The sequence below is a fragment of the Streptomyces sp. NPDC104761 genome (genome assembly GCF_055583445.1).
Genome location: NZ_JBVJNZ010000014.1, coordinates 21,614 through 79,284 on the forward strand (window position 1 = coordinate 21,614; position 57,671 = coordinate 79,284).

The 57,671-nt window shown below is 70.0% G+C and carries 40 protein-coding genes and 2 pseudogenes (1 of these 42 cut by a window edge); 22 read left to right on the forward strand and 20 right to left on the reverse strand.

Translation table 11 applies throughout. The annotated features are described in order from the left end of the window. Positions 1-226 precede the first annotated feature (226 nt). The gene (locus ACZ63F_RS32040; RefSeq protein ID WP_382534791.1) at positions 227-808 is read right to left on the reverse strand and encodes a hypothetical protein; all 582 of its coding nucleotides are present in this window, start codon (positions 806-808) and stop codon (positions 227-229) included. Between the two features lie 266 nt (positions 809-1,074). After that, on the reverse strand, positions 1,075-4,911 hold the full coding sequence (locus ACZ63F_RS32045; RefSeq protein WP_469716317.1) for an nSTAND1 domain-containing NTPase: 3,837 nt from the start codon (positions 4,909-4,911) through the stop codon (positions 1,075-1,077). 155 nt (positions 4,912-5,066) lie between these two features. Here ACZ63F_RS32045 and ACZ63F_RS32050 point away from each other — a divergent pair, with 155 nt between their 5' ends. Together ACZ63F_RS32050 and ACZ63F_RS32055 are read left to right on the forward strand one after the other, a co-directional pair. Further along, positions 5,067-5,975: a peptidoglycan-binding protein gene (locus ACZ63F_RS32050; protein WP_469716320.1), complete on the forward strand. Its 909-nt coding sequence runs from the start codon at positions 5,067-5,069 to the stop codon at positions 5,973-5,975. A gap of 115 nt (positions 5,976-6,090) precedes the next feature. After that, complete coding sequence (locus ACZ63F_RS32055; protein WP_469716323.1) at positions 6,091-7,359, forward strand: GH25 family lysozyme; 1,269 nt, start codon at positions 6,091-6,093, stop codon at positions 7,357-7,359. A gap of 1,623 nt (positions 7,360-8,982) precedes the next feature. Here ACZ63F_RS32055 and ACZ63F_RS32060 read toward each other — a convergent pair. Both ACZ63F_RS32060 and ACZ63F_RS32065 read right to left on the reverse strand, forming a co-directional pair. After that, a complete protein-coding gene (locus ACZ63F_RS32060) occupies positions 8,983-9,276 on the reverse strand; it encodes a DUF1330 domain-containing protein (RefSeq protein ID WP_469716327.1) in 294 nt (97 codons plus the stop codon). A 161-nt stretch (positions 9,277-9,437) separates the two neighbouring features. After that, positions 9,438-10,001: a carboxymuconolactone decarboxylase family protein gene (locus ACZ63F_RS32065; RefSeq protein ID WP_469716330.1), complete on the reverse strand. Its 564-nt coding sequence runs from the start codon at positions 9,999-10,001 to the stop codon at positions 9,438-9,440. A 102-nt stretch (positions 10,002-10,103) separates the two neighbouring features. On the opposite strand from ACZ63F_RS32065, the gene ACZ63F_RS32070 reads away from it, so the two are divergent. After that, positions 10,104-10,379, forward strand: a complete 276-nt coding sequence (locus ACZ63F_RS32070; protein WP_469716331.1) for a winged helix-turn-helix transcriptional regulator — start codon at positions 10,104-10,106, stop codon at positions 10,377-10,379. Between the two features lie 237 nt (positions 10,380-10,616). Here ACZ63F_RS32070 and ACZ63F_RS32075 read toward each other — a convergent pair whose 3' ends face one another. Then, positions 10,617-11,354 (reverse strand): dienelactone hydrolase family protein, encoded by a 738-nt coding sequence (locus ACZ63F_RS32075; RefSeq protein WP_469716333.1) that lies wholly within the window; start codon positions 11,352-11,354, stop codon positions 10,617-10,619. Positions 11,355-11,478: 124 nt separating this feature from the next. Here ACZ63F_RS32075 and ACZ63F_RS32080 point away from each other — a divergent pair, with 124 nt between their 5' ends. Then, the gene (locus ACZ63F_RS32080) at positions 11,479-11,829 is read left to right on the forward strand and encodes a hypothetical protein (protein ID WP_469716335.1); all 351 of its coding nucleotides are present in this window, start codon (positions 11,479-11,481) and stop codon (positions 11,827-11,829) included. 308 nt (positions 11,830-12,137) lie between these two features. Beyond that, positions 12,138-13,175 carry a hypothetical protein gene (locus ACZ63F_RS32085; protein WP_469716337.1) on the forward strand — a complete coding sequence of 346 codons (1,038 nt, stop codon included), beginning with the start codon at positions 12,138-12,140 and terminating at the stop codon, positions 13,173-13,175. 226 nt (positions 13,176-13,401) lie between these two features. Here the strand turns inward: ACZ63F_RS32085 and ACZ63F_RS32090 are convergent, their stop codons facing one another. The 7 genes and pseudogenes from ACZ63F_RS32090 to ACZ63F_RS32120 form a co-directional block, all read right to left on the reverse strand. Further along, on the reverse strand, positions 13,402-15,807 hold the full coding sequence (locus ACZ63F_RS32090; RefSeq protein WP_469716339.1) for a ricin-type beta-trefoil lectin domain protein: 2,406 nt from the start codon (positions 15,805-15,807) through the stop codon (positions 13,402-13,404). A 46-nt stretch (positions 15,808-15,853) separates the two neighbouring features. Continuing rightward, positions 15,854-17,686, reverse strand: a complete 1,833-nt coding sequence (locus ACZ63F_RS32095; RefSeq protein ID WP_469716341.1) for an RICIN domain-containing protein — start codon at positions 17,684-17,686, stop codon at positions 15,854-15,856. A gap of 69 nt (positions 17,687-17,755) precedes the next feature. Next, positions 17,756-19,396 (reverse strand): glycoside hydrolase family 27 protein, encoded by a 1,641-nt coding sequence (locus ACZ63F_RS32100; RefSeq protein WP_469716343.1) that lies wholly within the window; start codon positions 19,394-19,396, stop codon positions 17,756-17,758. 43 nt (positions 19,397-19,439) lie between these two features. After that, positions 19,440-20,414 (reverse strand): annotated as a pseudogene (locus ACZ63F_RS32105) (arabinofuranosidase catalytic domain-containing protein); the annotation flags it as partial. A gap of 541 nt (positions 20,415-20,955) precedes the next feature. Then, on the reverse strand, positions 20,956-22,104 hold the full coding sequence (locus ACZ63F_RS32110; protein WP_469716346.1) for a ricin-type beta-trefoil lectin domain protein: 1,149 nt from the start codon (positions 22,102-22,104) through the stop codon (positions 20,956-20,958). Positions 22,105-22,325: 221 nt separating this feature from the next. Next, positions 22,326-23,924 carry an arabinofuranosidase catalytic domain-containing protein gene (locus ACZ63F_RS32115; RefSeq protein WP_469716349.1) on the reverse strand — a complete coding sequence of 533 codons (1,599 nt, stop codon included), beginning with the start codon at positions 23,922-23,924 and terminating at the stop codon, positions 22,326-22,328. 731 nt (positions 23,925-24,655) lie between these two features. After that, a complete protein-coding gene (locus ACZ63F_RS32120; protein ID WP_469716351.1) occupies positions 24,656-28,315 on the reverse strand; it encodes a LamG-like jellyroll fold domain-containing protein in 3,660 nt (1,219 codons plus the stop codon). A gap of 435 nt (positions 28,316-28,750) precedes the next feature. On the opposite strand from ACZ63F_RS32120, the gene ACZ63F_RS32125 reads away from it, so the two are divergent. The 5 genes from ACZ63F_RS32125 (at position 28,751) to ACZ63F_RS32145 (ending at position 34,841) form a co-directional block, all read left to right on the forward strand. After that, entirely contained in the window at positions 28,751-29,773 is a 1,023-nt protein-coding gene (locus tag ACZ63F_RS32125) for a LacI family DNA-binding transcriptional regulator (RefSeq protein ID WP_469716353.1), read from the forward strand. A 192-nt stretch (positions 29,774-29,965) separates the two neighbouring features. Further along, a complete protein-coding gene (locus ACZ63F_RS32130) occupies positions 29,966-31,213 on the forward strand; it encodes a sugar ABC transporter substrate-binding protein (RefSeq protein ID WP_469716355.1) in 1,248 nt (415 codons plus the stop codon). A gap of 10 nt (positions 31,214-31,223) precedes the next feature. Then, a complete protein-coding gene (locus ACZ63F_RS32135; RefSeq protein ID WP_469716358.1) occupies positions 31,224-32,207 on the forward strand; it encodes a carbohydrate ABC transporter permease in 984 nt (327 codons plus the stop codon). Continuing rightward, the gene (locus ACZ63F_RS32140) at positions 32,204-33,028 is read left to right on the forward strand and encodes a carbohydrate ABC transporter permease (protein ID WP_469716360.1); all 825 of its coding nucleotides are present in this window, start codon (positions 32,204-32,206) and stop codon (positions 33,026-33,028) included. The genes ACZ63F_RS32135 and ACZ63F_RS32140 overlap by 4 nt, the downstream gene beginning before the upstream one ends. An 82-nt stretch (positions 33,029-33,110) precedes the next feature. Then, positions 33,111-34,841 carry an amylo-alpha-1,6-glucosidase gene (locus ACZ63F_RS32145; RefSeq protein WP_469716362.1) on the forward strand — a complete coding sequence of 577 codons (1,731 nt, stop codon included), beginning with the start codon at positions 33,111-33,113 and terminating at the stop codon, positions 34,839-34,841. Between the two features lie 370 nt (positions 34,842-35,211). Here ACZ63F_RS32145 and ACZ63F_RS32150 read toward each other — a convergent pair whose 3' ends face one another. Further along, complete coding sequence (locus tag ACZ63F_RS32150; RefSeq protein ID WP_469716364.1) at positions 35,212-35,679, reverse strand: SRPBCC family protein; 468 nt, start codon at positions 35,677-35,679, stop codon at positions 35,212-35,214. A gap of 279 nt (positions 35,680-35,958) precedes the next feature. On the opposite strand from ACZ63F_RS32150, the gene ACZ63F_RS32155 reads away from it, so the two are divergent. From ACZ63F_RS32155 to ACZ63F_RS32170, 4 genes and pseudogenes are all read left to right on the forward strand, one after another. Further along, on the forward strand, positions 35,959-36,222 hold the full coding sequence (locus ACZ63F_RS32155) for a hypothetical protein (protein ID WP_469716367.1): 264 nt from the start codon (positions 35,959-35,961) through the stop codon (positions 36,220-36,222). A gap of 623 nt (positions 36,223-36,845) precedes the next feature. Continuing rightward, positions 36,846-37,238, forward strand: a complete 393-nt coding sequence (locus ACZ63F_RS32160; protein WP_469716369.1) for a DUF2267 domain-containing protein — start codon at positions 36,846-36,848, stop codon at positions 37,236-37,238. A 762-nt stretch (positions 37,239-38,000) separates the two neighbouring features. After that, complete coding sequence (locus tag ACZ63F_RS32165) at positions 38,001-38,804, forward strand: VOC family protein (RefSeq protein ID WP_469716796.1); 804 nt, start codon at positions 38,001-38,003, stop codon at positions 38,802-38,804. Positions 38,805-38,893: 89 nt separating this feature from the next. Beyond that, positions 38,894-39,065, forward strand: a pseudogene (locus ACZ63F_RS32170) (IS21-like element helper ATPase IstB); the annotation flags it as partial. A gap of 117 nt (positions 39,066-39,182) precedes the next feature. Here ACZ63F_RS32170 and ACZ63F_RS32175 read toward each other — a convergent pair. Next, positions 39,183-40,280: a MerR family transcriptional regulator gene (locus tag ACZ63F_RS32175; RefSeq protein WP_469716798.1), complete on the reverse strand. Its 1,098-nt coding sequence runs from the start codon at positions 40,278-40,280 to the stop codon at positions 39,183-39,185. A gap of 632 nt (positions 40,281-40,912) precedes the next feature. On the opposite strand from ACZ63F_RS32175, the gene ACZ63F_RS32180 reads away from it, so the two are divergent. Together ACZ63F_RS32180 and ACZ63F_RS32185 are read left to right on the forward strand one after the other, a co-directional pair. Then, positions 40,913-42,658: a stealth family protein gene (locus ACZ63F_RS32180; protein WP_469716371.1), complete on the forward strand. Its 1,746-nt coding sequence runs from the start codon at positions 40,913-40,915 to the stop codon at positions 42,656-42,658. Positions 42,659-42,673: 15 nt separating this feature from the next. Beyond that, positions 42,674-44,521 carry a stealth conserved region 3 domain-containing protein gene (locus tag ACZ63F_RS32185; RefSeq protein WP_469716373.1) on the forward strand — a complete coding sequence of 616 codons (1,848 nt, stop codon included), beginning with the start codon at positions 42,674-42,676 and terminating at the stop codon, positions 44,519-44,521. A 257-nt stretch (positions 44,522-44,778) separates the two neighbouring features. Here the strand turns inward: ACZ63F_RS32185 and ACZ63F_RS32190 are convergent, their stop codons facing one another. Continuing rightward, positions 44,779-45,246 carry an HIT family protein gene (locus ACZ63F_RS32190; RefSeq protein ID WP_469716375.1) on the reverse strand — a complete coding sequence of 156 codons (468 nt, stop codon included), beginning with the start codon at positions 45,244-45,246 and terminating at the stop codon, positions 44,779-44,781. 514 nt (positions 45,247-45,760) lie between these two features. Here ACZ63F_RS32190 and phoU point away from each other — a divergent pair. Beyond that, positions 45,761-46,426, forward strand: coding sequence for a phosphate signaling complex protein PhoU (gene phoU, locus ACZ63F_RS32195; protein ID WP_469716378.1), 666 nt, complete (start codon positions 45,761-45,763; stop codon positions 46,424-46,426). Positions 46,427-46,653: 227 nt separating this feature from the next. Here phoU and ACZ63F_RS32200 read toward each other — a convergent pair whose 3' ends face one another. The 4 genes from ACZ63F_RS32200 to ACZ63F_RS32215 form a co-directional block, all read right to left on the reverse strand. Continuing rightward, positions 46,654-47,169, reverse strand: a complete 516-nt coding sequence (locus tag ACZ63F_RS32200; protein WP_469716380.1) for an NUDIX hydrolase — start codon at positions 47,167-47,169, stop codon at positions 46,654-46,656. A 61-nt stretch (positions 47,170-47,230) separates the two neighbouring features. Further along, positions 47,231-47,815 (reverse strand): SMI1/KNR4 family protein, encoded by a 585-nt coding sequence (locus tag ACZ63F_RS32205; protein WP_469716383.1) that lies wholly within the window; start codon positions 47,813-47,815, stop codon positions 47,231-47,233. 438 nt (positions 47,816-48,253) lie between these two features. After that, the gene (locus ACZ63F_RS32210) at positions 48,254-49,054 is read right to left on the reverse strand and encodes a hypothetical protein (RefSeq protein WP_469716386.1); all 801 of its coding nucleotides are present in this window, start codon (positions 49,052-49,054) and stop codon (positions 48,254-48,256) included. 250 nt (positions 49,055-49,304) lie between these two features. Next, the gene (locus ACZ63F_RS32215; protein WP_469716389.1) at positions 49,305-49,769 is read right to left on the reverse strand and encodes a hypothetical protein; all 465 of its coding nucleotides are present in this window, start codon (positions 49,767-49,769) and stop codon (positions 49,305-49,307) included. 464 nt (positions 49,770-50,233) lie between these two features. Here ACZ63F_RS32215 and ACZ63F_RS32220 point away from each other — a divergent pair, with 464 nt between their 5' ends. Both ACZ63F_RS32220 and ACZ63F_RS32225 read left to right on the forward strand, forming a co-directional pair. Beyond that, the gene (locus tag ACZ63F_RS32220) at positions 50,234-54,088 is read left to right on the forward strand and encodes a S8 family serine peptidase (protein WP_469716393.1); all 3,855 of its coding nucleotides are present in this window, start codon (positions 50,234-50,236) and stop codon (positions 54,086-54,088) included. 166 nt (positions 54,089-54,254) lie between these two features. Next, positions 54,255-55,256, forward strand: coding sequence for a helix-turn-helix domain-containing protein (locus tag ACZ63F_RS32225; protein ID WP_469716395.1), 1,002 nt, complete (start codon positions 54,255-54,257; stop codon positions 55,254-55,256). A gap of 169 nt (positions 55,257-55,425) precedes the next feature. Here ACZ63F_RS32225 and ACZ63F_RS32230 read toward each other — a convergent pair whose 3' ends face one another. Further along, complete coding sequence (locus tag ACZ63F_RS32230; RefSeq protein WP_469716398.1) at positions 55,426-56,139, reverse strand: TetR family transcriptional regulator; 714 nt, start codon at positions 56,137-56,139, stop codon at positions 55,426-55,428. A 101-nt stretch (positions 56,140-56,240) separates the two neighbouring features. Between ACZ63F_RS32230 and ACZ63F_RS32235 the strand changes: the two genes are divergently transcribed. From ACZ63F_RS32235 to ACZ63F_RS32245, 3 genes are all read left to right on the forward strand, one after another. Next, complete coding sequence (locus tag ACZ63F_RS32235) at positions 56,241-56,723, forward strand: SRPBCC family protein (RefSeq protein ID WP_469716400.1); 483 nt, start codon at positions 56,241-56,243, stop codon at positions 56,721-56,723. A gap of 93 nt (positions 56,724-56,816) precedes the next feature. Next, positions 56,817-57,188, forward strand: a complete 372-nt coding sequence (locus tag ACZ63F_RS32240) for an ANTAR domain-containing protein (protein WP_469716402.1) — start codon at positions 56,817-56,819, stop codon at positions 57,186-57,188. A 286-nt stretch (positions 57,189-57,474) separates the two neighbouring features. Next, positions 57,475-57,671 carry the beginning of a cation diffusion facilitator family transporter gene (locus ACZ63F_RS32245; RefSeq protein ID WP_469716404.1) on the forward strand. The gene runs 403 nt beyond the window's last position, so the window shows 197 of its 600 coding nt (coding positions 1-197); its start codon is at positions 57,475-57,477; the stop codon falls past the right edge of the window.

Below are 57,671 nucleotides of genomic sequence, written 5' to 3' on the forward strand. Positions count from 1 at the left end.
CCGCCTCTTGGCCCCCACAAAACCCCGCCCTCTCCCCCTGGAACACAGCTCGAACGCTTCACGCCCCCCCCCCCCCCCCCTTCCCCCTCTCTCCCCCCCCCCCCCCCCCCCCCCCCCCCCTGCGGTGTCCGCCGACGACTGCTCGGGGACCGTCGGTTGGTGCGAGGAGCCCCGAGAATTCGCCGGCCCCGGTGGGAGGCGCTCGCTCAGCCGGGCACCGGGTCGGTCAGCAGTTGACGATGCTGTGGACCGAGGACCAGTTCCCGGTGGCGTCCCAGCTCGGCGCCGGGGGCGTCTTGTACACGAAGGCCCCGGTGGGCCCGTACATGTAGGCCACGGTGCCGTCACTCTGCTCGTTGTCCCACGACCCCGGCCCGGCCCAGGTGCTGACGTAGTAGCGCTTGCAGCTGTACATGTCGAGTTCGGAGCCGGTGTAGTACGTCTTGCTGTACGCGCACATGTGCAGGTGGTCGGCCCCGCCGCCGGCACAGGGGTCGGAGAACGGGGTCGCTCCGGTCCCGGCCGTCAGGTCGCGCGGGTGCGCCTCACCCGGCACCGCGAGGTAGAGCGTCGCGCCGTCCAGCTGGATCCGGTTGGGAGCCACCTGCTTCCCGCCCAGGGAGGCCAGGTCGCGGTTCACCTCGTCCTGGAGCGCGCCGGCCTGGGCTGCGGTCAGCCCCGCGGCTCGCGCCTGCGCCGTGAAGCTGACTGCCGAGCCGGGAGCCGCGGAGGCCGGGCTCCCCGCCATGAGGGCCGAGAGCACCAGCAGCAGGCTCGTGGCGAGTAACGTCGTGATCTTCGTTCGCATCAGGATTCTCATCCCTGTCGTCGGCTGGGAGGACGATGGGGCCGGGCCGCCTGGCGCCACTCACGCCGCCGGCGAGCTCACACCCCACGACCACGGGTCTACCGGCGATGTCGTTGTCCTGTGTCGGGCCCGAGGCGCAGAACAACAACCGCCGGACAACGGTCGGACGGGTTGCCGGCCCGGTGGCCGCGTGGAATCGCGGGGCCGGGCGTCCCTCGGCTCGTCGCCGGAGGCCGGTCGAGCGGAAGTGACCGCGGGCGTCCGCGTCAGCGACACGCCTTCGGCAAGGGGTAGGAGGACACGAAGCCGTGCCATGCCCGTGCGGTCAGGACGCCGGTCGTGGTGGCGCAGACCCGGTGGGCGGCGGCGTCCGGGTTCAGGGACATCAGCTGAGTGGTGTGGTCGTCGCCCGCGCTGGCGATGGTGCGGTCGTCGGGGCTCAGCACTGCCTGGTCGACCGGTCCGGTGTGGCCGCCGACAGGGCCGCCCCAGGCGGTGGGTGCTGTCGGGTCGGCGACGTCCCACAGCCGGATGGTGCCGTCGTCCCCACTGCTGACGACGGTTCGCCCGTCGTGGCTGAACGCCACGGACAGCACGAAGCTGGTGTGCCCGGCCAGCGGTGCGGACAGGGCTGCGGGGTGGCGGCGGTCGCTGACGTCCCACAGGCGTACGGTGTGGTCGTCGTTGGCGGTGGCGAGGGTGCGGCCGTCGGGGCTGAAGGCCACTGATCCAACGCCTCCGGTGTGCGCGGCCAGCGGCGGGCACCACGGACGGGGGTGGGTGGGGTCGGTCACGTTCCACAGGCGCGTGGTGTCGTCGGCGCCGGCGCTTGCGAGGGTGTGGCCGTCGGGGCTGAAGGTCAGCGCTCGTACGGTGTCGCTGTGCGCGGTGAGCGGGGTGCCGATCTCCCGGAGCCGTGCGGGGTCAGTGACGTCCCACAGCCGCACCATGCGGTCGTAGCCCGCGCTGGCCAGGATGCGGCCGTCCGGGCTGAACACAGCCGTCGTGACGGCGGCGCGGGTCGGATCGGGGGTGCGCCTGCTCAGCTCGTTGCTGTGGGCGGGGTCGGTGACATCCCACAGCCTTATCGTGCCGTCGCGTCCGGCGCTGGCCAGCAGATGACCGGACCGGTCGAAGGCGAGCCTGTTCACCGCGTTGGCGTTGCCGAGCAGCGGGGTGCCGATGGGGGTGGGGGTGCTGGGGTCGGCGGTGTTCCACAGCCGGATCGCACCGTCTGTGGCGCCTGCTGCCAGGACGCGGCCGTTGGGGCTGAAGGCGACGGTGTTCTCGTAGCTGGGGGTGGGCAGCACGGTCCGGGGCAGGTCCCACAGCCGTGCGGTGTTGTCGGCACTGACGCTGGCCAGGGAGTGGCCGTCCGGGCTGAAGGCGAGCCACCACACGTAGCCGGTGTGGCCGGTGAGGGGCGGGCACAGCGCGATCGGGGCCGATGGGTCGGTGACGTTCCACAGGTGGACCGTCTGGTCGGCGCCCGCAGTGGCCACGACCTTCCCGTCAGGGCTGAAGGCAACCGCATAGATCGTGTTGGTCGCGGCGCCTAGGACCGTGCCCCGGGCGACAGGCTTCGACGGGTCGGAGACGTCCCACAGCCGCAGGCTGAAGTCGTTCCCGGCACTCGCCATGATCCGGCCGTCCTTGCTGAAGGCGACCGCGTAGACGATGTCCGTATGGCCGTGCAGCGGCGGGCCCCAAGGCTTCGGGTTCGCGGGGTCGGTGACGTTCCACAGCTGGATGGTGTGGTCGTGGCCGGCGCTGGCCAGGGTGCGGCCGTCGGGGCTGAAGGCCGCCGAGGCGATGGCGCCCTTCTGACTGCGCAGGGGCTTGCCGAGTTCGCTCGCACGGGAGGGGTCGGTGACGTTCCACAGCCGCACGGTGCCGTCGTCGCCCGCGCTGGCCAGGGTGCGGCCGTCAGGGCTGAAGGAGACCGAGAAGACGATGCCCGAGTGTCCGCGCAGTGCAGGCAACGCCGTCGGGTGCTTCGGGTCGGTGAGGTTCCACAGCCGTACGGTGTGATCGCGGCCCGCTCCGGCGAGCGTGTGGCTGTCGGGGCTGAAGGACAGCCACATGATGCCGCCGGCGTGTGCGCGGATCGGGTTGCCCAGCGGCGCCGGGTGCGTGGTGTCGGTTACGTCCCACAGCCTGACGGTGTCGTCTTTGCCTGCGGTGGCCATCACGTGGCCCTGTGTGCTGAAGGCGACCGCGTAGACGGTTGCGGTGTGCCCGGTCAGCGGGGTGGACAGCGGTGCGCTCTGGGTGCCCAGCAGGTCGGTCGAAAGGCGGCTGGTGGGGTGGATGCGGTATCCGGCGACGTCGAGGCGGGCCGCGAGCGACTGATCGGTGCCGCGTAACTGCTCGGCCTGGGCCTGCACTTCGCCCGAGACTGCGCTGTCGCGTTCAGCCCGGGCGGTCGATCGCTGCTGGAGGGCGATTCCGGCGGCGGCCACGGCGAGCACGGTCAGTAGCGAGAGCACGGCCACTGCCGCGCGGCGGCGGCGAACCCCCCGGCCTTGGTGCCGGGTGGAGGCGGCCAGGAATTCCGCCGCTCGCCGGCTCAACCGTCCGTCGTCCGCGTGCGCTCGGGCCCACTCTTGAGCGGCGGAGAGCCGGGAGCCGCGGTAAAGCGCGCTCGTGTCGCGCTGTTCGCGCTCCCACGCCGTGGCGGCGTCGGTGAGCTGTTGCTGGATGAGCAGGCCGGCCCGGTCTTCGCTGATCCAGCGGCTCAGTCTCGGCCATGCCTGGAGCAGTGCCTCGTGGGTGATTTCCACGCTGTCGGTGTCGAGGGTGACGAGTCTGGCGCGGGCCAGTGCGTCGACGACGGCTTCCGCGCTGGGATCGAGTTCGTCCCTGGCCAGGCGGCGCTTGGAATCCTCGGTGGCGTCGTTGAGGGACACCATGCGCAGGAAGATGCCTTGCGCGAGGCGTTTCTGCGGCCCGGTGAAGCTGTCGTAGACGGCTTCGGCGGTGTTGGCCAGGGCATGGGTGATGCCGCCGACCGACTCATATCCGCTCACGGTCAGCGTATTGCCGCGCCTTCGCCGCCAGGTCTCGCGCATCGCGTGGGAGACCAGGGGGAGGACGCCGGCCTGCCCGGTTGCCTCAGCCACCACCCGGGCGAGCAGGGGCCCCTCGACCGTGGACTCGGCCTGGACGGCGGGCTGGGTGATGGCCCGGCGTAGCTCATCGGTGGTCATCGGGCCGACGAGCAGTTGCGAGTCCTGGAGAGCGCCCACGAGGTCGGCGTGCTGTGAGCAAGCGGCGTAGAAGTCCGCCCGTACGCCGAGGACGACGCGCGTCCGGCTATTGGCCGCACCGGCAGCCGTGAGCAGCGAGGCGATGAAGGCGGCCCGTTCGCCGGCGTCCGCGCAGAGGGTGAAGATCTCCTCGAACTGGTCGACCACGAGGAGGAGTTCGGCCTCCGGCGGCTGCTGCGCGAGCAGCTGGAGCACGGTCAGGTGCAAGCCGCGGGGGTTTGCCCGCAGATCGTCATGGAGAGTGACGGCGGAGAAGCCTGAGTGCGCGGCGAGCCGCGCCGCGCACTCCTCGAAGGGGTGCGGGCCAGGGGTGAGAACCAGTGCGGTCCACGCTGTCTCGCCACCGGACACCCGCGGTATCAGGCCCGCCCGCAGGAGCGAGGACTTCCCGGAGCCCGAGGCGCCGAACACCGCGACGAACCTGTGGCTGCGAATGCGGCCTTCCAGGTCGTCGGTGAGCCGTTCGCGTCCGAAGAACCGGTCGGCGTCTGCGGCCTCGAAGGGGCTGAGTCCCGCGTAGGGGCAGTCGTCTTTCCCTTCGGCGGCGTCCGGGAGCTCATCGGCTCGGGCCAGATCGGCCGATATGCGGTGCCAGCGCTGCTCCCATTCCGCCGTGTCGCCGCCGCACGCGCGGACATAGGCGAGCGTGACCGGCAGGCTCGGGAGCTTACGGCCGGAGGCGGCGTCGGCGAGGGTGGTCGAGGAGTAGTGCGCGGCTTGGGCGAGCTTGCGGTACGGCGGGGCGCCGGCCTTGTCTCTCAGCTTCCTCAAGTCCGCCGCGAACCTGACCAGATGGGTGTCCTCGTCGTCTAACGGCCGCTCGCTGCGGGGCACCGTCGCCTCCTACCTGTCCTCGCGAAGTGCTCATTGTGCGGAGCGTGTTGTCCGGCGTCCAGCGGCCGACAGCGGACAACGTCTCGTCCTTTACAAACGAGCCACCACCGCAGACGCGGCGGTGACGGCCACACGGGGAAGAGGGACGCACGACCATGAGCAGCGATGTGAAGCATTCCGCACTTCTGCGGACGAGAAGGGCCGTACTCGGAGCCCTCACGGCGGTACTCGTCTCTGGCGCGGTGCTGGCCGGGCCTACCGCGGCGTCGGCGGATTCGGCCGATATCAGGCTGGGGCAAGCGGACCTGAACGGGCTGGCGTACAACGCCGGCGCCGTCGACGGCGTCAGCGGACCGCAGACCGAGGCAGCGGCAGAGTCCTTCCAGTCCGACCGGTGCCTGAGCGTCGACGGGATCATCGGCACCCAGACGCTCGGCGAGCTGGAGACCGTCGTCAAGGAGGTCCAGGGCAAGGCCGGGGTCGACCAGGACGGCGACTACGGCAGCGGCACCACCACCGCCGTCAAGAACTACCAGAGCGCGCACCAGCTGACCGTCGACGGCATCGCCGGCCCGGACACCATGAAGTCGATGGGCATCACGCGGCTCGTCGCGAGCTGCCACACCGGCAGCGCCCAGCGCGACCAGATCGTCAGCGTGGCCAAGAGCCAGCTCGGCGTCCGCGCCGACTCCGGCAACTGCGTCCCCGGCAAGCCGTACAGCATCTGCGCGGACTGGTGCGCGGCCTTCGCCACCTGGGTCTGGCGGGACGCCGGAGAGAACATACCGTTCATGACCTACGTGCCGGACGTCTACGACTGGGCCGTCAGCCACAACCGCTGGTACGGCACCAGCCAACTGCACTCGGCGCTCCCCGGGGACATGATCATCTTCGGCACCGCCACCAACCGTTACCACATCGGGATCGTCGACCACGTCAGCGGATCGACCGTCTACGTGATCTCGGGCAACACCTCCAACCCGAGCAACTCCAGCCAGATCGGCGTCTACGACAAGAGCTACCCCCTGTCCAGCTCCGTCTTCTACGGGCTGGTCCGGCCCTAGCACGACCAGCATCACCGACATCTCCACCCGCCTGCCGGCCGGCGCCGCAGAGGCACACGACGTGCCTCGCGGTGCCGGTCAGCCCTGCGCCGACCTTCGAAACGGAGAAGCACCGATGAACAGAACTCTGGCCGCCGCCGTCACAGTCGGCCTCACCGTACTGGCCGCATCGGCCGGTCTGCCGCTCGACGTAGCCAGTGCGGCAGCGATCCCGGCATCGGTCCACCCCTGGCACGAGGACGCCGACCACATGGGTTCCGGGCTCTCCGCCCGCATGCCGGACAGTACCGTTCACGAGTCGGTCACCGCATCTGCAGCCTCCGACGTCACCGGAACGCTGAAGGGCCTGGACGTCAGCGCGTTCCAGGAGAACATCAACTGGCCGTCGGTGGCATCGAAAGGCGCGTCCTTCGCCTACGTCAAGGCGACCGAGGGCGTCGACTACACCAGCAGCCAGTTCTCCCAGCAGTACAGCGGATCCGCAGCGGCGGGCCTGATACGCGGCGCCTACCACTTCGCCCTGCCCGACACCGCCGGCGGCAGCGCCCAGGCCGACTACTTCATCGCCCACGGCGGAGGCTGGTCCGACGACGGCAAGACCCTTCCCGGCGCGCTCGACATCGAGTACAACCCCTACGGAGCCACCTGCTACGGCCTCAGCCAAAGCGCGATGGTCTCCTGGATCACCGAGTTCAGCAACGAGTACCGCACCAAGACCGGCCGCTACCCCATCGTCTACTCCACCCGGGACTGGTGGTCGACCTGCACCGGCAACTCCGCCACGCCCGGCCAGCACGACCCCCTGTGGATCGCCGACTACGGCGGATCGCCCACCCCGCTCCCCGGCGGCTGGAGCACCTACACCATCTGGCAGAACGCCGACAGCGGTACCTTCCCCGGCGATCAGGACCTCTTCAACGGCACCACCGCGGACCTCAAGACCTTCGCCCACGGCGTCTACACCCCGCCCCCGCCGCCCCCTGGCAGCGGCTGGCCCGTCGTCTCACAGGGCGCCGCCGGCCACAGCACTACAACCATTCAGTACCTGCTGGACGCCCACGGCTCCACCCTGACAGTCGACGGCGACTTCGGTCCGGCGACGCGAAGTGCGGTAACCGCCTTCCAGACCAGCAAGGGCCTCACCGCCGACGGCATCGTCGGCCCCAACACCTGGCAAGCGCTGGTCATCACAGTGCAGGAGGGCGACAGTGGACCGGCCGTAAAGGCCGTGCAGGACGAACTGACCGCACATAGCCACCCCGTCGACGTGGACGGCGCCTTCGGTCCGGCGACTCGGAGCGCGGTCGTCACCTTCCAGACCAGCAAGGGCCTCACCGCCGACGGCATCGTCGGCCCCAACACCTGGCAAGCACTCGTCTCCTGACGTCAACATCGGCATGCGTCAGAGCGCAAGCCTCGTGGGCCCCGACCAATACCGCTGTCACCACCACCGAACCCGCGCACCGCACAGAGGCCGTTCGGCGCGCGGGTTCCGCCGGCAACCCGCCCGAGAATGTGCGACCCGCACGCTTTGGCGCGTGCGGCACAGAAGATCCGTCGCCGAGAGCACAGTTACCAATACGCCGCAGTCCCCGCTCATCAGGACGGCACGCGGCGTCCTCCGGCTGCCGGGGAGGGCCCTCGCACGCCGCCGGAGACCAGATCCGGGTGCCAGAGACCGAGATCTTTCCCAACTCCCCGCGTTTCCCTGCCTGACGCACCAGCCTTCGCAGCTCACAGGGTTAGTAGGGGGAAAAGAGAGTCGGTCGGGTGTGGAGCCGGGAGGGGGCCGGGTGAGCGGAGGGGCACGGCCTCGGGAAGGAGGCGGGGCCTGGGGCGCCGTGAGAACGGTGCGACACCACCGCCCGCCGCCCTGCCCGATCCACTCGGTGCCTGTTGCGAAAGCGCCCGCCCCGGACAGCGGACACGAGACCGCGGCGGAGCGACCCACCACGTGGGCCTCCTGCCGACCACACCCCGTGCCAGGAGAAACGACCTCCTCGCTGGCCTCGTCGCTGCTCTGCCGCCTCGCGAGCCGCCACGGGCCGCAAGCGAAGGTGTTGCGGCCATGCCGGCACCGACGCAACTACCGGCCCGGGCCCGGAGGCGGGGCGCGCGGGCCGATACCGAGGTGTTGCTGAACGCAGCCGGGCGGCAGCTCCCGGCAGGCCTGTGCGGCGCCGGCGAAAACGCGCCGGCGCGGACATCGCCGTCCTGGGCGCAGCAGGACGCCAACCTGTCCGCCGAAGAAGAGGCCGCACCACCGGCGACGGCGTGGCGGATCGGCGGCGCGGCCGCCGATCCGGTGGCATCCGGCTGCCGCTCGTGCACCGCCCGGCGTACAAGGCGGTCGTGCGGGCGGTGCGGTACATGCCGCGGTCAGAGTGGGTACGGGCGGTGGGTGCCGGACGCAGACGCCGACCAGCCCCTGGGGTATCTGGACGTGGGGGGGTGCCGGAGGTGACGGCGGCGCAGCGCAGGTGGGCGGGTGCGGCAAGGCGGGTGGCGCGGGCCGGGGCTGGACCGCACCGCGCGTTCGCGCCGGCGCAGGCGGTGGTGGCCCTGCGGTGCCGGGGCGCCGGGGGGCCGCCCGGTGGTGGCCGGCCCCCACCGGCGGCACGTGATGCACGGTTCGCGGGCGATGTGCACGCAGCCGATGGTCCTGGACCGCGATCCGCAGGTGGTGATGTCGGCGCGGCCGGTACGGCTGATCTGGCGCGATCCGGACAGCGGACGGGCCCTGACACGGATGCCCCAGCTGTTCCCCCGCCACGCCGACGGCCGCGCCCCGCTTGCCGACTGCCCCGCCCCAGCGGAGCCCGCCGCCGCGGGCCGGGCCGCGCCCTGCTCGTCCTGCCGAACCCGGAACTCGACCGCTGACAGACGATCAAGACCGAAGAAAGCCGGTCACGACCAGCACAGGCACCGGCGAACCCCACCACACCAGCAGCCGCACCAGCGAGAACCAAGATGGTGGATCTTCAGCGAAGATCCGACCGGCCCTCGGTCAATCGATGCCTTCGACGATGCGGAAGTCGCGCTCGACGCCGTCGGAGAGGGCGACCAGCGCCTCCTGGTAGGCCGCACTCTCTCGCGCCGCGACGGCCTGCTCGAAGCTGTCGAACTCGATCAGGACGGTGCGCTCGGCGATTCCGGCGTCATGGGCCACGACCCGACCGCCACGGGACAGGATCCGGCCGCCCCCGGCCGCGACGGCCGAAGGGGCCAGCTTGTTGTAAGCAGCCAGCTTCTCAGGGTCTGAAATGGTGCGGTAGACGCTGACCCAGTAGCCCTTGGGCATGGAACCTCCAGTGTTGGGACGAGTGCATCTGATGTACCCGTTGGTTTCGTACGGGCATCGGCGGGCGGGAGCGAGGCTTGTCAGCGTCGTGATCGTCATGGCGCCGATACCCACCAGCGCCGCAGTGGTGTAGGCGCTGTCGTCGGGAAAAGGCCCGGCGATCAGTGCGCGGCGACCGGCTCGGTGCCGGGTTCAAGGGGCAGCCGGAGCACCCTGACGGCGAACGAGATGGCGTGGTACCAACCGCAGACCAAGACCAGCTCGAGTGCGGCGTCCTCATCGGCGACAGCGACCAGGTTGGCCCAGGCGTCGTCGGAGAGATCACCGGTCGCATGGAGCTCGTCGACCGCTTCAAGCACGGCTCGATCAGCGGCGTTCCAGCAGCCGTCCGCCGGCCTTCCATGCGCGAGGGACGCAAGCTGCGCGGCGTCGAATCCCGCCTCCTCGGCGAAGCCTGCGACGTGCACGGCCCACTCGTAGTCGGCGCTGCACAGCGCGGTGGTCCGGTCGATGACCAGCTCGCGCTGGCGCAGAGTGAGAGCGGAGCGCCGAGAGAAGTAGTAGCTTCCCCAGCCCGCGATGGCGCGGGCGAGCTCGGGCCGACGGGCCCACACCCGGAACAGCTGGATGGGTGAATGCCCCAGGAGCTCAAGGGCCTCGCCGGCCCGCTCGTCGTAGGGGGGTAAGAGCGGTTCGATGCGCGGTTGCTTCGATTTCAGAGGCACGATGGCACGCTAACATGGGCGCTTCGGAAAGGGAAGCAGATGACACGACCAACACCACTCCCGGGCCGGCGGGTCCGCGGCTCGCACACGGGGCGCCCGATCATGGCGCTCCTGGACCTCTTGGGCCGGCGCTGGGCGCTGCGAGTCCTGTGGGAGCTACGGGACGGCTCATCTCCGACCTTCCGCCAGCTCCAGCAACGATGCGACGGCGTCTCATCGAGCGTCCTGGCAGACCGGCTTCGCGAGCTTGGAGAGGCCGACCTCGTCGAGCACACCGGCGACGGCTACCTGCTCACTGGACAGGGCAGGACACTTCTCGAATGTCTCACCCAGCTCGATGCGTGGGCCTCCGACTGGCGGCCCAAGACGGCGAACTGACGGCCACGACTTGCCTGTTGGCGGCAGGAACTGTGACTGATCATGAAGACCGGCTCGACCAAGCCCCAGCGGGCACCGGACACGTCACTGCGGTACGGACGACGAGCCCTCACACACCAGGCAACGACCACCAGCACCGACCGTCACACGCACATCCCAGAACACCAACTTCCCAGATCAGACGCCCTCTCAGCGCGCGACGCCGACCTGTCCTGACGCCCAGCACGTTTGTCTGGGTCATGGCCCCTGATCCTCCGTCACTGGCAGGCACTCGGTGAGCAGGTCGACGACGTCGCGCCAGGCTCGCTGCGCGTGCTGCGGGTGGTAGCCGACCCCGGGGACCACGGGGTGGTCGACCGGCGGGTGGTGGAAGGCGTGCAGGGCGCCGCCGTAGACCACGAGGCGCCAGTCGACGCCCGCGGACTGCATCTCAGCGGTGAACGCGTTTCGTTGCGCGGGCGGCATGATCGGGTCTTCCGATCCGACCCCGGCCCACACCGGGCAGCGGATGCGGGCTGCCTCGCCCGGTCGGCCCGTGGTAGTCGCGTTGACTGTCCCGATCGCGCGCAGGTTGACGCCGGCTCGCCCGAGCTCCAGCGCGATGGCGCCCCCGGTGCCGTAGCCGATGGCGGCGATCCGGTCGGGGTCGGTCCGGGGCTCGGTGCGCAACGCGTCGAGTGCCGCGTGGCCGATGAGCCGCATCCGATCGGGATCGGCGAGCAGTGGCATGCAACGGGCCAGCATCTCCTCGGGGTCACCCACATAGCGCCCGCCGTGAAGGTCGAAGGCCAGCGCTACATATCCCAGCTCGGCGAGAGCATCGGCCCGGCGGCGCTCGACGTCGCTGAGCCCCATGCCCTCTGGTCCGAGCAGCACTCCCGGCCGGCGGTCGCCACCGGCCGGGAGCGCGAGGTGCCCGATCATCGTCAAACCGTCGGCCGGGTACTCGACCGTACGCGTCGTAATCGTCGCCATGAGACTGGACGGTACTGATCGTCGAGCACGGTCCGGTCGGTGTTCTGCCGCTGGCAGAACAGCGTATGGACAAGAGCGACTACCCGCCGGAGAAGATCGCTTTCCAGATGAAGACGCCCGTCTGGTGCCGCAGCCGGGCGTCCGAGACCGGCGACGCCTGCCGCGAGGTCGTCGACCTCTCGAGGTCAACGCCGTCCAGGGGGTTCTCGGGCTGTGCAAGAAGTACGGCGAGACGCAGCTGCAGGGAGCCTGCCCGAGGGCGATCACGGTCGGCGACCACTCCTATCGCACCATCAAGGGCATCCTGGTCGCTGGAACCGAGACCGGTCCCGAGCCCGAGACCAGCGGAGACGAAGGCGTCGCGGCGTTCCTGCACGGCCCGCAGGGACCTCCGGATCCGCTTGCAGCGCCGGACACGCCGGAGGACAACCGCGACGACCAGGTCCACGACGAAGACGAGGTCGCGGCACGATGAGCGTGATGGACACCGCGCTGCGCGAGTCACTCAAGTGGCGGCGCGCCCGGCCACCTCGACTTCCTCCGGGCCAAGACCTTCACCGGTTCCCGGCTCTGCGTGGCCATCGTCGACCGGTTCGCCTTTGGCGGCAACCTGATCCAGACCGGCACCGAGTCCTGTCGCCTCGCCATCACCCAAGCCCGGGCCGGTGCCCAGGACGGCAGGGCAGGCTGACCACCCCCAGGACTCTCCTCGCCGGGACGTCGCACCACCTCAGTAACTGGAACAATGGAGATCTTGCAGATGTCACCGGGGAGAATGCGACTGTGAAGGTCGGACTGGCACGTTCCGCCGCGCTTCAGTGGGTTGCCCAGCATGCCCGACCCGATGCTCACTTCCGGGGTGCGTACTTCAGCGGCTCGACCGTCGGGCTGCCGGACGACGCGGAGCTGTCGCCCTCCTCCGACATCGACATCTTCGTCGTCACCGCCCAGGAGAACCCACCGGCCAAGCCAGGGAAACTTCGCTTCCAGAACGCCCTGCTGGAAGTCAGCTACCTGCCTTGGACCGAGCTCGCCTCCGCCGACGCCGTCCTGGCGTCCTACCATCTGGCCGGCAGCTTCCGCACTGACGCGATCATCGATGACCCCACCGGCGACCTGCACAAACTGCACGCACACATCTCGCGCCACTTCGCCGCCCGGCCCTGGGTCCGCCGCAGATGCCAGGATGCCCGCCACCGGATCGAGACCCGCCTCGCAGCGATCGACACCGCGGCGCCGTTCCACGAGCAGGTGATCTCGTGGCTGTTCCCCACCGGCGTGACCTGCCACGTCCTTCTCGTCGCCGCCCTGCGCAACCCCACCGTCCGCTTGCGCTATCTGACCGCTCGTGAGGTCCTCGCCGACTACGGCCGCCTCAGCCTCTACCCGGAACTTCTGAACCTTCTCGGCTGCTCACACCTGCCCGCACAGCGTGTCCAGCACCATCTGCGTGAACTCGCCACGACGTTCGACGCCACCGTCCAAGTGGCGAAGACCCCGTTCTCTTTCAGCAGCGACATCACGCCCACCGCACGGCCGATCGCGATTGACGGAAGCCAGAGGCTCATCGACTCAGGCGACCACCACGAGGCTGTCTTCTGGATCATCGCGACCTTCGCCCGCTGCCACACCATCCTGGCCGCCGATGCGCCCCAGCTGCACGACGCCCTCGCCCCAGCCTTCCAGGCGGCCGTCACCGATCTGGGCATCAGCTCGACCCGTGACCTCATCCACCGGGCCGAAGAGGTGACCCGGTTCCTGCCCCGGCTCTGGCAGACCACCGAGGACATCCTGGGCAACAACCCCAACATCACCGAATAGCAGAGAAGGACGTCGACTCGGCCACCGAGCGGCGTCCGTTCTCATCGACATTTCACGACCCGGCGATCGACAAGTGCTGCCCAAAATCGTGCGGAGCGACGGCCCGGACGCCGGCACGCGTGCCCTGCTGGGCCTGCTCGCCTCCGGCTGCACGGACGCGGCCGTCGCCCGCACCCTGGGCGGGAGCGGGCGCACCACCCAGGGTGGCGTTGTCGGCCGGTACCGGTTACTCGCGCGTCCACGTCTGGTTGCCGGCCCCGGTGCATGTCCACAGCTCCAGCAGGGTGCCGTTGGCCGTTGCCGCGCCGGTGGCGTCCAGGCACAGGCCGGACTGGGCGCCGGTGATCGTGCCGTCGGCGTTGAACGTCCACTTCTGGTTGCCGGCGCCGGTGCAGCCCGAGATGTCGACCTTGGTGCCGGGGCTGGTGCCGCTGCCCGCCGCGTCCAGGCAGGCGTTGCCGTAGACCCGGAGTTCACCGGCCGGTGTGCTGGTCCACTGCTGGTTGCCGCCGCCGTTGCAGTCCCACAGCTCCACCTGGGTTCCGGAGGTCTGCGACTGGTTGGGCACGTCCACGCACCGGCCGGAGGCGGCCCCGACGATCGGACCGGTCGTACCGCCGGTTCCGCCGCTTCCGGGGGTGAGGGAGAGGTTGTCGAACTGTGCCGTCTCGCCCTGGCTGGTCGCGTAGCCCACCTGCCCGGCGGCCCAGGTGCGGTCGGTGGCGGAACCGACCGTGGAGCCGTCGATGACGGCGCTGACGGTGCTTCCGGAGAAGGTGAGCGCGAGGGTGTGCCACCGGTTGGTGCCCAGTGCCGTGGTCGTGCCGTGGGCGAGGGTGGAGACCGTGCCGCTGGTGTTGGAGTTCAGTATCGACCAGGCACCGGTGTCACTCACGCGCAGGTGGTAGGCGTCGAGTCCGCCGGTGCTGCTGTAGTCCTGGCCGTTCGCGCGGCCGATCAGGTCCGCATATCCCGACTGTTCGAGCAGCACGTCGGAGGAGACGGTGTAGTCGCTCCAGCCCACGTCGCCGAGCAGGGCGTGCGGATCGGACAGCGCGTCCCAGGTGATCGGCTTCTGCGGACTCATCTGGCGCACGCACTTGCCGCCGCGGCCGCCGCCGCAGGCCGCCACCTCGAAGGCGCCCTGCCAGTCCATGAGGTACTTCGCCTCGGTGCCGGTGGCGTAGCCGTCGAAGGTGTCTTTGTACGGCAGGCTCATGGCGCCCTGGGCGGGGCCGGTGGCGGTGCCCTTGCCCTGCCCGGTGGTGGTGGTCAGGGTGTAGAGGTGATGGGGCTGGACGGTCAGGCTGAAGCCTCCGCCGGAGGGGGTGACGTCGGCGGTGTGCACGAAGTAGTCCGCCGGGTTCGACGAGTTCACGTCGGTCGACCAGACGTGGACGGTTCCGCTGGACAGGCCACCGGTGACGTTGAAGTTCAGGGTCTGGGCGCTGCCGGCGTCCATCGTCTCGATGACGGTGGAGTAGTCGGAGCTGTTCGGGGACTTCAGCGAGACGTAGCTGCCGTTGTTCCGGTTGCCGCCGATGTAGCCGCTGGAGGAGTCGAGGTACTTCCAGCCCGGGGCGGTGAACTGGCTGGTGTGCGCCATGACCCAGGTGTTCTTGCCGATCGCGTAGTGACCGGACCAGGGCTGGGAGGCGAGGGCGAGGCCCATGGTGGGGTACGGCAGGTTCGGCGTGATGGCGGCGACGACCGGCCAGTTGAGATACGCGGTCATCCGGCCGTCGATGTATCCGCGGTTGATGCCGCGGGCCATGGCGGGTGCTCCCCCGTTGTAGTCGTCCGAGCCGTTCTCGCTGGCCCACAGGGGCTTGCCGGACGTCGTGGCGGCCGACGGCACCGAGCAGTTGGACTGGGAGGAGCGGTAACCGCAGGGGTAGTGCGTGCCGATGACGCTCACCGCCGCGGCGAAGGCCGAGTTGGAGTCGACGTCGCTGGCGACGGTCCAGTCCGAGTCGGCCGCGACGATCTTGACGCTGCCGTAGCCGTTGGAGTTGAGCGCGCTGCGCAGTTGCTCGTACCAGGAGACGTTGTAGCCCCGCTCGTTCCAGCCGCCGAGGTAGTCGATGGCGAGGCCGTGCTGTTTGGCGCAGCCCAGCCACGAGACCAGGTAGTCGACCATGTCGGTGGACCAGAAGTTCCCGCCGCCGATCCAGCCCGGCGCGCCCCAGGCGAGGCCGTAGAGCTTGATGCCCGGGTTGCGGGCCTTGGCCTGCTCCATGAGCCACCATTCGTAGCCCCGGTCGCAGTTCAGGTCGGTACGGGTGTGCTGGTGGCTGGGCTCGGCACCGGAGGTGGAGTTGGTGTCCCCGCCGATCTCGGCCTTGAGGATCTGCAGGGAGGCCCCGTAGCCGGGCTTGAAGAGGTAGTCGAGGATCTGGCCGCGCTGGGGCTCGGGGTAGTCGATCAGGAGCCTGCTGTTTCCGCCGCCCCCGCTGATCGCGCCGACGCCGTCGAAGGTCCGTCCGCCGGACGACCCGTCGATGGTGATCGAGGTGGCGGCGTGCGCCGGGGCGGCGACGGTGCCGACAAGGCCGCCGACGGCCAGGAGGAGGCCCGTGAGCACGGCGGTCGAGGCGCGCAGGCGCCGCAGCAGCCGTCCGATTGCTGGCACGGTGGGTTCCTTTCGCAGGTCGGTGGGGTCCGCGTCCGGTGCGGTGTCAGCGGACGACGAAGTCCTGGTTGGTGCCCGGCGCGTTCTTGCACTGCCACTGGTCCAGTTGCTGTCCCGGGGTGCTGCCGGCGCCGTAGACGTCGAGGCACAGGCCGCTGTTGCGGTTCTGGAAGGCGTAGGACCCGTCGGACTGGCGCACGGGCAGCCAGAGGGCGTTGGCGGCGGGGCCGGGAGCCTGCTGCCCGATGTCCGGGGTGCCGGCCGTCGTGGCACTGCCCGCGACCGCCACGTCCTGCCCTGAGTGCTGGGGGCGCAGTTCGCCGTAGCCGTCGGAGGCCGGCACGAACAGGAACCGCTGGTTGTCCTGCCCGTTGCAGGTCCACTGGTCGATCGCGGCGCCCGCGGCGGTGGAGTTGCCGTAGACGTCCAGGCACAGGTTGTCGTCGGCGACGACGAGTTGGTGGTAGCCGTCCGGGAAGCCCGTGCCGCCGGAGGAGGCCGGGGTCAGGTAGACGGCGAACGCGTCGTGCGAGCTCTGGAAGGTGAACGGCACGGTGATCGAGCCGCCGGAGGCGCTCACCGTCTGGTCGTACACGGTCTGCGGCGCACTCAGGGGGGCCTGGTCCGGGATGCGGTGCACGGTGACGTGGACGGTGCCCGCGTTCGTCAGCCAGGGCACCGAGGACAGTCCGTCGAACGTGACGGAGGCGGCGCCGGTGTACCCGTTGGAGTCGCCGATGAGGGCCACGGCGCGTTCGGCGGCGGAGTCCTCGGAGGCGGCTACGGCCGTGGAGCCGACCTGGCCGGAGGTGTCGACCAGGGTTCCCGTCATGTCGGCGTAGTCCCGAAGCGCCCACCAGTTGCCGGTCGGCTGCCAGGTGCCTCCGCTCTGGGTGAGCAGTCCCGTCAGGTTCGGGGTGGTGCAGCACACCCAGTTGCCGCGCATGGCGTCGGTGTATCCGGACTGCGCGAACCGGGCCAGGTACCAGGCCGTCACACCGGCGGTCTGCCGGTCGGCGGGCTGGTACTCGTTCGAGGACAGAGGCAGCGGGCCGATGCCCGCCGAGCTCAGGGCGTTGCGCAGACTCTGGGCGACGGTGACGGGGTCGTCGACGTCACCCTCGTTGTGGTTGCTGATCATGTCGGGGACGGTGCCGGCGGCCTTCACGTGTGCGAGCCAGGTCTGCCACTCCCCCGGGTTGCGCTGCGGGGTGAAGGCGAGGGACGGCCCGACGATCTGCGCCCCGGGGGCGATGCGGCGGATCTCCCGGTAGGCGGTGTCCCACATCTGGAAGTACTGCGCGCCGTTGACACCCCGGGTCCAGAACACGGAGATGTCCGGCTCGTTCCAGATGTCGTAGGAGAACGTGAGCCCTGTCGCTTGCAGGGCCCCCACCGTTGCGTCGATGAAGCTGATCCAGTTCGAGCAGTCGCCGTTGTCGCACGGGTATCTGGTGTTTGAGGGCTGGCCGCCGTTGGCGCCGTAGATGTCGCTGACCAGCACCTGGTACTGGGCGTGGTAGGGCGGCCTGGTGAGCCGCCGGGCCTGTGCGGTGATCGAGTCGAGGTCGGCACGGGTCGCCGACCCGTACTGGTAGCCGTCCCTGATCCAGCCGCCCGAGAACCATCCGCCGCCGCGGAACGCGTTGATTCCGAGCGGCTGCAGGAACTGGTCGACGGGCTGGGTGCCGTCCTGGCTGATGCCATAGAGGAACCCCTCCCCCACACCGGTGGACGGTCCCCGGGTCGAGGCCAGGTCGACGCTCAGCGACGTGCCCGAGGCGGCCTGGCTCGGGGCCGTCGTCAGCAGCGCCATGACGAGTGCCAGGACGATCCCGCTCACCAGTGCCGCAGGTCCGGGTCTCGCTCTCATCCTCATCGGGTCCTCCTGAGTCGGGGCGGCGGCGCGATGCCCCCGCCCCGGGGTCGGGCGCATGGGCTCACGGGGTCAGTTCAGCGTCCACTGCTGGCCGCTGCTCCCGTTGCAGGTCCACAGCTCGGCGAGGGTTCCGTCGGCCGTGGCTCCGCCGGTGACGTCCAGGCACAGGCCGGACTGGGCGCCGGTGATCGTGCCGTTGGAGTTCAGCGTCCACTGCTGGTTGCTCTGGCCGTTGCACTGCCAGATCTCCACCTTCGTGCCCGGCGTGGTCTGGTTGTTGTAGGCGTCCAGGCACATCTGACCGGTGCCGGAGTAGACGGTGAGCTGGTCGGTGGCGGTGTGCGTCCAGGTCTGGTTGGCGCCGCCGTTGCAGGTCCAGATCTCCACCTGGGTGCCCGCGGTGGTGGTGGAGTTGGGCACGTCCAGGCACTTGCCCGCGCCGACCGCGTGCAGCGGACCGGTCACGCCGGTGCCTCCGCCGCTGCTGGTGCCGCCCGCGACCCGGTACATGACCGTGCCGTGGGCCGGTACCGAGGCGCTGATGGTGCCGGAGGTGGTCGAGGATCCGCCCGACCACAGGTCGGTGAGGGTGTAGGCGGACGCTCCGGTCTTCCCGATCGCGGCCGCGGTGGTGGTGATGGTCGCCGTGGAGCCCGTTTCGTTGAACAGCGCGACCGACACGTCCCCGTTCGCGAGCGGCTTGGCCAGCACGTCAAGGCCGCCGGTGGACGACACCATGGTGCCCTGCTTGCCGAGCGGGTCCTGGTCGACCGCGATCACCTGGGAGTTGGTCAGCGTGGACAGGGTGGAGGCGCTCGCCTGGGGGATGTTGGTGCCGGCGATGAGCGGCGCGGCCATCTCCGCCCAGAGGCTGAACTCGCTGCGGTTCTCGGTGGCCGTCATCGAGCCGTTGCCGACCTCCAGCATGTCCGGGTCGTTCCAGTGGCCGGGTCCGGCGTAGGACGCCAGCCCCGCGTTGCTGTGGAAGATCGACAGCATGCTGGAGAAGGTCGGGCTGATGTCTCCCGTGGTGCGCCAGCTGTTGCCCACGTCGGCGCCCCAGGTCCACACGTTCTCCTGGCCCCAGTTGCACAGGCTGTACAGGATCGGCCGGCCGGTGGCCGCGAGCGCGTCCCGCATCGCGGTGTACCGGGTCCGGGCCGGCACGCCGGTGTTGTTGCAGTTGTCGTACTTCAGGTAGTCCACGCCCCACGACGCGAACGACTGTGCGTCCGTGCTCTCGTGGCCGAGGCTGCCCGGGTATCCCGCGCAGGTGGCGGTGCCCGCGTCCTCGTAGATCCCCAGCTTCAGGCCCAGCGAGTGGACGTAGTCGGCGGTGCCCTTGATGCCGTCGGGGAACTTCGCCGGGTCCGGCACCAGGTGACCGCCGGAGTCGCGGCTGTGGGTCATCCAGCAGTCGTCGATGTTGACGTACGAATAGCCCGCCGCCTGCATGCCGTTGGTGTGCATCGCCTGGGCGGTGGACTTGATCAGTGCCTCGGAGACGTCGCAGCCGTAGGCGTTCCAGTCGTTGAAGCCCATCTGCGGAGTCGGCGCGAGTCCGTTGCCGAGGGCGGCGGCGGGTGGTGCGGTGGCGAGGGCGATCAGGGGTGCGGCCACGGCGAGCAGTACGGCCGAGAGGATGAGCGCCAGGGTTCTGCGCAGCGGCAGCAGCGGGGGCAGCTGGGGCAGCGGAGTGGTCGTGGGCATGGGGCATCTACTCCTGGACCGGGTCGAAAAAACTGACGGGCGTTCAGCGATAGCCGGCGGCGGTGACGTTGGCCTGCACCGCGTTGTCGGTCGCGTCCGAGGGATAGCCTGCGACGACGGCTCCCTCGTAGAAGGTGCCGGCGCTCAGGTTGGCGCCGCCGCCGGGCTTGCAGCAGTCGCCGCCGCTGCCCAGGACGATGGCCCCTTGTTTCCTCATGAGGCTGTATCCGCCGGGCAGCGCGCCGTCCCACAGGGTGTTCAGGCCGCCCGACTGGGCGTTGCCGCCTTTGAGGGCGAACCTGGACGTGCCGTTGTTCTTCAGCATCGCCGTGACGAACTTGGAGGCGAACGCGCGCTGGTTGGGGTTCCAGGACGTGCTGCCGCCTGGGTACAGCCCCCATTCGAGGTCGGCCTGCACCCAGGGACCGCTTCCCGAACAGCCGCCGAACCAGCATTCCGTGCCGAAGTTGATCGCGTCCATCGCCCCGGCCGCGTCGGCCTTCCTGGTCGTCTCGCTGTTGCCGTAGTCGAAGCAGCAGCCGCCGTTGACATGGGTGCCGCTGGTCACCATGTACGCCCCCTCTGGGGCCGCACCGGTCGGGACGCCCGTCAGGTGGCCGTCCCGCCAGTAGCTGTTCCCGGGGTTGATGTACAGCGAGTACGCCTTGGTGCCTCCGGCGGTCAGCGACTCGGAGGTCGCCTTCGCCGGGCTGCTCCGACTCGATCCCGGGACCTGGGCGGAGCCCTGATACCACAGGTCGTTGCCGTGTCCTGACTGGTCGCGGACAACCGTGATCACGCAACTGGTGCCCGCGCAGAAGGCGTCCTGGGCCGCGGCGTCGGCGAAGCCGCCGGGCGCCAGCACGCCGATGTCCCGGGTCGCGCTGTCCGAGGCGCGCCTGACCTGGTACAGCGGGCCGTTGTACGAGCCGTAGAGGGCGCGCACCGTGCTGTGCGCGGCGACGCACGGGGTACCGCCCGCAGCGTAGATGTCGCACGGGCCGGACCTCCCGGGCGCCGAACTCACCGGAGGTGCCGCCGACGGCGGCGCGGACCATGTCGGCCCGGTCGCCGGCAGCACGGCCGGCAGTCCCATCACGATCACGGCGGCTGCCGCGGACAAGCGCGACGCATGAGCGGTGGGGCGACAGGGCGGAGCGGATGGAGGCTGCATTCTGTGTCCTCGCGTGGGCGGGGGAAGGGGACGGAGAGTGCCGTGCCTGTCCGAGAAGGTGCGCGAGGGGTGGTCGACCGCTCCCGTCAGCGTGCCCGAGAGCACGCACAGGGAACGCTCATACATCCCATGTCGCATAGTGATCCCACAGGTCCAACTCCCTGTCAATAGACGCCACTTGGGGAATCACCGCTTGATACATCCCATGTCTTGGTCATGATGAGGCCGCACGAGGGCATGCCTGAACCGCGCCCGGCGACCGCTGCGGTACCGAGCGCGGGTTTTCGCTCTCCGGCCTACCTCGCGCCGATCACCAGACCCGAGATACCAGCGCTGATGGGGGGGATGGCTCCGGGCGGGGGGTCGGTGCCCCGGCCGGGTGGGGTCACTGGGCCGAGGTGACCGGCAGCGCGGTCCACTGCTGGTTGGCACCGCCGTTGCAGTCCCACAGGACCAGTTGCGTTCCGTCGGTGGTGGACGAGCCGGGGTCGTCGAGGCAGCGGCCGGAGGCAGGGTTGCGGTAGCCGCCGTTGTACGCCTGCCATTGCTGGTTGCCGCCGCCGTTGCAGTCCCAGATCTCGATGCTCGTGCCGTTGGCGGTGCCGCGGCCCGTTGCGTCGAGGCACTTGCCGAGCGCCCGCAGGGTGCCGTCGGAGAGCGCGGACCACTGCTGTCCCTCGGAGCCGTTGCACGCCGCGATGTCCGCGGCGGTCCCGTTGGCGGTGCTGCCGTTGTTGACGTCGAGGCACTTCCCCGCGATTCCGGAGCGCACCTCACCGCCCGCCGGTGCCGGCGGCTTGATCCAGCCGGCCGCGTCCGCGGCCTGGACCGCGGTGTTGAAGGCGTCCGCCATCTTGCGGAAGCCGTTGTCGTTGGGGTGCAGGGCGTCGGAGAGATCCGCACTGGTCAGAGCGCTCATGTCCACCAGCCGTACATGTTTGCCGGCGGCCTGCTCGGCTTGCACGATTCCGGGGAGCTTGGCGTTGAACGCGGGACGGACGGCCTCCTCGGTGCCGCTGGTGGAGACGATCACGGTGCCGACGAGGACGGTCACGTCGGGGAGATCGCGGGTGATCTGGTCGAGGAGCGCGTGAAGCCGGTCGGGGGCGGTCGGGACCTGGTAGTTGCCGTTCAGGTCATTGGTGCCGATCTCCAGGGTGACCACGTTGGGGCGGTAACCAGCCAGCACGGAGTCGGCGATCCCGGCGATCTGGTCGATCCGCCAGCCGGAGTGGCCTTCGTTGTCCGGGTCGGACATGGTGCCGTTGCGGCCCGAGCCGACGAAGTCCAGAGCATGTCCCTCGGCCGACAACTGGTTCCCAAGGAAACCGCGGTAGCTGTTTCCGGACGGGCTGCCGACGCCCCAGGTGATCGAGTCGCCCAGCGGCATCAGCCGCAGGGGGGCGGGCGCGGCGGCGGCGCCTTCGGCGGAGTGCAGCGCACCGGTGGCGGTGGCGGACGCCGCGGGTGGTGCCGCGCCGGTGGCGAGTGCGGCCGTCAGCGCGGCAGCAAGGTATACCGAGCACTTCTTCATGAGCGTTCCTCACTGGTGCGGGACAGTGGGTGGGGAGAACGAGCACACGAATCGAACGGTCGGGTGGGGGTGAAGTCCTGGTGCACGCCGGCTGCCGGAGCACGGTTGCTCGGCGGGGACGTTCCCGCCAGGTGCCGCGTCCGGGGGGGGCCGGTGTCAGCAGCCGGTGACGAGTGGCCCGGGGCCGGTGGTGGGCCGGCCGCGGACCGGAGCCCTTCAGGTCAGTTGAGGCTCCATCGCTGGTTGGATCCTCCGTTGCACGGCCAGAGTTCTGCCAGGGCGCCGTTGGCCGTGGAAGCGCCGGTGACGTCGAGGCACAGCCCGGACTGGACGCCGGTGACGGTGCCGTCCGCGTTCACCTGCCACTGCTGGTTGGCACCCCCGTTGCACGGCCAGGTCACTACCTTGGTGCCGGCGGACGTCTGGTTGTCGTACGCGTCCAGGCACATCTGGCTGCTGCCGCTGTAGACGGTCAGCTGGCCCGAGGAGGTGCGGGTCCACGTCTGGTTGGCGCCGCCGCTGCAGTCCCAGATCTGCAGTTGTGTGCCGGCCGTGGTGGAGGAGTTCGGCACGTCCAGGCACTTGCCCGCGCCCACCGCGTGCAGCGCGCCGGTACTCGTCCCGCCCCCCGCGGAGTTGCCGTACCCGACAGCGGTGATGTTGGCCTGGACGGCGTTCTCCGTGGCGTCCGACGGGTAACCGGAGGTCATCACGCCCTCGTAGAAGGTGCCTTGGGCACCCTTGCTGTTGTCGCCGCCGGTGCCCAGGATGATGGCGCCCTGCTTGCGCATCGGGTTGTAGCCGGAGACGTTGGGGCGTACCCCGTCGTAGAAGGTGGACAGGCCGCCGGACTGCGCGTTGCCGCCACGGATCGCCCAGTGGTTCGGGCCGCCCTTGATGATGGCGGTCGTGTAGCGGTAGTTGATGGTCGGGTCGTTGGCGTTGTAGTGCTGGTTCACCCCGGAGAAGAGGCCGTTCTCCAGGTCGGCCATGATCCACGGACCGTTGCCCGAACCGTAGCCCCACACCTTGATGTTGCCGAAGTAGATGGCCTCCATCGTGCCGTTGCCGTCGTCGTTGCTGTCCGTCTCGGCGTTGCCGTAGTCGAAGCAGCAGCCGCCGTTGTAGTGCGTGCCGTCGAAGATCGCGTACATGCCCTCGGCGTTGTCCCCGGTGGCGATGCCGTTCGTGTGGTTGTTCCGGTAGCCCGTACCGGGCGCCACGAAGACGCCGTAGGCCTTGCGTCCGCCCACCGTGGTGGGCGCGGCGGTCGCGTTCGCGAGGTTGTCGGGGCCGCCCGCGGCACCGCCGCCGGGTGCCTGGGTGAGGTTGTTGTTGCGGCCGGACTGGTCGTAGATGACCGTGATCAGGCAGGACGTCCCCGAGCAGAACGAGTCCTGGGCGGCGGCGTCGGCGTACCCGCCCGCGCTCAGGACCCCGATGTCACGGGTGGAGTTGTCGGAGGCGCGCCGGACCTGGTACAGCGGCCCGTTGTACGAGGCGTACAGCGCTCTGGTGGTGCTGTGTGCCGCCACGCAGGGCGTGCCGCCTGCCGCGTAGAGGTCACAGGGCCCGGACGTGGCGGCCCGGGCTGTGCCGGCCGTGGCCGTGGCGCCGGCCAGAGCGCCGGCGACGAGCGCGGCTGCGGCCCCCGCCCGGGCGAACGTCTTCCACCGGGAACGGGCCGGGCCCGCCGACGGAGAAAGTTGTGTCCGAGGCGATGCGTTTCGGGGCGCGCCACGGTGGCGTACCGCCGCGAGTAACCGCTCGACGCTGTCGCGCCCGGGCAACAGACGGCGCCTTGTACGTGTGGTTCCCATCTGGACTCCCTACCGTGCCGGTGCAACCCGGTCGGGTCGCGGTGGTGGTGGTGACACATGCCGAAGCGTCTGAACGTGCCGTGGTGCAGTGGGATTGCCGAGAGACATCGGGGATGGCGGTGTGACCGGTCTCGCAGGGCGGCCAAGGGTCGGGAGGCCCTTCCTGCGGTGCTTGGTGCGGAATCGATTCGACTGCTGATTGCCACGGTTCGCAAGCTCCTGGGAAGCACGAAAAGTTGCGATGGAACGGGCCCGGACCGCGGCCCGACCTACTGCCGCGACGGTGCCGGGGGCGGCGCGGGTGTCGCCGACGCCCGGCCACCGAACCTACGGATGCCCCTTCATCAGGCCACTGAACAGGAAGGTCTCCGAGCAGAACCAGATCACGGAGCACCGGAGCGAAGGCCACTCGTCGAAGCAGACGCCCCTGCACGGGGATTGAAGCCGTTTGCGCTTCGCACTACGCGACCGGCCCGCGCAACGCCGGACGTGAAGTCCCGTCGAATCGCTTGCGTCGAATCGGTTCGCGCTGACCTCGTGGCGTCGTGAGTCCGTCGACGCGTCTCGGCGGGAGCCGCTCGCGGCAATTCCGCCGGCACCCCCGGTACTGGGCCGGCGGGCGGCCCGAACCGCAGCCGGATGCACCGGCGTCGAAGCGGGCGGGGTCCGGGGAGGAGTCCCCCGGTGTCCGACCGTTGTGCGCGTCGCTTCGCCGCCGGTGGTCAGTCACCTCATCGCACCTCTCGCGCGTACGGCGCAACGACGATCCGGTCGATCAGGGGCGCGTGGCGCGAGCGGAGCAGTACTCCAGGGAAGGTGTCCGACGCGTAGGTGGTGCCGTCGAAGTTCGGCAGTTCCTCGGAGCGGAAGGTGATCGTGTTCTGTCCCTCCTTCAGGTCGACGGGGACGGTCAGCTCCCAGAAGTTGTCCTGGTGGAAGGTGTGCGGGAAGCCGACGCGCCGTGTCTTGCCGCCGTTGACGCTGATGTCGGCGTGGCGGGCGAGCGGGTCCGGGTTGTAGTGCGTGGCCTCGGACTGCTCGGGATTGGAGTAGCGGATGCGCAGCGCGTACAGGCCGGCCTTGTGCGCGGCGACCGTGAACGTCGCGGTGTTGTCGTTGCCCGGGTCACCGCCGATCCCGGTGATCGCCGTACCGTCGGTGGCCAGGGGCAGTGGGGTCAGCGTGGCCGAGCCCGTGAGTGTGGCCTCCTGTGCCTCGTACGTGTGTGCCTTGAGCTTGCCGTCGGTGGGCGTGACGGTCAGCCGGTCGACGAGTGTGGGGGTCGAACCGCCGGTCGCCGTCACCTTGTTGATGCCGCCCGAGAGGGAGACGGCGACCTCGTGCCTGCTCTTGGTCACGTGCAGTACGTCGTGCCCGTTGACGGAGAGCCGGGCGTCCGCGCTGCCGAGGGTGCCGACCCCGAGGGTGGCCTCGCGGTCGGCCGGCGAGTAGACCCAGAACGTGGCCGTCTGGTTCTTCGCGAGCCTGACCGCTCCGGAGCCGGTGGCGGGGGCCGGGGTGTGCTTCGGCAGGTCGTAGACGGGCTGCGCGCCGCCGCTTGTCCAGGCCAGCTCTCCCTCGTAGACCTCGGTGGCCGCCGACGGGGACGGCAGGGAGAGCGTGAGGCGGTCGACGATGGCGTCGCCCTTGGTGGCGCGCTTGCCGTCGAGGCTCTTCGCGGCGAGTGTCAGGGTGTGCTTGCCCTTGGTCAGGTGGACCTTGGTGTCGGTGTGGTCCCACACCACCCATTTGTAGCCGAGCGGCATGTACAGCTCCTGCTCGGTGTCCGCCCGGCCGTCCACGCGCAGGAAGACGTTGGTGGGTCCCTGGTCCTTCACCCTGTCGAAGGTGTTGAGCGAGTTGGCGAAGACGCTCAGGTCGTAGGTGCCGTCCTCGGGCACGTCCACGGTGAAGTCGAGCGTGACGTCCGAGCCGGTGCGCAGCCCGCCGACGTCGTAGCCGCCGGAGGTGTAGAACTTCGACACGTCGCTGGTCGAACCCTCCGGGCCGTTTTTGGAGTAGCCGGACCCGGTGTGGGCGGCGCCCTCCGCCTCGTACGACCCCTGCCAGCGCACGGGCGCGGACCGCGTGCCCTTCGCCTTGCCGGCCGGGCTGAGGACGATCTCGTACGCCGAGGACTCGTTCAGCATCGGCAGCGTGCCGTCGCCGAAGTCGACGATGACCTTGCCGTCGTCACCGACCTGCAGGTTCGTCTCCGTCAGGAGCTTCGGGCCGGAATTGTCGCCGACCTGGCCGCTCCAGTCGATCTCGCGCACCCAGGCGTGCACGCGGTCCCCGAAGACCTCCTTGGGGACGCTCGCGAAGGTGATCCGGCCCTTGCCAGTGGACCCGCCGAAAATCAGCCGGGACTGCCTCTTCTTCGTGTCGAGCGTGGCCACGCCCTGCATGGTGTAGTTCTGGCCCGGGAACGGCGGGTTCACCGTCACCGTGTGCCCGCTCATCGAGGCGTACGAGTGCAGCAGCCACCACTGGCCGTTGCCCCGGTTGGACTGCACCGCGGAGTCGGAGAGGTCGCCGTCGATGTTCCAGTACGCGATGTCGGCGTCCACCTTGGACTCCTCGATCGCGGACACCCACTGGATCATCTGTCCGGGCACGGAGGTGTGGTAGTTGAAGGCGTACTCGTTGATGTTGATGGGGAGCTGGGTGCCCTCGCGGTCGGTGCCCTTGAACAGGTCCTTCTCCCACGCCCGGTACTTGGCGACGCTCTGGCGCACCGCCTCCGGGTGGCTCAGCTCGTGCCAGGTGACCACGTCGGGGAGGGTGCCGGCGGCCAGGGTGTGGATGAGGAAGCCCTTCACCTGGTCGTACAGGACGCTGGTGTTGGGTCCGGCGATGCGGGCGTCCGGCATCCTGCCCTTGATCAGCTTGTAGGCGGAGTCCCAGGCGGCGAAGTAGTCCGTGGGGTCGGTCAGCCAGCTGACCTTGTCGTAGCTCCACTCGCCGGTGCCGAACATGTTGCCCTCGGGCTCGTTGAACGGCACGAAGACGATGTTGTCCTGGTACTGCCCCGGCAGCTGCAGCACCTGGTCGACCTGCTTGGCGATCTTCTCCTCGTAGAGCTTGAGCTTCTCCTGCGGGGTGTCGCCCGGCCACTCGTAGGGGAACCCGCGGTGGATGTCCGTCATGTAGATGTACACGTCACCGTCGGTGGAGTCGGCCAGCGGCCTCACCACGTCCAGCGCGTCGGCACCGGGGTGCTGCGGGCCGTCCTGCGCCTTGGTCGAGACCGTGCGCAGGCCCATGCCCTCGATGAGGTTGTCGGTGGGGACGTCCGGGCCGTAGACGCCGTAGAGGGTGCCGGACGCGCCGCCGTGGAAGGCGCCGGTGCCCGAGCCGAGGTCGACGGTGAGCTCACCCTCGCGCACCACGGTGACGGTCGCCTGCACGGCCTGTCCGGCCGCCGTTCCGGCCACCGTGAACGTGCCGGGTCCGGCGTATTTCTCGGGTGGTACCGCGTCCCAGGTGACCGGCGTGTCGCGGTCGTAGCCGTCGGAGAAGGTGGAGCGGACCGAGACGGGCAGGGACGGGGCGGTCCCGGTCGTCGTACGGACGTCGAACGACGTCCGCGAGAGCTGCTGAAGGGTGGGCAGGGCCCCGACCGTGGCGGCCACCTGCTCGGCGGTGAGGGCCGAGTGCCAGACCGTGAAGTCGTCGATCACGCCCTTGAGCAGCGGGTCCTGGTAGAAGGACTTGCCGATGTAGCCGGCCGCCGTGGCCGAACCGCCCAGCAGGTCCCTGGCCCTGACGGTCGTCTCGGCGGAGGAGACCGCCACGCCGTCGAGGTAGGTGGTGACCCGGTGGGCGGCGGTGTCGAGGGTGACGGTGACCGTCCGCCAGCCGTCGGCGGGCAACGGTGCGTAGCCGGAGACCTGGGCCTCCGCGCCTGAGCCGCCGGTGGTCACGGCGGTGCGCAGCACGCTCCCGTTGGACGGCGTCGTGAACAGGTATCTCCCGGTGTCGGTGCCCAGATCGAAGATCCGCTGCCAGTCCGACCTGTCGTCGCCCCACTTCACGCGGGCCGAGACCGTCAGGTCGCTCGCGTCGCCGAGGACTTCCCGGGGCAGGCGGACATACGCGCCGTTCGAGGTGGGTGCCCCGCCTGGCAGGGACAGCGCCTTGCCGCCGTCGGCGCCCGCGACGGCCTGGGCGGTGGAGGCGTTGACCAGGGTCGCCGTCAGACCGTTGCCGGACGTGTCCGCGATCTTGCCGGAGGCGAGGTCGTCCTGGTCGAAGGTGTAGTGCGCGGCGGGCTGGGGCGTGTCGGCCGCCAGAGCGGGGACGGCAGGTGCGGCCAGCAGGCCCGCACCGAGGGCCAGCGCCACTGCGGCCGGGGCCCGGCGCCGGGTGGAACTGTCAGCGGATGTCATGGGATCGCGTCCTCAATCCTTGAGTAGCGGGGTCCGACAGGACCGCCTCGGCCGGCTGCTCGTCTGCATGCCGTGACCAGCGAGGGAGGGCCAGGCTCACGGTCTGTCGAATCGGTTCGATCACCACAGGCCACGGATAAAAAGGCGTTCGACGGCCGGAAGGATCACTTCGTCGAACCGGTTCGCAGGAAGTTAGCACCGGGGAAATGTCGCAGCAATCCCTCTGACGAGAGCGGGCGGGACGGTACGCCCGGATCTCAAGGCTGTTACGAGAAGGGGCGTTTCGAGCATTGACAGCCGCCCGGGTTGTTCCTAACTTCACTTCACGCGAACCGGTTCGACAACCGGTGGACGATTCTTTCCTCACCCTGGAATCCACGCGACCGGGCTCTCTGCTCCGCAGGGGCACCGAACCGGTTCGACCAAGGAGCTGCCGTGAACATCGGTGAGATCGCACAGCGGGCCGGTGTCTCGCGGAGTACCGTGTCGTACGCCCTGAGCGGCAAGCGCCCGGTCTCGGACGACACGCGCCGGAAGATCCAGCAGGTCATCGACGAGTTGGGCTACCGCCCGAACGCCAGCGCGCGTGCCCTTGCCAACGGCCGGACCAACACGATCGGCCTGGTGTTCCCACCGGCCGGCAACCACTACACCGGGATGCAGCTCGACTTCATCGGGAGCGTGGTGGAGGCAGCCGCCACCCACGACTACGACGTGCTGCTGTCCCCGAGCGGCGTGGACAGCGACCGTTCGTTCCAGCGGCTGCTGGGAGAGCAGCGCGTCGACGGCGCGATCCTGATGGAGATCCGGCTGGAGGACGACCGGGTCGACCACCTTGCCGACCTGGGCTTTCCTTCCGTCGCCATCGGCCGCACCGCCCACCCGGAGGGCGGCTGGTGGGTCGGCCTGGACCACACCGCGCTCGCTGCGGCCTGCGTGCACCACCTCGCTGACCTGGGCCACACGAGGGTCGCCTTCGTCAACCGGCCCGAGCAGCTGCTGCGGGCCGGATACGAGTCCGCGCACCGCGGCCTGGACGGCTTCACCAAGGCGGCGGCCGAGCGGGGGCTGACAGTACGGACGTACTGCTGTGAGGACGACGCCGCCTCCGGCGAGGCCTGCCTGGATCGGATCCTGAACGATGAACGGGCCACGACGGCCCTGGTCACGCTGAACGAGGCCGCGCTGGGCGGTCTGTACCGGGGGCTGGCCAGGGCGGGCCGTCATGTGCCGCGCGACTTCTCCGTCACCGGGGTGGTCGCCAGCCGGTGGGCGGAGACGGTGACCCCGCAGCTCACCGCCGCGGACGTGCCGGCGGAGGAGATGGGCCGGCGCGCCGTCGACCTGCTGGTGGAGCGGCTCGACCACCCCGAGGCTCCGCCCCGGCACCACCTCCTCGCTCCCCCCATCTCGCTGCGGGCCAGCACCGGGCCCGCCGGGACCAGTACCGCGACCTGAACGTCACCCAGTCCTGACCGACCCACGTAGCTCTCCCGACCTCACTTCACCTTCACTTCACCGGACGCCCGAACCGCTCGACAGCGCTGTTCGCCGTGTCCGTCTCTCCTCGCGCCTCAGGACTTCACCCCTCGCGCCCTCACCACCCCATGCCCTCGGCACCGGCATGCCCAGAACAAAGGAACCCTCGCGATGAACAGCTCCTCCAGACAGCGCCGGCTGACCGCCGCAGCGGTCACCGCCCTCACCGTGGCCGTCACCGCCACCGCCTGTTCCTCCGGCTCGGGCAGCACCGGCACCCAGAGCGCCGGCAGCGGCACGTACACGATGTGGGACCCGTACCCGCAGTTCGACAAGACCTCGGCCTGGGCGAAGCTGCTGGACCAGTGCGGCACCAAGGCCGGAGTGAAGATCAAGCGGACCGGCTTCGACACCAGTGACCTGGGCAGCAAGACGCTGCTCGCCGCCCAGCAGGGCAACTCCCCGGACGTCCTCATCGTCGACAACCCGGTGGTGTCGACCCTTGCCGAGGCGGGCGTCCTCACCACGACCGACGACAGCAGGCTGGACACCTCGAAGGTCGACCCCAACCTGCTCGCCGCCGGTCAGTCGGGCGGCAAGACCTACGGCACTCCGATCGGCGCCAACACGCTTGCCCTCTACTACAACAAGGAAGTGCTGAAGAAGGCCGGCGTGGACATCGCCTCGGTCAGGGACTGGAATTCGCTCACGGCGGCCCTGGCGAAGGTCAAGAAGGCCGGCGAGAAGGGCATCACCTTCTCGGCGATCGGAACGGAGGAGGGCAGCTTCCAGTTCCTGCCCTGGTTCTGGGGCGCGGGCGCCAAGCTGACCGAACTCGACTCCGCCCAGGGAGTGTCCGCGCTGGCCCTGTGGAAGGACTGGCTGACGAACGGCTACGCCCCCAACTCGGTCCTCAACAACACCCAGACCACCAGCTGGCAGGAGTTCGCCACCGGCGACTACGCGTTCAGCGAGAACGGCACCTGGCAGCTCGCCAACGCCAAGAAGGCCGGCTTCGACTACGGAGTACTGCCCATACCCGGAGTGAACGGCGGGCACGCCGCGGCCCCGACGGGCGGCGAGTTCGTGACCATCCCGGTCCAGAAGGACACCGGCCGCTACGCCACCTCCCAGAAGCTGGCGACCTGTCTGACCAGCACCGCCAACCTCTACGACACCGACACCACCCTGTCCTACGTGGCCCCGACCGCGGAGGTCCAGGACAAGCAGGTGGCCTCGAACGCCGGCCTGAAGCCGTGGGTCGACGCGGTCAAGGCGGCCAAGGGCCGTACCAGTGACGACCTGGGCACCAAGTACCCCGCGATCTCCGAGCAGATGTGGAAGGCCGTCCAGTCCGCCCTCAGCGGATCCCGGTCGCCCAAGGACGCCCTCACTGCGGCGCAGGCCGCGGCCAAGTGACGTGAGTCCGGTGAAGCAGACGACACATCCGCCGGACCACCGGTCCGCAGGCGTCCCGGGCGGGGCGGCGGCCGCCTCCCCGTCCCCGGCTCGCGGCCCGAAACGCCGCCGGTCCCCCTCCGCCCACTGGGCCGCCTGGGGGTTTCTCGCCCCGGTGACCCTCTACCTTGGCCTCTTCTACGCCTACCCCCTCTACCGCAACCTCGATCTGAGCCTGCGCGACTACACCGTCCGTTCCTTCGTCCAGGGCGACGCACCCTTCACGGGCCTGGCGAACTACCGCAAGGTCTTCGACGACCCGACCTTCGCCCCGGCCCTGCTCCACACCGCGGTCTTCACCTCCGTTTGCCTCGTCTTCCAGTACGCCATCGGACTCGCCCTCGCGGTCTTCTTCAACCAGAACTTCCGGCTCTCGGCCACGCTCCGCGCCCTGTTCCTCGTGCCCTGGCTGCTGCCGCTGATCGTCTCGGCATCCACCTGGTCCTGGATGCTCAACAGCGAGTCGGGCGTCGTCAACGCCACTCTGCACGCCGTCGGCATCGGGCCGGTCAACTGGCTGACCTCGCCGTCCTGGTCGCTGACCTCGGTCGTCATCGCGAACGTCTGGATCGGTGTCCCGTTCAACCTGGTCGTGCTGTACAGCGGCCTGCAGTCCATCCCAGCCGGCCTGTACGAGGCGGCCGCGATCGACGGCGCGGGTGCCTGGCGGCGCTTCTGGAGCATCACCTTCCCACTGCTGCGGCCGGTCTCCGCGATCACCCTTCTCCTGGGGCTGGTCTACACGCTCAAGGTCTTCGACATCATCTGGATCATGACCAAGGGCGGCCCGGCGGACTCCTCCACGACCTTCGCCACCTGGTCCTACCAGCTCGGCTTCGGCAACCTTCTGCCGGCCTTCGGCCCTGGCGCGGCCGTCGGCAACCTGCTCGTGGTCACCGCCCTGGTCTTCGGCCTGGTCTACGTCCGGGTCCAGAGAAAGCAGGCCCTGTCATGAGCCGAAGCCGCAGGCGTACACGGATGAAGACCACGATCGGCGTCCTGCTGAGCGCGATCATGCTCTTCCCGGTCTACTGGATGGTCAACGTCTCCCTCACCCGCGACCAGGACATGCGCAAGAGCCCGCCGGACCTGCTGCCGCTGCACGGCACCCTGGCCGGCTACCGCACCGTCCTGGACGAGCAGCTGCCCTACCTCGGCACCAGCCTCGTCATCGGCCTGGGCACCGTCGCAGTGACCGTGGCCCTGTCCGCCCCGGCCGGCTACGCCCTGGCCAAGCTGCGCCCGCGCGGCGGCGGCATTCTCCGCTTCGTCCTGCTGGCCGCCCAGATGATCCCCGGCATCATCATGGCGATGGGCTTCTACGCCATCTACCTCCAGCTCGGCCTCCTCCAGTCCGTCCCCGGCCTGATCGTCGCCGACTCCACCCTGGCCGTACCCTTCGGCGTCCTCATCTTCACCGCGTTCATGTCCGGCATCCCCGGCGAACTCCTCCAGGCCGCCACGACCGACGGCGCCGGGCCGTTGCGCACCTTCTGGTCCATCGTCCTGCCGATCAGCCGCAACGCCGTCGTCACGGTGTCCCTGTTCGCGTTCCTGTGGTCCTGGTCCGACTTCGTCTTCGCCAGCACCCTTGTCAACGGCGGCGCCCACGAGCCGATCACCCTCGGCATCTACCACTACATCGGCAACAACAACCAGCAGTGGAACGCCATCATGGCCACCGCCGTCGTCGCCTCCCTGCCGGCCGCCGTCATCCTCGTCCTCGCCCAGCGCTACGTCGCCGCAGGCGTGACCGCCGGCGCCGTCAAGGACTGAGCCGCCCACCCCTGCCACGCCGGCCGCCCCTCTCGTGCGTCGTCCGGCCGCAACCCCCTGCCCAAGAAACGAGTCACGCCACATGACCGCCGCCCAACCAGGCCCGGCATTCTCCGTCCACGACATCCCGTTCAGCACGTACGGATCATGGTTCGACATTTCTCCCGTGATCGCGGAGAAGACATATGCCGAGGACCTGCACCTCGTCTCGCACCAGAACGGCATGCACGGCGTCCTGCGCCTGGTTCCTTCGAACCCGACGACGGGCGACCGCGCCGAGACCCGTGTCACGGCGGCACCGGGCCTGCTGAGCTGGATCGGCGAGAGCGGGCGCGTCGACCTCGCCTACGAGTCGCCGGACACCGTCCGGCTGCGGGGAAGCGGCCTGGGCATCGGCGTGTTCGCCGCCGCGCGGACCCTGACGCCATTCAGCGGCACGTATCTCTTCCATGATCCGGCGGCGGGCGCGCACGTGTTCACGTCGTACGAGACCGGGCGCCGCTACCGCGTGACCCTGTTGTCCGGAGCCCTCGCCGAGGCGACCGGAGCCCAGGCCCTGGGCAGCGCCGACCGCGGCGTCGCGGTCACGTCGGACGGGCCCTGGGAGATGGCGATCGAGGAACTCGACACTGCCCGCCCGCGGTACACGACCTCGGCCGCCTTCGACGACATCGTGGAGACCGCACAGGGCGCGTTCGCGAGCTTCGTCGAAGCGGTGGCCCCCTGGCGCTCGGCCGCCACCCCGGCCGCCGGGCTCGCCGCCTACGTCATCTGGTCGGCGACCGTACGGCCGACGGGTCTCGTCACCCGGCCCGCCGTGCTGATGTCCAAGCACTGGATGGACAAGGTCTGGAGCTGGGACCACTGCTTCAACGCCCTTGCCCTGACGCCGGGTCGGCCGGACCTGGGTTGGGACCAGTTCCACCTGCCTTTCGACCACCAGGACGCCACCGGCGCTCTGCCCGACTCCGTCGCCCACTCCGAGGTCCTGCGCAACTTCGTCAAGCCGCCCATCCATGGCTGGGCCTTGGGCCGTCTGCGCCGTCGCCTGCCGACGCCACCGAGCCGGGCCGAACTGACCAAGGCCTACGAGCGGCTGGAGGGCTGGACGAACTTCTGGCTCACAGCCAGGCGTGCCCCCGCCGACGAACTCCCCTACTACCAGCATGGCAACGACAGCGGCTGGGACAACGCCACCACCTTCGACCCCGAGCGAGTGGTCGTCAGCGCCGACCTGGCCGCGTTCCTCGTCCTGCAACTGCACGAACTCGCCGACCTGGCAACAGAGATAGACCGGACAGAAGAGGCGGGGCGGTGGACCCGTACGGCCGAGGAGATCCAGACGGCGCTGTTCGAGCAGCTCTGGACCGGCGACCGTTTCGTCACCCGCGGGCTCGGCACCGGGGCGACCTGGAGCAGCACCAGCCTCCTCGACCTGATGCCCATCGCGCTGGGCGAGCGCCTCCCCGCCGAGGTCGGCAGTGCGCTCGCCGACCGCATCAGGGCTCATCTCACGCCGTACGGCCTGGCCACCGAACTGACCAACTCGCCGCACTACCTCTCCGACGGCTACTGGCGCGGCCCCATCTGGGCACCCGCCACCGTCCTCGTCGAGGACGGCCTGCGCCGCGCCGGCCACCACCGGCTGGCCGACGACATCAGCGCCCGCTTCCGCGCCCTGTGCGAGACCCACGGTTTCGCCGAGAACTTCGACGCGCTCACCGGAACGGGCCTGCGCGACCGCGCCTACACCTGGACCGCCAGCAGCTACCTCCTGCTCGCGGAAGCGCACGCGTACCGAGAAGGCCGCTGACCGGCCCTCGCCCGCACACCCCCGTGGCCCCACAGGTGTCCCGGTTCTTCCTCTCCTCCCCAGGAGCCGCACAACGGAGTCACCCACAACGCTCCGGATCCACCGCCCGCTCAAGACGCCGGGCCATATCGTCCGTCGCCGAGCGAGATCCGTTCCCCGAACTCACCGACGTACCCATCCCTGGGGAGCCCTGCATGGCAGTACCAGCCTGGTTCCACCGGGTCCTGAAGCTTCGGTAGGCAGCTCGCGCGGTAGAGGGCGGCCCGGGTGGGCGGCGGCGAGGGCGAGACGGCGATCGGCGACGGCGGGTGTGAGTGCTCGACAGTGCTCACGGCGCCGTGGCCATGCCGGGGTCGCAGCCCAACCCGACTCAGTCGACTGCTTCCACGTACGAGGCCAGATTCGCCAGCGAGGAGGCGATCCCGGCCTCGTGGACCGCTTGCTCGATGCCAGGTGGCACGTCCGTGGCTGTGACGGTCACCTCGGTTCCGTCACCGGCGGCAGCGAGGTGCCAGGTCATCGTCATGGTGCCCGCGTACGAGGGGTCGTCGGCCTCGAACACGGCCCTCTGCACAACGCGCTCCGGCGGCGCCAGCTCTGCAAACCCGACGTCGACGACATCCGTCGCATCCGACGTCTTGCCGGGGCTGTCGACGGGGTCGAGGTAAGTGAGGATCATCCGGAATCCGCCACCGGGCCGGGGATCCCACCGCTCGACCCGCCCGCGCATGCCTTCCGGCGGCAGCCAGGCCTCAAGGGACTCCCGGTCGAGGAGAGCGCCGTAGACAGTCGCCGGTGGTGCCGCGATAACCCGGCTGGCGCGGTCGGTCCTGCTCATGGCCCGAGTCTAGGTGGTCCGCCGAGCCCGTCCTCCTTGAATGACCAACCGAAGAAGTCAGCTGAGTATCAGATGCGACCGAACAAGTCGCCTGACAAGCCGATCCACAGGTGTCGACTGTTCCTCGTCGTGAACAGCCCTCCGGCCCGCGACCGCAGCTTGAGGGCGTCCGACTGTTTCCACGGCAAGGAACATCGCCTCAAACGCATCCATAAGGGATGTATAGGAGGAATTCGCTGTGGTACCCCGACAGAACACGCCACAGATCGGAGAACCCCCATGGTGATCAAGAAGATGCACGACTTGGGCATCCGCAGCGAGCACGCCTACCTGGCCGGCTTGGCATCCATCGGTCTCAGCTTCGCGTCCTGGCTCGCCAGCCTCAAAGCCGAACAGGCCGGCATCGAGCGAGCCGACCGGTGGGGAATCTTCGTCGGCGAGTGGGCACCGACCTTCATAGGCCTCGGCCTGGCACTCTCCCACTACGAACAGCAGGAGGGCACCCTCAACGGCTCCCTGCACGTGGTGAAGCAGGCCAGCTGATCCGCTGGCCGTTCCTTGACCTCATCTGGTCCGGTCATACTGCAGGCCGGCCGCGTGGACCGGCAATGCCGCAGCTCACACGTGAGCGCCGATCGTGCCGCCCTTCGGAGGCCGCCACCAGCGCCCAGGGAATCGCCGTACGAGGTCCCTGCTCCGACAGTGCGCGCCCGCCGTCATGGAGGGGCGCGCACTACCCGGATCACCTGGACGGCTGGGCTGCTCGTGCGCCGGGTTGCGGCTGCGGGTAGCGGGGGCATGCACATCGGTGCGGTGGGCCGCTCGGGGCGATTGCCGCACGCGGCCGGGAGACGGGTGCGGGGCGCCTCGGCGTTACCGGGCAGCGGCACCGGCCGGCGCGCCACCAGACGTCCGACCCAGCGGCGGCCGCAGTGCTCGCAGGATGACCCCGCTGTCTGCTTACCCGTGGCTGTCCGGGCCGCCCGCGAACCTCCACTCCTTCGCCCGCTGCACCTCGGCGTTCCGCAGCCCCCGAGTACCGCCCCGCCCGGACAAGCCGCCGTGGCCTGTCACGCGGAACTGACAGGCTTGCCCCATCTGGGTACCGGGGAAGAGGGCATCGCCGTCGATGCCCTGAGATCACCGGCAAGCGGAGGTGATGAACCATGCAGCACCACGAGTTCCTCGCTCGCGTACGCGAGCTCGGCGAATACGCCAGCCAGGACGAAGCCGCGAAGGTCACCGACGCGGTGCTGAGCGTGCTCGCCCAGCACATCAGCCCGGGTGAGGTCGACGACCTTGCCTCCCAGCTGCCCGCCCCGCTCGGACAGGCACTGGCCCAGGCCAAGCAGTCGCAGGCCGAGAGTTTCGGGATCGAGGAGTTCTACCGCCGAGTCGCCGAGCGCACCGGCGCCCGGCCGCGCACCGCGGAGTGGGACGCCGGCGCGGTCCTGACCACCCTGGGCGGCGCCGTCTCCGGCGGAGAGCTGAACCAGATCATCAGCCAGCTCCCCTCCGGCTACGCCGTCCTGTTCGGCAAGGCCGATCTGGCGGGCTGACACCACAACCCCTGGGGCACCCCGAGCCCCCGAGTACGGCCGCGCCGCCGGCGCCGGCATCAGTCCGCTCGGCCAGGACGTCCGTGTATCCCGATCGCCGAGCGCGCCAAGCCATGCAAGATCGCCATCAGCGGGTCCTGCAGGGGTCCTGCAAGGAGATCCCCGGGTGACCGACGGCGGCCAGGCCCAGCCCGGAGACGAGGACGGGTCCTGATCGCGGGAGCCAGGCCAGTGTGGCGGCGGGAGCGGCGACGCCTTGCATCAGTCGGCTCATGCGCTCGAACAGTTCACAGGTCCTTGAACTCGGCGGCGCCCGGCCCACCCCACCGGAAGCCGGTGAAAAGCCTGTCCGGCGGGCTCCCCCGCCGGTGTCGTACGGACAGCGTCATCGCGGTTCACCTCCGGCTGGTCGGCCGTACAGATCACCGTCCATCGCGCGCGTCTGCGCGGAACCGTGTGAACCGGGCGGCTCAACAACTTTCGCGCGCTTCGCGTCGTCGGCAAGGCCCAGGCGCCCGATGAACGCGGGCTCGCTGCGCGCCAGGACGCGCCGTAGCGCTAGGCGTAACTCCGTGTACTGCGCACCCGTGCCATATCGCTGTGCTGTCACGGCAGAGCCAACGAATTGCGGCTGGACAGCGATGTGGGCCGGACGGGTGGAGTGGCGAGCCCGCCGCGAGAGAGGTGCGGGACGCGAACTCCGGTCGGACACTGGAGGTCAGAGCGGCGGCCGACGGCGTACGGAACCAGGGCACGATGGCCATGATCCACGGCACGACACACTCCTCCGGTGCGGCGGATACCGTCTCCACGCGCTCCATTTTCGGTGCGCCGTGCTGGGTGAGTCTGAGCAGCCGCGACCTCGACGCGACCCAGGACTTCTATACGGCCGTGCTGGGCTGGCGGTGGCGCACGGCTCGACTCGGCGACCGTTTCCGGACCGCACTGGCGGACGGGACCCCCGTCGCGGGGATCGCCGAGGCGGCCACCGTCTGGCAGATGGCCGTGGCCTGGACGCCGTACTTCGCCGTGGCGGACGCCGACGAGGCGGTCGGCCGCGTCCGGGAACGTGGTGGAACCGTGGCAGTGGGACCGATCTCCTTCCCGCCCGGAAGGGCGGCGCTGCTCGCGGACCGCGACGGTGCCCGCTTCGGGGTGTGGCAGGGGCAACTCGTCACCGAGTGGGAGGCATGGCGACAGGCGGCGCCGACGTTCATCACCCTGCACACCCGGGACGCCTTCGCCGCGACCATCTTCTACGGCGAGATCCTCGATTGGGCCTCGGGCCTGCCCGGCTGTTGCGAGGTCGAGTACGCGGCGGACCAAGTGCTGCTGCGCAGCCAGGGCGACATCGTGGCCCGCATCGAGTCGGGCTCGGTGGAGGCACCGCCCGACCCTTCGGTGCGGCCGCACTGGCAAGTCCACTTCGCCGTGGCCGACGTGGGACCGTGCGTCCAGAGCGCGGGAAAGCACGGCGGCAGTGTCCTGCACGAAGGCGAGCACGAGGCCGTGCTGCGCGACCCCGACGGCGCCCAGTTCACGGTGACCTCGCGTCGGCGCCACTGACGGGAAGCTTTCGAGCCGGAGGACGCCCTGCACGTCGCAGCCCGGCCCTGCCCTTTCCGATCAGCCGCAGGAGGGGCCTGGCGCGACGGGCCGGCACCGGCACGTTGCACCGGCTGATCGTTCCGGGGCACCGAGGCTGCGATGCACGGCTTCGGTGTCCGCTCCATGCCGGCCACCGATCTCGTCAACGAGCCGGCCGGGGCTGCGGACGAGAAGCAGCTGTCGAAGACGATCGCCCGTCACGGGCGTGTCGATCTTTTGTACATGGTCGGTCGGCCGGCCTTCAGCGGCGCCGGCATCCAGACCGGCACCGAGTCCTACCGCCGCCCACGCCAAGGCCCGAGCCGGACAGGTCTGAAGCTGAAGCTGCGGAGCAGGTCAGCCTATGAGCAGACGGAGGCCGAGATCTGCGGCGTCGAGGCCGGCGAGGTCGCTGTTGCGCTCGGCCCACCGGCCAGAGTCGAGGTCGTCGCTGAGGCTTCGCACCGCCCGCTGCTCGGCCTCCGGACCGACCCTCGTCCACACCGACATCGCACGGCGCACGTGATCCTCCAGATACGCCCCCGGCCGGCGCCAGTACGCCTCGAACAGGCCGTCAGCGCAGTCCCACGGGACAGGCACCGGCTCGGCGCGGGCGCCGATCGCGCCGGCCATCGTGGCAAGCGACGGAAACTCCGCGAGGACGGCGGCGAACTCGGGCAGGTAGTCGCGGGTGAGCCAGAACCGGTCCTGCCATCGGGGCTCGTCGGTGTCGAAGGTGAGCACCACCACGCGGCGTGCCACGCGCCGCATCTCGCGCAGCCCTGCTATCGGGTCCTCCCAGTGGTGAACGGTGGAGACGGCCATCGCGGCGTCGAAGTACTGGTCCTCGAACGGCAGGCTCTCCGCGGCGGCTGCCACGCACGGCGCCGAGCCGGCAGGCCGCTGCCCCCGCATGACCGCAGACGGCTCCACCGCGGTCACGTCGCGATCAGCAGGCTCGTAGGAGCCTGTGCCGGCCCCGACGTTCAGCACCGTCCGCGCGTCCCCGAGCGCGTCCCAGATCTGCGCGGCGATCCGCGGCTCGGTACACCGTGTCGCGGTGTAAGCGCCGCCGATAGCGTCGTACAGCCGTGCACCGAGCATCTCCAGCTGCTCCTGCGGTGTCACCTTCAGTCCCTTCGCCCGTGCCTCGAGTTCCCTGTCGATGGCGGCCGCCATGGCCTCAGCGCGATCACGCCGCTCCAGCAGCAGGCCGCGCAGCCGGCGCAGGTGCGCGACGGCGTCGGTGGACGGGTCACCGACCAGTTCGGCGACCTCCCGCAGCCCGAAGCCCAACCGCCGATAGGCCAGCACCTCCCGCAGCCGCTCCACGTCGCCCGCCGAATAGACCCGGTATCCGGCCGCGGTCCGGCCCGACGGACGCACGAGCCCGATCTCGTCATAGTGATGCAGCGTGCGGACGCTCACGCCGGCCAGCCTGGCCACGCGTCCCACGGTCCAGTGGTCCTCCACGGCACCGACTGTGCAGCCTGACGCCACGTGAAGGTCAAGCCTTACGCACGGCAGCGAGAGCCGAACACGCAGCAGCAGTCCGAGGCGACTCGTGCACGTCAGAACGACCGGCTGGTTCAGAGAAGTCCGGAACCGGGCGCAGTGACCCCACAGCACCCGAGCGGCAGCAGAAGTCACGGACATTGATCACGATGCCCGCCGTGCATGGTGATCACGGGACCGGAAGGCGGGGACTTCCACCCCAAGGGGTGGCTGCGCACAGGCCGGGTCCCCCGTCGGTGTCCTACTCCGATGTCCCCCGTCGGTCGCAGGACGCCGGCTCCGGAGAAGGGTGTCTGCAGGCGGCGGGCCTCGCCGAGCCGCTCTGCTCGGCGGCGGTGGCGAGGCTCTGCCGTCGTCCTCAGTGGCGGCGGCCTTCGGGAACCGGCAGTGAAGCGCCTTCCAGCAGCCCGGGACGTACCGCTGGTAAGGCCTAGCACAGTCAGGTGTGAGTTGGTTGTGTGCGCGTTCGGGGTTTCCTTAATTCTCTGAGAAATTTTCTACAACCATCCGGGCCAGATGTCCGTCTGGTTAACGCAAGGTTGTGTAGAGGTTGATGTAGAGGAGCTCAGAACGTGACCGTGCGTTCCTTTGCCCGGCGGATGCGACCGCGAGTCGAGCGGAAGGCCGCCGAGAAGGTCTGGCAGCTGCGCACCATGCGGCGGCGCCGCATGGCGGCGGTCACGGACCCGGTGCTCCGCCCCGTGGCAGTGCGCGGCCAGCAACTCTACGGACGGGTCGTGACCCGGTTCAGCGCCGCCGAGGCGGCCGCCGCCAACCTCGCCCTGGTCCTCGCCGCGCTGGAGCAGGACGGCATCCCCTACTTCTTGGTACCGGCCTCGCGCACGCGCCACACGGTCGGTGTGAATGCCGTGGACCGGGAGCGTCTCCTCACCGCCCTGGAGGCCCAGAACGCGGGGAAGGCGGTCTTCATCGGCAGACCGTTGCCCGGCGGAAGGCTCAAGCACCCCGCCCTGTTCATGGACGGTGTCCTGCCGGCCGCGCTGCGTACGGCCCCGGTCCTGCGGATCGGGGAGAACCACCTGGGCCCCGCGGGCCAGCTGCTCGCCGGCCCGGAACTCGCCTGCGACGTCGAGTTCTGGGAGGACGGGGCACAGCTCCTCGCCTCCACCGCAGGACCCGGGCGCCTGGCCTCGGTCCAGCCGCAGGCCTCCGAGGACGTCTTCGCCGAGTCCCTCGTCGCACCCCGCAACAACGGCATCACCGACGTACTGCCGGCGTCCGAGCAGACACCGGCCGTGGTCCGGATCGGCGACCGGGAGCTGCCGAGCTTCGCCGCGCTCACCCTGCCGACCGTGAACGACGTCACCTTCCCCGTCGACGTCGTCTACACCTGGGTCGACGGCGAGGAGCCGGAGATGCGGGCCAAGCGCGCCCGCTACCAGGAGCGCGGTACCGCCGAGATCCTGGACAAGGAGACCAACGCCTCCCGCTACACAAGCCACGACGAGCTGAAGTACTCACTGCGCTCGCTCGCCATGTACGCCGACTTCGTCCGCCACATCTACCTGGTGACCGACGGCCAGAAGCCGCACTGGCTCGACGACACGGCCCCGGGGATCACCGTCGTCGACCACCGCGACATCTTCCCGGCCGACGTCCTGCCGGTGTTCAACTCGCACGCGATCGAGACCCGGCTGCACCACATCCCCGGCCTGTCGGACCACTACCTCTACTTCAACGACGACGTGTTCGTCGGCCGCCGGGTCACCGCGGAGCACTTCTTCCACGGCAGCGGTCTGATGAAGATCCCGGTGTCCCCGCTCAAGATCGGGGCCGGCAAACCGCACGCCGAGGAGACCGCCACCAACTCCGCGAGCAAGAACGTCCGCCGGCTGCTGCTGGAGAAGTTCGGGCGGATGACCACGCACAACTTCATGCACACCCCGCTGCCGCAGCAGCGCGAGACCCTGCGGGACCTGGAGGACCTCTTCCCCGAGGACATCGCCCGCACCACGGCCTCCCGCTTCCGCTCGCCGCAGGACATCGCCGTGACGGCGCCGCTGCTCTACCAGTACGCGCTGATGACCGGCCGCGGTGTGCCGGGCCGGTTCGGCTTCCGGTACGTCAACATCAGCCGTCCCGACGCCGAGGCCCGCTTGGCCGACCTGCGCCGCACCCGCCGCTTCGACTTCTTCTGCCTCAACGACGTCGACGTGCCGCCGGAGGAGCGGGAGCGGGTCGGCCTGCGGATGCACGAGTTCCTGGAGGACTACTTCCCCTTCGCAAGCCCCTTCGAGAAGCCTTCCGCGGCGCCCTCCGCGACGCCCTCCGTGACGCTCTCCGAGAAGCAGAGCTGACGGGGGCTGGGGGGCATGGACATCCGTCACCGCTTCACGTTCACGGCGCCCGCGGGCCTGCGCGCGGTCCGGGACCTGCCGGCTCGCCTGTGCGCCTGGCTGTCGGCCAGGCTCTGGGCGCTGCGCGCGGCCCGGGCCCGACGACGCCTGCGCGCCGCCGTCCCCGGGCGCGCGATCACCTTCGGACCGACGCGCCTGTACGGCCGTACGGTCGACGCCTACACGGCCGCGGACGCCGCCGAAGCCGATCTCGAACGGGTCTGCACCCTCCTGGAAGGGCTGCACGTCCCGTACTTCCTGGTCCCCTCGGAGCACGGACACGGCGCGCCGCGGCAGGTCGTCGGCGTCGAGGAGACGTACCGCGACGCGATCCTCGCCCGGGCCGCCCAGCGCTTCGCCGGCACCGCCGGGTACGTCGGCGCCGTCGGACCGGGCGGCGCCGTGACGACCGCGGTGCTGTGGGCCGACGGCAGGCTGCCCCGGGCGCTGCGGGGGGCCGCCGTACTCCGCACCGGCGTGGTGCGCCTCGGCCCGGCAGGGCAGGTGCTCAGCGGCCTGGAGTCGGGGTGCGACATCGAGTTCTGGCGGCACGGCCGGGACCTCGGCGCCCCCTCGGATCCAGCCGGGGGCAGCGCCGGCGGCACCGACCCCGCCTGGCTCACCGTGCCCGGCAGCCGGCTCCCGGACGTCTTCGGGCCGGCGCTCGTCGCCCCGCGCCGCAACCCCGTGGCGGAAGTGCTCCCGGTGACGGCGCGGCAACCGGCGGCGGTGGCGGTCCGCCGCCGCACCGTCCCGACGTTCGCCCCGTTCGCCGGGCCCGGCATCGACGAGGTGCTGTTCCCCGTCGACGCCGTCTACACCTGGGTGGACGGGGACGACCCGGCGATGGCCGCGAAGCGCCGGGCCCACCAGGAACTCTCCGACAACGCGATCGCTCCGCGCGAGACCGGCGCCTCCCGCTACACCAGCCATGACGAACTGAAATACGCACTGCGCTCGCTGGAGATGTACGCCGGGTTCGTCCGGCACGTCTACCTGGTCACCGACTCCCAGATCCCGTCCTGGCTGGACCCTGATGCGGAAGGCCTGACGGTGATCGACCACCGGGAGATCCTCCCGCCCGACGCACTCCCGGTCTTCAACTCGCACGCGATAGAGAGCCGCCTGCACCACATCCCGGGCCTGTCGGAGCACTACCTCTACTTCAACGACGACGTCTTCATCAACCGGCCGGTACGCCCCGAGCACTTCTTCCACGGCAACGGCATCGCCCGTATCCCCCTGTCTCCGCTGAAACTGGGCGTAGGCGCTCCGCACCCACTCGAACCCGCCCCGAACTCCGCCGGCAAGAACGCCCGCGAGGTGATCAGGCGCTTCCACGGCAGACACATCACGCACAAGTCGCTGCACACCCCCCACCCCCAACTGCTGTCCGTGATGCGCGAGATGGAGAGCCTGGGAATCGAGGAACTCGAACGGACGTCCTCCTCCCGTTTCCGCTCCACCTCCGACGTCGCTCCGGCATCCACGCTCCACCACCACTGGGCGATCGCAACGGGCCGGGCCGTCCCCGCCGACTACCGCTTCCGCTACGTCCAGCTGGGCACACCGGACATGCACCGCCGCCTGGCCCGCCTCGCGGCCGGCGAGGACATCGACTTCTTCTGCCTCAACGACGTGGACACATCCCCGGAGGCCAGACCGGCTGCCCAGGCCGCCATCCGCAGCTTCCTGGACCGCAAATACCCCTTCCCGAGCCGCTACGAAGGAGCCCCGCGCACCAGCACCCGCCCCATCACACCGCTCACGACGAGAATCCCGTCCCAGCCCACACGGGAGGAAGCACAGCGCCGCGAGGCGTAGACGGCGTGGGCCGGACCCGGGCGGCGAGGCGGCACGGGGCGCCCGCGCACGTAGGTGTCTTCCTCGTGCCGCTGCCCTCGCACGACTGTCCGGCGTCGCGCGCGGCCCCGCCGTCGCGCGCGAGGAGCGCCGACGACGCCCGAGCGGGTGTGCTCTTGTCGTGGTGGCCGAGCGCCTGGGCGATGACGAGGACCGAGGCCTGGAGGAGGAGTTCGTCGACCACGCCGTGCCCATCGCCCGCCGCATGGTCTAGACCATCAAGCGTCGGCTGAACTGGAACTGAGAGCTTCCCTCAGCCGAACACAGACCCGCTCCACCTCCAGCGCCGGCGGGAAGCACCGCGCCTGCCCCATGGCCACCTGCAGCGCGGGACCGAAGGCGTCGAACCGTTCCATGTCTTCTGTGCCGGCGGGTTGCACGACGAAATGGATGTGTCCGGGAACACCGTCGGCATGGGACCACAGGCATACATACACCTGCTCAGGGTCCATCACCTCAGTGACTGCGGCGCTCACCTTCTGCAGCAGAGGTCCGAGTTCCATGGACTCTTGCGCCGTCAGGTCGGCTACGTGCACTACATGCCGGACCGGCTTGACCACGACCGCACCGAGGCCCAGAGGGCCGACGCAGTGCTCGACAACCCACATCCGTGTCCGCAACAGGTTCCCACCCGGCAGCGGGGTCCTCCCCTCCATGAGATCGCACGCAAGGCACTCGCCGCTCACGCCAGCATCCTCCCCGTAGCCGAGCGCTCATTCGATCACAGCCCAGCCGGTTGCGGCGACCGAGAAAGCACGGGCAGCGAGAGGCTGCGCAGTGCCCCAGGACCGTAACGTCTCGTCCAGCGCTCCGAAACCTTGATCCCGGAAGTCGCGATCACCCTGGTGACCCGCTATCGGCACGACCCTGGCTCGCCGTGCCCTGGCCGCGTGGCCGCGCGAGGCAGCGCTCGCGCGGCAGGTGAGCCCGGCCCGTGCGCAGCCAGCCGGGCTCATCGGCGCAAGTCTGGGCCGCATCGCCAGCTGTGACCTCCGCCCTTCGAGTCTGCTCACGTCCTGGCCTGCCACGGCCACTCTGGGCCACTGGCGCGGCGCCCGGAGCCCGCAGGCCCTCGGGCGTCCGGCATCCGGCATCCGGCATCCGACGTCCGGCCTGACGCTGTTGTCCCTGCTCGCGCAGGGTGTGGGATTCTGGCAAAGGAGCACATCGGGGGCGACATACAAAGGGGAGTGGGCTCGTATGCGCGAGGCGTACCACGAAGAGCTGGCCTCGATCGGCGAGGCCTTGGTGGACATGGCGAACCGGGTCGGTTCGGCCCTGGGCCGGGCCACCAGCGCACTCTTGGATGCCGATCTCGAGCTCGCGGAAAGCGTGATCTCCGCCCACAGCAAGGTCGAGGACCTGCAACGCGACCTGGATGACCGGGCGATCGCGGTCCTGGCGCGCCAGCAGCCGGTCGCCACCGACCTGCGGCTGGTGGTCACCTCCCTGCGCATGAGCGCGGACCTGGAACGCTGCGCGGTCCTGGCCCAGCATGTCGCCAAGCTGGCCCGGCTGCGCCACCCCGCCCAGGCCGTACCCCAGGACCTGCGCCGCACCATCCTGGAAATGAGCCAGCTCGCCCAGCGTCTGATGGCGCAGGCCGCCGATGTCCTCGTCACCCGCGACCTGGACGCCGCGCTCCAGATGGAGCAGGACGACGACCGGATCGACGAACTGCACCGCTCGATATTCCAGCACCTGATGGACGACCGCTGGCACCACGGGGTGGAGACCGCCGTCGACGTCACCCTGCTCGGCCGCTACTACGAACGCTTCGCCGACCACGCCGTCTCCGTCGCCCGCCGCGTGATCTTCCTCGTCACCGGCGAACACGCCGACGAGCTGGTGGCGACACATCCTTGACCACGCGCGCGGCTGCTTCCCGACCGCGTGCGGTTACCGTGCCCAGGCCGTCAAGCGCCGGCCGAACCGGAACGCGGCGCCCTCCCCGGACGGGGACAGACCCCGCACCAGCTCCGCTGCCGGGGGGAAGCGCCCCTCCGCACCCATAGCCACCTGCAGAGCGGGACCGAAGGAGACAAGACCAGCCTTCCTGTTCCGCTGTCGGGTTCATGGGCAGCGAAGGCCGTTCAGCTTGCCGCCGAATCCGCTACGGGGTGACCGTGCCCGGGTCGCGGAGAGACGACGAACCGAGCGGCGGCCTCATCGGCTGCAGCAGTGGCGATGCGAGCGATCATGTCGCCTGTCATGGGAGGCAAGGCATCCAGGGGAAACCACCGGGTCGCAGTGTTCTCACCGTCGGCTGGATACGGGTCACCGGACTGCCAGCTGAGCCGGAACACCAAGTCGAGATACTGCGTGTGGTCTCCGTTGCCGTAGACCACCGGATCGGTGACATGCACCATCGCCAGGCGCTCAGGAACCGCCTCGACGCCGGTCTCCTCCCGTACTTCCCGGACCGCGGCGTCCGCCGGCTGCTCTCCGGGATCGATGATTCCAGTCACTGCGGTCCACTCGCCGTTGTCCGAGCGTTGCGCCAGCAGGACACGTCCTTCCCTGAGGACCACCGCGGTCACTCCTGACAGCCACAGCGGATCGTTCCCGATCTTCTCTCGCAGCGCGAGGATGAAATCTGGTGTCGCCATCAAGCCAGGATAGGAAGCCCCCGCTTACATTGATCACCAGATTCCCAAAACCTACTCGGTCTCAGACCGCCTTTGAGATCTGCTGGGATGCCAGCCATGCGGTGTACCACGTGCCGAAGTCTGGTCCTGGGGTCAGACCACCCCAGGAGCGGTCGTCGAGCCACACTTGTCCGGCATTGCTTCCTGTGATGACCAGGCGGGAGAAGGTACCGCAGCCCATCTCGCCGAGGACCAGGGTCCCCGTGACCGAGTAGTCAGCGTCGCCTCCCCTGCCCGGCCCCGGCCAGTCCGTGGAGTGCGGGAACGGGGTGGCCAGGAAGCCCACGTGCAAGCACTCGGCCCGAAGGTCGTGCAGGGCCTCTTCATCGTCTACTTCTTCTGCCAGGCCCAGGAGTCCGTAGTCCGGTCCCGCTCCGCCGCCGGCGACCGAGCTCAGGAAGCCTCGGTAAGAGGCGGGAAGGGTGACGCGGTGCAGCTGCTCGAACGAGCGGATCGCCTCCTCCGCCAGGGGCGGGTGAAGCCGGTACCGGTGGTGAGAGGCGCCGAAGCGGTGATGCTCGGGATCTTCCTGAGCCATCGCGGCAACACGAGAGCGCTCAGAGGCGCCGTTCCAAGCCTCGCTCCGGGCGGCAGTGTCACTGGTCACGCCCGAACCGTACCCTCGTCCGGCCGCACCCGGACGAATGCTTTGGGGTCCGGCCGCGTGGCGGGACGGCCGCGGGTGACTCGGCGGACCATGATCCCGATCATTGCCCATCGGATCACGGTCTCCGATCGGGCCCGGCCGGCCTCGCAATCCCGGGCCAGACGTAGGTGGTCGGTGAGCCACGAGAAGGTGTCGGCGAAGCCCTGGTCAGCCCAGATCTTCCGCACGCCGGGGTGGTCGAGGCGAGTCCACAACAGCGGGTGCCTGACACCGTCGCGGTCCTGGACGCTCGCCGCCACAACGTGGACCGTTAGGAGCAGGCCGAGAGTCTGTCGCCGCGAACCCACCGGTCTCGGTACGTCAAGGGCCGTCAAGCCACTCGCGCACAGTGCCCGTGGCGGGCTCGATCCACCTGGTACTGGCTGATACCGGTGACTTTCACGTCCATGGCTTCCGCGAGTTCTTCGGCGGAGCCGAAGGCGGCGTGGCAGGAGACGATCTGAATGGGGCCTCCCCAGTACTCCAGCCGCAGATCGTGATCTTGTTGGTGAGTGCGCGGCGAGAGCCGCAGTTGGCTTGAGCGGGTGTGGTCACGGGTGAGGATGCTGTCCGGCCTTCCGACGTCGGAGCCTGAAGGTGATCACGGAGACGAGCGTGACGGCCAGGCTGGCGCCAGCGACCACGTCGTCTGCCTTCGGCGGCTATGCCTGTGCAGTGCCAGATCAAGGCTCCGAGGAGCGAGATGCCTCCCGCGACAAAGCCGAAGGCCGTGGCCACCCGCAGGCGCGTGTCCCGATCCATTGGGGTCTTGGCTGTGACGATCGGTTCCGAGGTTTGCTGCAGGGTGATGTAGTCACCGCTGTTGACGCTGACGGCGTCGAGCGCATGGGACGCATCGCCCGCCGGAGAGCAGATGAAGCAGACTGTTTTGCCCTCTTCGACCAGGGCCGTGAGGAGCTGGCTGGTACACCAGTCGATCTTCAGTTGGAGTCGATGCTCTCCTGTCGGCATCTCAAAGCGGAGCGTCTGCCCCCGCCGGATGCTGCCCACTTGGGTGTCATCGATGAGCACGGCATAGCCGCGGAGCGCATCGCGGTAGCTTCCGTGCGCCCGCGACAGCACGACGGTTCCGTGCCCGAGCGAGGCCGCCGCGGATGGACCGCCCACGTCGTCGCGCTCGGCAGCCTCGGCTGGCGCACTGGGTTCATGGGGGGACACGGCTCGTTCCTCGTCGTTCATCGCCGCCCCCCTTCATGCGACTACCGTGTGTTCCGTGAGCCTACTCACGCGTCAACTGCCGCAAAATACCCGGCTCTGTGAAGACTGAAGACCCTGCGGTGGCCGCGGGGAGCAGCGGAGTGCCTGCACACTGGCAGACGCGACGCCTGCAATCCTTTCAACCGCTGCGACAACTCATTGAGGGTCTCCGAGTTTTTCTGCGCGTCCGCACTTCACCACTTGCGCGAAACATGCCTCGACTAAACGGATTTCACATCTGTCGCATTTTTTCTTGGCGCGGGTGAACTGCGCATTCCGGTCCTCGTAGGCGGAAGCCGGATCCGTGAACCGTACGAGTTTTCAAATACTTGCTCTTGGGGGCGGCCCAGTCACCGACGAGCCGGTCGCCTGAGACGAACTCCAGGGGGCCCAGACCGGGGGCGGTCACCGATCCATTGCCATGCGGCACTCCGGGCCAGTACGTCGCCTCGCCTGGCGCGACGTGCCGGCGGACGACTGTTGTGGTCCGGTCGTGGACGATCGGCATCGGCACCCCGCCGTAGTGGGCAAACGCCCGCCGGTGGCTGTCGAAGAAGGTCTGAAGATCCTGGCCGGTGGTGAAGCAGCAGAACGGGTCGCGGGGGTACGACAGCGTCATGTCGAACGAATAGACCTTTGCGGTGCCCAGACGAGCGAGGATCCCCGCGGTGCCCGCAACGTCGCCGTCGACCGTCACCGCCGCCGCCACCGCTGCGTACCGGTGGGGTGACCGCCGCCGGCGTCGCGGGCACCGCGCTCGTGCCGACGCCGTCGAAGAATGCTCCGTACTGGTCGGCTCCCTGCGCGCGCTCGCCTCCGCGCACCGCGAAGCGGTGGTCCGCGTCCACGTCGTGGGCCAGGCGGGCGAGGACGTCGCCGCACAGCCGGGCGTTCCGCGCGGGGCGGTCAAGTCCCGTACCCATCATGGTGTCCGTGCGCCGCGGGCGGAGTCGGCGCGCCCGGCATCCGCGGTGCGGCGGCCTGAGCGCTCGCTCTCACGGCGGAATGCCGCGCCGAGGCCTTGCGGGGGTCACGGCCGCACCCGTGGCGCCGTTGAGACATGTCGCAGGTGTGACACCAGAGGCCAGTGACATGCTCAACGCCACAGCAGATTCTGTCGGACAGCGTGTGACTCCCCGCTGTACGAGAGGTGCTTGGCTGATGGCATGGATCCGCCTGACGGCGGCGATATCGACAGGATTGCTGCTGGCCGCCGGAGGCGTACCGGCCGCCTCCGCCCGGACGCCCCAGGACACCGCGGCGCGACCCGCCGCCGGCCAGGACGCGCCGCCTGTGACCGTACGCCTGGTGACCGGCGACCGCGTGACGGTGTCGCCGGGGGCCGACGGCCGCCGCGCCGCCTCGGTCGAGCCGGGACCCGGCCGTGAGGGCATCGTCTTCCGCACGTACCAGGAGGACGGCGGCGACCTGACGGTACTGCCGTCGGACGCCGCGGACCTGGTCTCCGCCGGGACGCTGGACCGGCGTCTGTTCGACGTCTCCGCCCTGATCGCCCAGGGCTACGACGAGGCCGGCACCTCCGCACTGCCGCTGATCGTCTCCGCCTCCCCGCGCGGCGGCGTGGCCAGGACGACCGCGAAGAGCGAGAAGGCCGCGGCCGCCGTCGCCGACCGGGTCGCCGCGTTCAACGAGGCATCGGCCCCGGTGCGGACCCTCGCCAGTATCGGCGCGCGGTCGCTGCGCGTCGCGGACGCCGACCTCGGCGGCTTCTGGAAGGCCTTGAACCCCGGCGACGCCGAGGGCACCGCCCGCGCCGCGGCGACCCCGCGGGTGTGGCTGGACGGACGGGTCGCCCCGGTGCTGGACCGCAGCACGGCGCAGATCAACGCGCCTGCGGCGTGGAAGGCCGGGTACGAGGGCCAGGGCGTGAAGGTGGCCGTGCTGGACACCGGCGTGGACGCCACCCACCCCGATCTGGCGGGCCGGATCGCGGAGTCGAAGGACTTCTCGGGCAGCGGGAACACCGTGGACCACTTCGGGCACGGCACGCACGTGGCGTCGATCGTCGGCGGTACGGGCGCGGCGTCGTCCGGTTCCCGCAAGGGTGTGGCGCCGAAGGCGGAGTTGCTGATCGGCAAGGTGCTCGGCGACGACGGCTACGGCTCGGAGTCGCAGGTCATCGACGGCATGGAGTGGGCGGCCGCCGAGCACGCCAAGGTCGTCAACATGAGCCTCGGCTCCGACGAGCCGACCGACGGCACCGACCCGATGAGCCAGGCCGTCAACACGCTGTCCGCCTCTGGCGACACCCTCTTCGTCGTCGCGGCGGGCAACGCGGGCGAGAACGGGGACTCCACGATCGGTTCGCCCGGTGCGGCCGACGCCGCGCTGACGGTGGGCGCTGTGGACCGCGACGACTCCCTCGCCTCCTTCTCCAGCCGCGGTCCGCGCCTCGGCGACAAGGCCGTCAAGCCCGACGTGACCGCCCCCGGCGTCGGCATCGTCGCCGCGCGCGCGTCCGGCACCACCATGGGCGACCCGGTCGACGCGAACTACACGGCGGCGTCCGGCACCTCGATGGCGACCCCGCACGTGGCGGGTGCCGTCGCGCTGATCGCGCAGCAGCACCCCGGCTGGACCGGTCAGCAGTTGAAGGACGCGCTGATCAGCACCGCGCACACCGTGCCGGGCACGAAGGTGACCGAGCAGGGCGGCGGCCGGATCGACGTCGCCGCGGCCATGGGCCCCGTCACGGCCACCGGCAGCGTGCTGCTGCCCGCCGTCCAGGTGGGCGGCGGCAAGCAGCAGTCGGCGACCCTGCACTACACCAACACCGGTGACAAGGCGGTGGACCTGAAGCTGAGCGTGGCCCTGGCCACCTCCGACGGCGTGGCCCTGACGGCCGGTGTCGTCACGCCCGGCGCGAGCACCGTCCACCTCGCCCCCGGCGCCTCCGCCGACGTGCCGCTGAGCACCGACCCGAAGGACGCCAGGCGCGGCGCCTACTACGGCTACGCGACCGCGACCGGCGCGGACGGCACCGTCCTCGCCCACACCACGCTCTCCCTGGTCGTGCACGCGCCGCAGCACCGGCTCACCGTGATCGCCCGCGACCGCGCGGGCAAGGTGCTGCCGGGCTGGCTGCCGACGATCTGGGGCCAGGACGGTTTCGTCTCGTACACCAGCGCCGACCCCGCGGTCGCCGTCGTCGAGGACGGCACCTACCAGGTCGACTTCAGCACCCTGGACAACGCCTCGGACGGCCAGGAACTGGTCGAGGTGATCAACCCGCAGGTGAAGGTCACCAAGGACACCACGGTGACACTGGACGCCTCCAAGGTCACCCAGGTGCGGATCCGCACGCCCGAGCCCGCCGAGCAGCGGGGGATCCTCAGCTACCAGACGTACCGGCGCATCGAGGGCCACGGCCTGATCCAGGGCGTGATGTTCTTCGACGTCGCCAAGCGCATCTACGTCAGCCCGACCGCGCAGGTCACCGACGGCACCTTCGAGTTCGCCTCGCGCTGGCAGATGACGGCCCCGCAGTTGCGGGCGAAGGTGTCCGGCACCTCGGCGCCCTTCACCCCGTACTACCTGCCGACCTCTCCGGTCTTCGACGACAGGGGCGTCCGGCTGACCGCGGTGGACGCCGGGGCGGGCACCGCCGCGGACCTCGAGGCCGCCCATGTGCGCGGGAAGCTTGCTGTCGTCCGCTACGACTTCGGCAACGACGCCGAGCTGGCGAAGGCCGCCGCGGACGCCGGGGCCAAGGCGCTGATGCTCGTCATGCCCGAGGGCTTCTTCCCCTGGACGCGCTGGCAGCCGGAGGGCGACCGCCTCGCGCTGCCGATCATGCGCGCCGGCGCGACGGAGGGCACCGGCCTGCTGAAGCGCGCCGGTGAGCGCACCACCACGGTGGACTTCTCCGGCACGGTGAAGAGCCCCTACCTGTACGACGTGATGCAAGTGTCCCAGCAGCGTGTTCCCGAGAAGCTGGTGTACACGGTCAGCGAGCGCAACAGCGCGGTGGTGAAGGCCGCCTACACCCGCACCGGCGCCTCGGCCTGGGGGAGCGAGCAGCGGTTCGGCTGGCGCCCCTACCAGGAGTTCGCCTGGAACCAGTACACCCGTGACGTGCCGGTGGGACAGCAGCGCACCGAGTACGTGACGGCCGGTGACACGCTGTGGAGCCACACCGTGCACCACGACACCGTCATGGACCGCGACCTCGAGCTGGGCGTCGGCATGCAGGACGCCGCCCACACCTACCGGCCCGGGCAGCACGCCGCGGAGAAGTGGTTCGCGGGGCCGGTGCGCCCGTCGATCCCGCACGGTGTGACGGGCTGGCCCGGCTCGGTGCGCAACGGCGACACCCTGTCCCTGTACATCCCGGAGTTCACCGACTCCCAGTCCGGCCACTGGTCGTTCGCGGAGGCCAGCTCGCTGGGTGGCGGTGTCGGCTCCGGTGCCGCGGTGTCCGCGGTGGGCGACCCGAGCGACGTGGCCCACGCCGAGGTGTACCGCAACGGCCGGCTGGTGGCGCAGTCAGGCACCGGGGCCTGGGGCCAATTCGAGGTGCCCGCGGGCAAGGCCGGCTACCGGCTGGACCTCACCACCGCCCGTACCTCCGCCGACTGGCAGTTCGGCACCGGCACCAGGACGTCCTGGACGTTCACCTCGGACACCGCGGCGACGGCCACGCTGCTGCCGCTGCTCCAGGTCGACTACAGCGCGCCGGTGGACCTCCGCAACGCGGTGGGCCCGGGCCGGTCGCACATGCTGGGTCTGAACGTACGGATGCCGGACGGCGTGGCCGCCCCGCGCGGGGTCACGCTCAAGGTCGAGGCGTCGTACGACGACGGCCGTACCTGGCACACCGCCCGCACCGCGCGGCACGGCGGCACGCGGTTCACCGCCGCGGTCGAACGGCCTTCGGGGGTGCGCGGGGACGCGTACGTCAGCCTGCGGGTGACCGCGGTGGACGCCGCGGGCAACACCGTGCGGCAGACGGTCGACCGCGCCTACCTGCACCGCGGCCCCTCCTCCGGGCGGTGACGGCGGCCCCGCGGAACGGCTGAACGGCTGAACGGCTGAACGACGGCGGGTGCCCGGGCGGAAGCCCTGGCACCCGCCGTTTCCTTGCCCGGTGGTGGCTCGCGGTGCAAACTTCAACGGGCCGTTCCGCTTCTCGGGGCCGGCCGCGGCGAGGGAGGGGCACGGCATGCTGGAGGCGGCAGGTCTCACGGCGATCGAGGAGACGGTCTACCGGCTCCTGGTCGGGACCGCGACCGCGTCGGCCCAGGAGGTCGCCGACCGGACCGGGCTCCCGCGCGAGTCCGCCGAGGCCGTGCTCGCGGCCCTGCGTGGCAAGGGCCTCGCCAGCCCCACCGACCTCGATCCGCTGCACTACGCCGCCGTGCCGCCCGACGTGGCGCTGCTGCCGCGGCTGCAGCGCAACGCCGACGCGCTCGACAAGGCCCGGACCGCCGTCACCGACCTCCTCGACAGCTACCGCAGCACGCGCCGCAGGCACGACCCCGGCCAGCTCATCGAGGTCATCACCGGAGCGGAGGCGCTGCGCCAGCACCTGCGGCAGATGCAGGACAACGCGTGCCACGAGATGCTCTGGTTCTGCAAGGCGCAGTACGTGGCGATGCCCTCGGGCAGCAACCGCGCCGAGTACGACGCCCTCGCCCGCGGGGTGCGCTACCGCGTCCTGTACGAGCAGGCCTTCTTCGACGACGAGGGCGCCGTCGACAACGTCGTGGAAGGTGTGCGCGCCGGTGAGGTGGCCCGGTCGGTCCCGCACCTGCCGCTGCGCCTGGCCGTGGCCGACCGCGCCATCGCCATCTGCCCGCTGGTCCCCGGTGGGCCCCAGGGCAGTCCCCAGGTGGCGACGGCCGCGCTGGTGCGGGGCAGCAGCCTGCTGGAGGCGCTCATCTCGCTCTTCGAGCGCTACTGGGAGACCGCGGTCCCGCTGAAGGTCAGCGCGTCCGGCGGGGTGGAGGGCAGCGACGGGATCGTCGACGCCGACCCGCTGACCGAGACCGACCGCCGGCTCCTCTCGCTGCTCGTGGCGGGTGTCGCCGACAAGGCCATCGCGAGTCAGATGGGGCTGAGCAGGCGTACCGTGCAGCGCCACATCCAGCGCATGATGACGCTCGCCGGCGCCGACACGCGGATGCAGCTCGCCTGGCAGGCCGCTCGCCGCGGCTGGCTCTGAGTCCCGCCGCTCCCAGGCGAACTGACTGCCCGCCAGTCCTGGTGGGTCACCGACCGGTGCGGGGCCGGCCCGGCCGCGGCCGAGCCCGTGCCAAGCGGCCACCGGCTGTCCGGCACGCCTCAAGATGCCTCGGGTATTGATCCTGACCTGGGGAGACCGTCTGACCGTTTCACTTGCTGGGCCGGGCGGGGGCGAGCGAGGTCAGTCCCGTGTCGATGAGCCGGGCTGCGCGTTGGACGTCGGCGCTCACCATGTCGTGCAACTGCTCGGGGTTCTGGGCTCGGTTCAGGTGCCTGCGGAGCGCCTGGAACTGGATGGGCCACAGGGCGAGCAGGGCGGTTGCGGCGATCTGTGGTTCAGGGTCGTCCGGGCTCATCTCATTGCGCCGAGCCAGGACTTCGGCGGCCGCGGCGACCTGCTGATCAGCCATGTCGCGCTGATAGGCCCGCAGGGACGGGGTGGATCCGATCAGCATGCCGAACCGCAGAAGCATGTTCTTCGCCTGGGCCAGGTCGTCCTGTTCGGTCAGCCAGGACGTGATGCCCGCCAGCTCGCCGGACAAGATCTTCAGCACGGCCTCGACCGGCGACAGATCTGGATCGGCGAGCGTGGTCCGCAGGGAGTCCAACGTGGCCTCGCCCAGGTCCAGGACGAGGGACTCCTTGGTCGGGAAGTAGTTGAACACGGTCTTCTCCGACACCCCGCAGGCTTCGGCGATCTCGGAGACACGCACGGCGTCAAAGCCCCGTTCCATGAACATCTCGGTGGCCGTGTCCGACAGCTGCCGCCGCAACAGCCGCTTCTTGCGCTCCCGTAGCCCCTCGGCGGCGGGTTCCGCGTCGCGACGGCGCAAGGCCGTCCAGTCCACAGTGCGCATGCTCATTGGTGCAGCGTAGTCCAGCCTCCACAAAACTTCTGTTGCTATAAATTTTCATTCACTGTAAGAATATGCTGCGCTTGACGCCCGTGCCCGAGGAGCCCGCCATGAGCACCATCCACATCGTCCGCGACTACCCCCACCCGCCGCAGAAGGTCTGGCGCGCCGTGACCGATCCCGAGCTGATCCCGCTATGGACGGCCACCGGCGCCGGCGCACGCCCGGAGGGCTTCACGGCCACGCCCGGCACCACGTTCAAGTTCGTCGCGAAGCCGAAGCCGGGGTGGAGCGGCGTGGTGCTGTGCGAGGTGCTGGAGGCTCGTGAGCCCTCGCTGCTGCGCTACTCCTGGCAGGACGAGGGCGGCGGCGAGGTGACGGAGGTCGCCTACCAACTCGCCCCGCACGACGGCGGGACACGTTTCACCTACCACCACACCGGCTTCACCGGCACCGGAGGATTCTTCATGGCCAAGATCCTCGGCGCCGTCCGCACCAAGATGCTCACCAAGGGCCTGCCCGCCGTGCTGGACGACCTCGACGACGACGGCACCCTGCACCCGGACAGCACCTTGCGCCCCAAGCGGCACTAGGCGTTCGTTCGCCGGGACATGCTCGGCGCTTACGAGGGAAGTTGTCATATGACAACGTAGTGCCGTGACGCGACCCTCTTCCATTGGCGGACAATGACCTTCTTTGCGATCTCCCGTTCGCAGCCCCTGATACTCCGGTCCGTCACCGCGCTGGTGCTGGAGAACGAACGTCTGGAAGCGGAGTGCGCACAGCTCCGGCAGGCGGTCTCCTCCCATGCCGTCGTCGACCAGGCCATCGGCGCCGTCTGCGCCATGGGCCGGTTGCCGGTCGAGGAGGCGTGGCGGGTCCTGCGGGACGTATCGCAGCGCACCAACACCAAGCTGCGCACCGTGGCCGAGCACGTCCTCGCCTTCGCCCAGGGCGGCCACCTGCCGCAGGACGAACTCGGCGAGCTCCATCAGGCGATCCGCCGGTATACCGCACGCACCGACGCGTCCGAGGCCGTACCACCCCGTCGGGAGTGACCCGCCGTACCGACGCCACGCCTCCTGGCACACCGAAATCCAACAGCGCAACGTCGCCGGACCGATCCTCGTCCGGGGATGCACCGGCGATCTCCCGGCAGACTCCGCGCGCACATTGACGACCCCTTCGACCGGCACAGCCGCAGCCGGATCCCCGAGCCCCCAGTGATCACCGACCGTGGGGCACCGCCTCGGCCGCAGTTCGAGTCCGTCCGAGGCGAGGGTGGGGTGGCTGTGCGGCTGAGGCGTCTTCGCGTCCGGCGGGCGGGTCTGGGAGGATCTCGCGGTGGACAGCACTGATGACGCCGCCTGCCGGGCGCTTGTCCGCCGCGGCCTGGCCCTGGAGTACGTCACCCTGGGCTGGAACGTGATCGGCATCGTGGTGCTCGCCGTCGCCGCGCTCTCCGCCCGGTCCGTGGCGCTGGCCGGGTTCGGGCTGGACTCCCTGATCGAGATCGGCGCCTCCACCGTGGTGATCTGGGA

Bases quoted from the DNA above. Each gene is read 5' to 3' on its own strand.
- ACZ63F_RS32040 (WP_382534791.1), bottom strand. From the start codon at position 808: ATGCGAACGAAGATCACGACGTTACTCGCCACGAGCCTGCTGCTGGTG.
- ACZ63F_RS32050 (WP_469716320.1), top strand. From the start codon at position 5,067: ATGAGCAGCGATGTGAAGCATTCCGCACTTCTGCGGACGAGAAGGGCC.
- ACZ63F_RS32055 (WP_469716323.1), top strand. From the start codon at position 6,091: ATGAACAGAACTCTGGCCGCCGCCGTCACAGTCGGCCTCACCGTACTG.
- ACZ63F_RS32060 (WP_469716327.1), bottom strand. From the start codon at position 9,276: ATGCCCAAGGGCTACTGGGTCAGCGTCTACCGCACCATTTCAGACCCT.
- ACZ63F_RS32070 (WP_469716331.1), top strand. From the start codon at position 10,104: ATGGCGCTCCTGGACCTCTTGGGCCGGCGCTGGGCGCTGCGAGTCCTG.
- ACZ63F_RS32075 (WP_469716333.1), bottom strand. From the start codon at position 11,354: ATGGCGACGATTACGACGCGTACGGTCGAGTACCCGGCCGACGGTTTG.
- ACZ63F_RS32095 (WP_469716341.1), bottom strand. From the start codon at position 17,686: ATGAGGATGAGAGCGAGACCCGGACCTGCGGCACTGGTGAGCGGGATC.
- ACZ63F_RS32100 (WP_469716343.1), bottom strand. From the start codon at position 19,396: ATGCCCACGACCACTCCGCTGCCCCAGCTGCCCCCGCTGCTGCCGCTG.
- ACZ63F_RS32110 (WP_469716346.1), bottom strand. From the start codon at position 22,104: ATGAAGAAGTGCTCGGTATACCTTGCTGCCGCGCTGACGGCCGCACTC.
- ACZ63F_RS32115 (WP_469716349.1), bottom strand. From the start codon at position 23,924: ATGGGAACCACACGTACAAGGCGCCGTCTGTTGCCCGGGCGCGACAGC.
- ACZ63F_RS32120 (WP_469716351.1), bottom strand. From the start codon at position 28,315: ATGACATCCGCTGACAGTTCCACCCGGCGCCGGGCCCCGGCCGCAGTG.
- ACZ63F_RS32130 (WP_469716355.1), top strand. From the start codon at position 29,966: ATGAACAGCTCCTCCAGACAGCGCCGGCTGACCGCCGCAGCGGTCACC.
- ACZ63F_RS32140 (WP_469716360.1), top strand. From the start codon at position 32,204: ATGAGCCGAAGCCGCAGGCGTACACGGATGAAGACCACGATCGGCGTC.
- ACZ63F_RS32145 (WP_469716362.1), top strand. From the start codon at position 33,111: ATGACCGCCGCCCAACCAGGCCCGGCATTCTCCGTCCACGACATCCCG.
- ACZ63F_RS32150 (WP_469716364.1), bottom strand. From the start codon at position 35,679: ATGAGCAGGACCGACCGCGCCAGCCGGGTTATCGCGGCACCACCGGCG.
- ACZ63F_RS32155 (WP_469716367.1), top strand. From the start codon at position 35,959: ATGGTGATCAAGAAGATGCACGACTTGGGCATCCGCAGCGAGCACGCC.
- ACZ63F_RS32160 (WP_469716369.1), top strand. From the start codon at position 36,846: ATGCAGCACCACGAGTTCCTCGCTCGCGTACGCGAGCTCGGCGAATAC.
- ACZ63F_RS32165 (WP_469716796.1), top strand. From the start codon at position 38,001: ATGATCCACGGCACGACACACTCCTCCGGTGCGGCGGATACCGTCTCC.
- ACZ63F_RS32185 (WP_469716373.1), top strand. From the start codon at position 42,674: ATGGACATCCGTCACCGCTTCACGTTCACGGCGCCCGCGGGCCTGCGC.
- phoU (WP_469716378.1), top strand. From the start codon at position 45,761: ATGCGCGAGGCGTACCACGAAGAGCTGGCCTCGATCGGCGAGGCCTTG.
- ACZ63F_RS32200 (WP_469716380.1), bottom strand. From the start codon at position 47,169: ATGGCGACACCAGATTTCATCCTCGCGCTGCGAGAGAAGATCGGGAAC.
- ACZ63F_RS32210 (WP_469716386.1), bottom strand. From the start codon at position 49,054: ATGAACGACGAGGAACGAGCCGTGTCCCCCCATGAACCCAGTGCGCCA.
- ACZ63F_RS32220 (WP_469716393.1), top strand. From the start codon at position 50,234: ATGGCATGGATCCGCCTGACGGCGGCGATATCGACAGGATTGCTGCTG.
- ACZ63F_RS32225 (WP_469716395.1), top strand. From the start codon at position 54,255: ATGCTGGAGGCGGCAGGTCTCACGGCGATCGAGGAGACGGTCTACCGG.
- ACZ63F_RS32230 (WP_469716398.1), bottom strand. From the start codon at position 56,139: ATGAGCATGCGCACTGTGGACTGGACGGCCTTGCGCCGTCGCGACGCG.
- ACZ63F_RS32235 (WP_469716400.1), top strand. From the start codon at position 56,241: ATGAGCACCATCCACATCGTCCGCGACTACCCCCACCCGCCGCAGAAG.
- ACZ63F_RS32240 (WP_469716402.1), top strand. From the start codon at position 56,817: ATGACCTTCTTTGCGATCTCCCGTTCGCAGCCCCTGATACTCCGGTCC.